The following is a 57,671-nucleotide window of genomic DNA, read 5'->3' on the forward strand; positions in this document are numbered from 1 at the left end:
AAATATTAATTTCAGTTTGTTGGTTATTGTTATTATTCGCTATTCATAAACTACTTTTTACAACGCTTGTATCTAATTGATAATAAAAATTAATTATTTGTCAACTATAATTTTTATTATTTTCTTTACTTGTATAATCACCATAACTTATATATATTCTATAATGTGTTTTATCTTTAAATATATATTTTATAAAATTTTGATTATTATTATTTTTATCTGTTATAACTTCTCCTACTTCTTTTCATTGTGAAATATTTGGAGTTGGTGTTGGAGTATTTGGTAATTCAATATTAATCTCATTATTTTTTAATTCATTTATTTTTAAAGTATGACTTGTAATTTTTATAGGTTGAATAATATCTACTTTAACTGTATTTTGTAATTCTTCTAATGAAAAAATATTTGCATATTTTTCATTTCCACCTTCTAAAATTAATTGTCATTTATTAATATCTAATAATTGTAAATATAAAATACCTTCTTCATTATTAATTAAACCTTTTGTAAGAAATATTTTACTTCCATGTATTCCACCTAAATAATTACCTGTTTTAAATTCTACTGTTATTCTTGTATTTACTTGATGAAATGGTGGAGATTCCCATGTAATAATTACTCTATAAAGAGTATTAAAAGCAAGATTAAAATCACCATATTTACGATTATTTATACTTTTACCTATTACTTTTCAATTTTCTTTAACTTGTTTTTTATTTATTTCATTAATAGCACCAACAATATTTTTATTATTAGTTTCTAATCTTCCATAAGTATTATTAAGCAATAATGAGATAGCAAGAGAACTATTTGAACTATCATTTATTCATAATTGGTCTCTATCATCTTTATATGGTGGTTGGCCCTTAATTACTGGACCATTTTTGATATAAAATTCTAAATTTTAATTTGTAAAATTGGTGGTTTTAGAAATTTAGAATGTATTCTTTCATAATTATAAAACATAACATATTGATTTACATCATTTATAGCTTCATTGATGGATAAATATTGATTTGATCCTTTAGGTAGTCATTCTTGAGATAAATGAGAAAATCAGTTTTCAGATAATACATTACCACCAATATCATAAGGTTGTTTTTTGCTTAAAATTATTTGTTTATCCTCTGCTCATTTTGTGATATCCTGACAATAAAATTCGTTGGCGTTATCTGAATGTAAAATAACATTTTTTACTTGATTTCAAGAAAATTGTTTGTTGATTTTTTCAAGAGCAGGAAGAATTAAATCCTGATATGATTTATTAGGAGCAATATTATAACTAACAACATTATTTGAATAAAAATCAATAATTACAAAAAGATATAATCATCCTTCTTTAGTATTTATTTGTTTAGTGTCCATTGATCAAATTTGATTTGAAGAGGTTGTACTTTTATAATCTTTGTTTACTTTATCCATTGTAGGTATTCACTTATTTGGATTTTTTTTGTTTTTAGGATAGTTATTTTTAGTTTGTTTTAATCCTTGAATATTGTGTTCTTTCATAATTTTTCGCATTTGTTTTATTGATAATTCTATATTTAAAATGATATTTTTTTCTTGTTTTAATCACTCTTTAAAAGCTGAAAAAATTCTTAAATATCCATAAATTCTGCCTTTTCTTGTAGAATGAAATTCGATTAAAAGTTGGCATATTTTTTGATATTTATGATTGCATTTAATAATATGATTTTCTTCTTTTTTAATAGGTTTTTGTTTATTTTTTAAAAAGTAATATGTTGATCTGTTTAATTGAAGATATTGACATAGGTTTCTAATTGAATATTGATTTTTACAATCATCAATAATTTTAATTTTTTCTTTGATATTTAATTTGTTAATTACTAATGCTATTTGTTTAATTTTATCCATTAATAAAAATCCTTTCAGGTTAAAATTAGTGTTAATTATATAACACAATTGTTTTTAGAATACATTCAGGTTTTTTAAATTAATGGTCTAGTAAAAAGGGCTAAGTGGCTATGTAAAATATCCTTTCATAAAAACAGATTTTTTATAATAATTAGTTAAATCTGATATTTTATTATCAACATATTCTTTGTTAGTTGCATCAGTTTCAAAAGTAGGTGTTCCAACATCAATAATTCTTTTATTATTAGCACTAATACCTTTATCATCTTTTGAATTAATAAAATTAGGATTATCTTTATTAACTTCTCATAATGATTCACCACCACTACTACTAGTACTAATAACATTATTTTCAATTTTAATATTTTCACCAGCAATTAATTTATCTTGTTTTTTATTTAATAAGTCATTAGTTTCTTGCTTTGTATAATAATCATTATCAATACTATCTTCTGCTATAAATTCAATTGGTGTACCAGTTCCTTGATATTGATATATATTATGAATTATTGGTGTATATTTTTTTGTGCTATTAGTAGCAATAAACTTTATTAAATCAACATCATATAATAATGTTACTTTATCAATATTAACATCAATATTTTCAATTATTATTTGCTTTTGTTCTATTTGACTATTAGTAATTCTGATATTAGATTTAGTTAATTTAGGACGTATTGCAACCTTAGTTAGATTTAATAAAAATATAAATGAGAGATAAAACTCTCATTTTTTAATTGTTAAATAAAAAAACTTTAAAACTCTCGTAGATATTCTAATTGTGAGTACTAAATGTAAATACTACTACATGAGTATAAAAGAGTAATTTATTTATTTTTATTGAATTGTTATTGTATGAAATTGAAATTAAATTTGTATAGAAATGCAATAACCATAAACCCTGTTCTTTAATTATTAATAAATTATTACACATAAGGGGGGTTATATATTACATACATACCTCATCAATAATATCATAACATAAATAAATTAATTATTAAATATAATTTTTTATTTACGTATATGTGCTTCACTCATCAAGAGTGAAAGCACAATATATTACGTATACGTATTAATAAAAATATATATATAAGCCTTTTATCACTGTAGGTGATAAGGCTTATACGTAAAAATACGTATTAGAAAGGAATATTATATGCCAAATATTAGTTTAGATTTAAAAACTAAAATACAAGAATCAACTAATGGTGGAATATTATTAGAAATTGGTGAATATGAAACATGATTTCCTAAACAATATACTAGTATTGACGAAAATAATAAAAAAATAGCATTAAAAATATTTGAAAATTTTGATTATAAATTAGGTAAAAATTCAATTACAGAAAATATGAAAAGTATTAAAGGTAGTGAAGTTTTAAAATATATAAAAAATATTCCAGATATTACTACAAATGAAAATGAATTAATATCTTGTGAATTTTATGAACAATATAATGGTTATTATATTTTTACAAATGATAAAAATCAAGAATGTTTTAAATATAACATTACATGAGAACAAGATATGAAAAGTTTTAAAATAAATAATCCATATAATGATAATGATTTAGCAATAAATTATATTGTTACACCAATGAAAGATATAAATACTCATAATGAAAAAATATTTTATTTAAAGTATTAAAGGAAATTAATATGTTATTAAATGTTGAAAAAATAGAATTAATAAAAAAATTATGTAATGAAAAATTACTTAAAAATAAAAAATATATTGAAATACAAGAAATATTAAAAATTATAGAAAGAGAGTAATTAATTATGTTGAATTTAAAAGAAGATAAAAGAATATATTTAAAATATGAAGAAATTGAAAAAATATTTGGTTCATGTGATATATGTAATAAAAATTCATCATTTGCAAATAGAACTTGTAATAAATGTTTTTATAAATTAATAGGTGAAAAAAATGAAATGTAATATACATAATGAAAAATATATATGATTTTCTGAATTAGAAAAAACATATTATTGTAATAAATGTATTGATGAAATGATTGAAGAAGATATGTATTTAACATCAAATAATTGAGATTACTTATATGAATATTATATTAATGAATTACAATTAGAAAATTTTAAAGGAGTGTAAATATGAATAGATTAGAATTACAAAATGCAAGAAAATTAATAGAAAAATTTGAAGAATTACAAGAAGAATTTAATAGTAAATATGAAAATAGTTTAGATGTTAGAATTGATGATGATTATGAATTAAACATTAGTAATGATTATTTTACATATGAAGATGTAAATAAATTAGAACAAGCAATTATTGATTATAAAAGAATTTTTAAAGGTTAAAGGAGATAAATAAATATGGTAGCAGCAGCACTTAAAAAACATGAAGATAAATTATTAATTAAAAATTTAAAAATTCGTCTTACTAAAAATGATCATTATGAATTAAAAACATATTGTTATGAAAGAAATATAACTATGAATGATTTTGTAAGGGATTTAATAAAAAATGCAATAAATAGAAAGAGTGATAAATAATGAATAATTTATATAAAAAAATACTTAAATTACAATTAGAAATTGGTAGTACACCTAAAAATGGTTTTAATACTCATGGTAATTATAAATATTGATTATTAAGTGATATTTTTAATAAATTAAAAGGACTATGTAGAGAACTAAATATACTTATTTTACATTCAGATAATTCAGAAAATATGAATATAAATAAAATAGAAAATATTAAAGAATTTATGGATAAAAATAATAATAAAATACAAAATGTAACAAAAGAAATAGAAGTTTCATATCAAAAAAAATATTCAATTATTGATTTAGATAATATAGAATTTAGAGAAGATTTTAATATTTTTGCTTGTGCTAAAAATACAGATATAGCAAAAGCAAAAGGTAGTGCAGAAACTTATGCTTATAGATATTTTTTAATGAATTTACTTTTATTAAGTGAAGATGAACTTGACCCAGATAATGATAATGTTAATTTAATTCAAAATAATAAACAACAAAATAATTATATTAATAATAATGTAAAAATACAAAATGAAAAATGAGAACCAAGTGAAAAACAATTAGATTATTTTGAAAAATATATGATTACAAATACAGTTTTATTTGATGAATGTATAAGAGAAGATATGGAAAGATTAAATCCAAATAATAATAAAGATTTTTTAATATTAATGGGTGAAAATTATTTAAAAACTTTATTTGATAAATTTAAAGAAATTCGTGAAAGATTTAAAAATTTAAAAAATAATAATAAAAGTGAATATAGAAATTATGAATAAATGTAAATATTGTAATAAAAGAATTTGATTAACTAATTATTGATGTATGAATTGTTTAAAAATATTAGTTATAAATTTAAATAAAAAAAAGGAGAAAAAATAATATGAATAAAGAAAAATTAATTAGTTGACTAAATATAATTTTAGATAGTGATATAGAACAATATAATAAAGAAAAAGACATATATTATTTAAATAAATTAAGAGGTTCAATTGATTTTATTAAAATTTTAATTAATAAAATAAAATGTGGAGAGTTTGATAATGAATAAAGAAAATTACTATATATTTACATATAAAGAATGTCAATTATTAGAAGAGAAATATAAATTAGATTTTCCTTATTATGTTGGTAATAAATTAAGAAGTGAATGTGATGAGTGTAAAAGTATTACTGATAATGATGTATTAGATTGAATTAATGAAGAAATGGCAAAAGTTGAAAATTTATTAAAAAAATATAAAAATAAAAAAATGTTAAAAGGTTATTATTTAGGATTAGAAAAAGCAAAATCTTATTTTGTTTGTAGAGAGGGACAATAATAATGAATAATTATTTACTTTCAATTGACCCAAGTATTAAAAATACTGGATTTACATTATGAGAAAAACAATGATATCAAAATGATATTAAATCTTATCCTACTTATTTTAGATGAAAACCAATATTAATTAAAAGTTATAGTTTTAAAAAATATAGTACTGGAGTTGAAATTAGTAAATCAGATTATATTTATAATAATAACTTTAATTATTTAATACTTAATCAAATAGAAAAAGAATTAGATTTTCAATTAGGAAGTAAAAATTCAAAATCCAACTTTAATCTAATTATAGAACGTGGTACTTTTCATAGTAAAAATGGTATTGGTTATGAAACACAAGAACATTTAAGAGGTTTTATTGCTGGTCAATTTAATAAATTAATAACAAAAGATATGTTAATAAGTCCAAGTGAATGAAAGAAATGATATAAAGAAAATTATAAAAATATAGAAATAAATTATAATAATTGAAAAAAAGAATATTCTTTAATATTAGTTAAAGATTTAATTACTTTTAATAATTGAAATATAACAATATCAAATCATGATGAAGCAGATAGTTTATTAATTGGTTGATATTATTTAAATAAGGAGAATAAATAATGAAATGTTTACTGTGTGAAAAAAGAGCAGTAGGAAGTCGAAAAATTATGAAATTAGAAGCATATAGTAACGATAATTTTTCATTTAACTTATATTTTTGTAAAAAACATTTAGAAAAAGAATTAAATATGAATGGTATAAAAATTAAGGAGAATAAATAATGTTTATGAATTTTAAATTAAAAAAAATAACAAAAATTAATAAATTATTAGATGAAAGAGCTTCTTTTTTACATATGTATTTACTTTATAGTAATGAACAAATAAAAAAAGATGTAACTATTATTTATTTAAATAATTATTTAAATAAATTAAATAAGGAAGTAAAATAATGCAAAAACAAAAACAAGAAAAAGTATTACTTAAATGTATTGTTAAAGATTGTAATAGTAAAGTATTAGTTACTTTAAAAATTGGAAATATAGAAGATAGTGCTGTTCAATTTTTTAATATGTGTTATTTTCATAAAAAACAATTTAAAAATAAAATAAAAGAAATTAAAAATAAGGAGTAAATAATGAATTTATGAGACTTTTTAAAATATAGTGATAAATATAATGTTTTTAAAATATTTACTGAAGATAAAGAAATATATTTTTCATGAAATGGTGGAAATAGTGAATTAGATGATGACCGTACTTTATTAGGTTATGAATTAGCAGACTGAAAAGTATTATCATATAAGTTAGACCCAGATAGTTTAGAAATTGAAGTATTTGTTGCACCAGATAATCAATTAATGCAAAATTATAATCATTTTCCAAAAACAAAAGAAGAAAGATTAAATTATAATAAGGAGTAAATAATGATAATGATAAATTGTACAATAGATGAATTTTTAAATAAATGAAAAAAAGAAAAACATTATGATGTAAGTGTTGGTCATTTTTCAGGTGAAGGAGATTTTACTTTAAATTTTAAAGATTTGCATATTGACAAAAATAATATTGAAGAATTTGAAGAATTATTAAATGATTATAATATTAATAGAAAAATTTGAGAAAAAATAGAAAAATGTAAACAATGTCATCATCATAATTCTCAAATAGAAATTAATGATGATGATGAATAAAATAATTAAATAATCTATATTTAATATAGAAAATATGATATAATTAATAAAGAGAAATTACTCATTCCTAAATAATTTCTCTTTTTTATTTTTTTTGATTTATAATATTATTAACAAATAAAAAAATGGGAATGAGTTTTTATTTATGAGTAATAATAATATAAATGAATATTGATTATATTTAGATGATAGTGGTAAATTTCTTAATAAAAGCGATAAACATGTAATTTATGGTGGTATTATTTTTAATAATAAAAATAAAAGAAATAATTTTATTAAAAGTTTTATTGAAGCAAAAAAGAAAGTAACAAAAAAATCTGAAATAAAAGGAGATGATATTGCTAAAAAATATATTAAATTTAAAAAAAGTCCTTATAAAAAAGCAGATATAGAAAATTTAATTAGTAAATACAAAATAATAGATAATTTATTTTGCGTTTGAACATGCAAAAAAGATTTAATTTTACCAACTTCAGATGAAGAACATGCAAAATTAAAAAATAATGAATTAATTGCTTTATTAATAAAAAAATTAATTGAAAATAAAACTATATTACCTAATTCAAATATAAATTTATATATTGATGATATTTATACACAACCTATTCAAGAAATAGATGCAATTAATTTAAAATCATATCTAAATAAAAATTATTCAAAAAATGGAATAATTAGATTTTTAAGAACAAAAAATATAATCATTAATAAAGTAAAATACTTAGATTCTAAAATATATAATTGTATACAGGCATGTGATATTATTGCAAATTTTTGTAATAAATATTTAAATAAACATAAAGACGCAAAACAATTATTAAATATATTTGAAAATTTTGAATTTAATATAATTGCTTGTAAGTTTCCGGTAATTATATATAATAATAGTATATTAGATATAAAATGCTGTTGGTCAGAGTCTAGTCAGGTAAATACTACTGGAAATAAAGTTGCTGGTGTGTTCTTAGAGAGCAGGCAAGCTGCCCAACAAGATAAGGAATAATTTTTATTCCTTTTTCTTTTTATATAAAAAAAGTTACCTTAATTGGTAACTTTTTAATTAGATTGTGAAATATTATTTTGGTTAGATTTTCTTTTGAAAATATCTAAAAATTTAAAATTTGGATTTTCTTTTTTAAATATTTTATTTGCTCAAAATAAACCAATAATATTTAATGAAATAAACATAAAAAATATACCCATTTTTTTTTGTCTATGACATAAATCATGACCTTTACATGTAATTAATAATAAAAATACTAATCCAAACATTACTGAAAGTATTATTACATCTGCTAATCATAGTTCAATCATATTTAAAATTCTCCATATCATAATATTTTAAATTATTATAATTATATACTATTTTTATCTTGCATTTAAAATTATTTTATAAATACTTGCTACTTCTTGATTTGTATATATTTTAGCATAAGAATTTTCACCAAAATCTATAATAGTTTCTACATGACCTTTACAGGGTGTAACAAAAATATTTATTTTTCAATTTAAATTATCTTTTGAATTACTTAATATATCAAATCCAATCGGATTATTATTATTAATTTTTGCTTCAGTACCAGCAATTACTGTGAATTGATAAGTTACTAAATTATATTGTGATTTATTACCTTGATAATAAGCATAAGCATATCCAGAAGAATGACTACCAATTTTACCTTTTTCAAAATGCTTCTTTTTATCAATATTAGGTATTGACTTTGAAAATATTAAATCATTTAAATTAATTTCAATCGAACTATTTAATTCTTTTGCTGGATTAAAACTTTCTTTAGTATTATAACCACTACCATGTTTATCACTTACAGAGTTTACATTATAATTATAATAAATAGTTACTGATTTATAAAATCTTTTTAAATCATTAAAAGTATTAATTAATAATGTAGGGTCTAGTTTTGATTTAATATCAATATCTATATTTTTAGAAACTGCACTATTATTATTAAATCATTCTTCAGTATTATCAGTAATAGAATTGTTAGGTGTTGTTACTAATGGTATATCATTATAATTTAATTCTACTTTTAAATCTGAAATAATAATTATTGATTTTGCTATATTTTGAGGACTTGGTGGTAATATTTTTGCTGGATAACTAAATGTAGTTTCTTCACTTTCTGAATATTCATCATGATTTAATTTATATAAAGTTGTTCAATTAAAAGCATTACCAGTTAAATAACCCATATTATTATAACGAAATTGAGCAACTGATATTTCATTATAATCACCTTGATAAGTAAAAGGATTATCACTATAAAATGTATGTCTTTCTTCACCTTGATGTAATGATTGAGTTACAATTGTATCAATAATATAAGCATAATTTGAACCATCAATAATTCCATTACTTGTTGGATTTCATTGACAATCTTTATCTTCATTTGTAAAAGGACTTGCTATATCTAAAAACTCAGTATCTTCTGCTAATATATAAACTTTATTATTTTTCTTTTGTGATAAATCAACTGTACTTATTTGTTCTTTTGTAGTTAATTTCTTACCAGTAGTAGGGTCTCATGGATATACTGATACCCTATCACTTAATTTCATTGTCATAGCAGTTGTTGAAACATGTGAACCTAACATTTTACCTAATGCAAACTCACTTGAATTACTAAATACATTTAAAGGTATAAATCAATCTTTATCATTATTACCAGTAATTGAACTTAAATTACTTGTAAAAAATGCACTCATAAAACCATTAAAAAATGGCATATTTTTATATTGTTGAGAATTTTGAGTAATAATAAATCCTACTGGAATACCTAATGTTAAAGCATTTAATAATTTACCTACTAATGGTATTGAACTTAAAGCAAATGGTAATCATTGTACACTATCATAAGGCATTTGAATTAATGAACTAAATACTACACTATTAAAATTTAATATTGCTGACATATATTTTTGACTTATTTTTTTATAATCAACAGTTGGTGAACCAATAACTAATCCAGTATCTGGGTCTTTATATTTAAAATTACTTGACATATCAACATTATATTCACCTTGTAAATTATTTATATTTCATTCACTATCTCAAAAGAATTTTGCTTTACCAATAGCATCACCATTACTATTTATTGCTAATTGTTTATTACATGTTAATATACCTTGAAAATCTTTTTGAGCTAACATATCAAATTTTCTAGCTTCTAAAAATTTTTGTCATGTATCATAATGAGTAAATCCAGTTGGTTTTGCGTCCATAATATTATAAAATGTAGTTTCTGGATGACTACTTGTTGTTATTTTATCATTTATACCAGCAAGTAAACCACCATTATTTTTAATATCAGTTGTAGATTTTTCATTATTACCAGCAATAAATAATCTTCTAGAAGCAAATACTTTACTTTCAAATATTTCTTCATTATTTTGTTGAATAGGTTCTTGACCTTGAATTATTGGTCTTCCATAATAATAACAACTTGTTAATAATTCTAATCCATAACTTTGTCTATGACTATAACGTACACCAATATCTTTCATTAAAGTACGATTTAAAGTTACTTTTCCTTGTTGAATAGTAGGGAAAGCATAACCACTACCCGGACTTGCATACTGTACAAAATCAAGTGTATTTTGACCACTACTTATTACTCTATCATTTAAACTACTAAAAGTTAATACTTGCATACTAAATGCACCATTATAAGGACTATAATAATTTGTTACATTTGAAATATATAATAATTGTCTATCTTGATTTTTACCACTATTACCACCAATATTTTCATTTTCATCATTAAATACAACAAAAAATTGTAAATAATCATCAATTGTAATATGTTCTTCAAACATTACTAAAGTATATTGTCTTTTTGTTTGTACTGTTTTAAATATTTGATTATTTGGTAAATTACTAAAATCAACACCACTTGTATCATCAATTAAATAAGCATTTCAATAATCTCCAATTTTATATTGTTTTGTATAAAATTCATCTTGACCATTAACTTTATGTATTTCTTCATTAATTTTACCTTTATTTTTTTGATATATTTTTGTACTATTTTTTCAAATACATACAACTGGAGTAGTACCAGTTAATATTAATTCATATTGACCAAAATCACTAATTTTACTATTAATTGGTTTATAACCAGTTTCAGTTAAAGGAATTGCTCCATTATTAATAACAAATGGAAATATTTTTCAAAAACTACATCTTTTAATTAGCAATTGTTGTCTTTTTAATTGAAGATGTAGATGTTTCATTAATTGAATTTGTTGATGTATCATTTTGATTATCTCCTAATAATTTTATTTCTTCTTTATCTTCTTCTATTATTTCTTTATAATGTTTTTTTGCTTGTTGTTTTGTTACTTCATCTAATTCAGCAATAGCTTGTGTATATGACATTGTTCTATCTGCTAATCTTTGACTAATCATTTCTTGTTTTAATAATTGGTCAGTCATAGCAATAGGTAAAAATTTAAATGAATAAGGTCTATCTCCAATACCATCTCATAATTTTTCATGAATTAATAACATATCAAAAAATCTATAAAAATAATATGAATAATGACTTATTTTAGTTTCTGTAGTTTCCATATCATTTTTATTATTAAATAATGATTTAGTTTTATTTTCATAATTTACACCAGAAAATTCATTATAATCATAACCTGCACCATTTCATATATCTTTACCTAAATCATCTTTATCTAAAATATAATTACTTGCTTTAAAATTACCTTGTATAACTTCCATACCACCAGCACCAGATTTATTATAGCCAGCAGTACCAACATTAACTACAATATTTTTTTTAGGATTATCAATAATTTTTCCATGTTCAATCATATTTTTAACAGTTTCATTATCAAATGCACCAAATAAAGTTGTAACATTTAAATCTCTATCAACATTTCTTTGAGTATAAGATTTATGATAATATTCAATTAAATTTCAAACTGGATAAGTATCTGGATATGCATTTAAAGTTGTTGAATTACCATAAAAATTAACCATTGGTAAATTTGTTATTTCTAATATTGGTAAATAATTTCAAGGATTTTTAATTTCATAACTATATTTTGGTGTTAATTCTGGTTTTAATTTTGTATGTGCTGTTCCTAAAATAATTTCTTTTTCATTTTTATTATCATTTTTATAAGTTTCAAATCTTATTTTTCCATTTTCAGCAATTACTCAAGTTAATGTTGCACTATCTGCTTGTTCATTTATAAAAAAGAATTCTGCACATTGTTCTTCTTCATTATATTTAGCAACTCTACCAGCAAATGAATTAGGTAATACTTTTAAACTTGTACTATTATCTTTATAAATAATAGGCATTATATATACTTTTCCAAGTAAACTTTCTTGAATTCCAAATTTATATAATTTTTCAAATCATTTATCACTAATAATTTTATTAGTAAAATATTTTAAAATTTCATCTTTTTCACTATCAAATAATAAACCTTTACCTAATCATAATTTAGTTGATTTTTGAGCAATTCTCATAGGAATATCACTATATCATTCTCTTCTATTACAAGAAAGATATTCTAATGGATTATTCATTTTTATCACTCCTAAAATTTATTTTTATTAATTAATAATTCATTATTAATATTATTAATTAATCATTTCATTTTATGCATTGAAGCATACATTCTTGCGTCTCAACAATTATCATATAAATCAAGCATTTGTGGTTCATTATTTGAATTTTCTAATTTAGATTTTGCTAATCATTGCATTTTTGATAATTCTTCATGTGTATTAGGACATCTTTTTCAATTAATACTTAATATACCTTTAATCATACAAATAGTATCTCAATCAATTCTATCTCTTAAATACATTGTAGTTTTATCTACTGGAGTAAAATGTAATCAATTAATTCGTCTTTTTTCTACTTCTTTTTTTAAAATATCAATAACTGCTAATCCACCACTACCATAATCAACATAACAAGTAAAACCAAATTTCATTGCTTGAAATTTAATACTTTCATCTAAATAATAATCAATAATATTATTTGCTAATTCATATGTATTTTTAAATTGCATTATTGCATTACTATGATAAAATTCACTTTCTTGATGTATTCTTCTAGTTTTTTCATTTTCACCAATAAAACATAAAACAGCAACAGTAGGATGTGCTTGTGAACTTGTAGCAAAACCTAAATCTAAACCACCAACTATTTCATTAACATTAAAATCTAATTCAGTTTTAAGTTTATCTAAATATCTTGCAAATATAGAACCAGTTAAAACACTAGGTACACCATAATATCAACTTTGTGCTTTAATAGGGTCTAATTCTTTTAATTCTTCTAAATCATTAATTTTATCTTGTTTTAAATTATGTTCATTTAATTTTCAATTTGAATAATGAAATAATTTAAACATTTGATTTTCTTCTATTGATTTAATTTGTTCATTATTTTCTTTCATTAAATCTAAATTAAAAGGTACACGTTTATTCATATATTCAATAAAATATTGATAAATATTATCTGGATTACAACTTCTTATTTTAATAGTTTTTTTAGCATTACCTAATGCAAAAGTAATTGCTTGAAATTCTGCTTGACTAAATTCATTTGCTTCTTCACATCATTCAATTGCTAAATCAAAACCTTTTATTTCACTTCTAGAAAGCCCTTTAAGTGGTATTCTATCATTACTATTACTATATACACCCATAACTCTAATAAATGATTTACTACCTTTAAAACGAAAATCTGCTTGTTTATTTGGATATTTTAAAGTAAAATCTTTATAATCAAAACCAATATTAATTAATGCTTCATCAATTTCTTTTGTTAATTCATTAATATCTTTATTTAATTTTCTAAAACAATATATAGCAATTGATTTATTAACTTTAATTGAAATAGCAATTAATATTGCTAATTCTTCTGCAATACTATATGTTTTACTTGAATAACGACTTCCACTTAAATTATATTCACTATGAGTAAAATCACTTTTATTTAATAATCAATAACTAATTTCATGTAAATAAGTAAATTCTTTATTCATAATATTATTCCTGTAATTCTTCTAATTTTAAAAGTTGACCATATCTTGTAGGGTCACTAACAATAGCAATGGTATCATTTTGCATTTGTAAAGAAATTATTATTCTATCATTAACTTTATCTCAATATAATGTTTGAACATCAGTATTCAATTCACCGTATAAAAATTCTTTAGACATAAAAGCAAATTTCTTATTACTTGATTGACTTTCAAAATTATAATAAATTTTATATTTAGTATTTGATTTAAAAGTATATTTAATATGATTTATATTAACTTTTGTTCCTACTTCTTTTCATTGTGGAATATTTGGAGTTGGTGTTGGAGTATTTGGTAATTCAATATTAATCTCATTATTTTTTAATTCATTTATTTTTAAAGTATGACTTGTAATTTTTATAGGTTGAATAATATCTACTTTAACTGTATTTTGTAATTCTTCTAATGAAAAAATATTTGCATATTTTTCATTTCCACCTTCTAAAATTAATTGTCATTTATTAATATCTAATAATTGTAAATATAAAATACCTTTTTCATTATTAATTAAACCTTTTGTAAGAAATATTTTACTTCCATGTATTCCACCTAAATAATTACCTGTTTTAAATTCTACTGTTATTCTTGTATTTACTTGATGAAATGGTGGAGATTCCCATGTAATAATTACTCTATAAAGAGTATTAAAAGCAAGATTAAAATCACCATATTTACGATTATTTATACTTTTACCTATTACTTTTCAATTTTCTTTAACTTGTTTTTTATTTATTTCATTAATAGCACCAACAATAGTTTTATTAGTAGTTTCTAATCTATCATATCTATTATTAAGTAATAATGAAATAGCAAGAGAACTATTTGAAACATCATTTATTCATAATTGGTCTCTATCATCTTTATATGTAAAATATCCTTTCATAAAAACAGATTTTTTATAATAATCAGATAAATCTATTTTACCACCAGTAGCACTAATAACTTTCTTTTCTTGACCTTCTTTACCATCAACTAATTTCATAGTATCATTACTAAAATATTTAGTAAATAATTCAATTGTTGTTAAATTATCAAATGATTTAATACCAGTAGTATCAATTCATAATTGAGTTCCAATTAAATATTTAGGATTTTTAGGATATATTTTTACTCTTGTATCATTTGTTTTTAAATTTATTAATTCTAAATATCTTGTAAAAGGACTATCTTCACCATAATTACTATAAAAATTACTAAAAAAATCATTTCTTTTAGGTAAAACATCTAAATTAAAACCAGTAATATTTGGATATTCTTTAATTTTTCTTAAACAATTAAATACTTCTGGAACAATAAAATAAGGGTCAGTAGGATTAGTTTCACTATAAGTCATACCACCTTGACTAATACTTGATTGACCACGAATATAATTACTATCTTTTGTTAATAAAAATCTAACATAATATGCAGTTGCAGTTTGTATTTCATCAGTAAATTCTGTTAATGTAGTTTCTGGTCATTTTTTTGAAATAGAATGTCCACTTAAATAATCAATATTATTACTTGCAACTGAAATAGCAAATCAAATTTCATTATCTGGTGTTGTAGTATCATCAAATTCTAATTTATTAAAACCTTTTCAATTTTTAAATTCTTCAATTGTTATAAACATTAATGGTTCTTTAATAGCCATAATAATTTACTCCTTAATGTAAAATAAAGGGTATTTAAACCCTTTAAATTTTAAATTTAGTTACTTTTTTCTTATCTTTTTCTGATAATTCTTTTTTAGAAGCTCTTTGACTAATAATAGTATTTTTAAATACTTCTTGCTTTTCTTCATCATTATTAAAACTATCTAAAGATTTAGCAATTGATGTAGTTTCTAATTGTAATTGAGAATTTATTTGTTTAATATTTGCTTTAATAAATTCTAATTCTTTATTATTTTTTAATTCTTTTGCTAAATTTGATTGTTTTGATTTTTTAATAAATTTTGATAAAAATAATAAAACAATAGTTACAATTACTCCACTAGCAACTGCTCCACTTAATACTGCTGATATTACTGTTGTAGATAAATTCATTTTTTATTCCACCTTTTCTTTTTTTATTTTTCTTATTTCTTTTTCTATTTTTGGTAAATATCAAATAATAATTAATATTAAAATTGGTATTATTTTAATTATTAAATTTAATATAAATTTAATTCTTGATGGTGCTTTATTTGGTAAATGATGTAAACCAAATCCACCAATACTAGGTACAATTGTTAATCATATTGCATTACCTCAATTATGTTTTCAATCTACATGTTCCATACCTAATTTTGTAAATGATAATCATTTAGGTAATATTATTATTTGTGGTAATGTACTTCATAAAGTAATAATTAAAGATATTAATATAAATGATAATAAATTAATTGAATCTAATTGTTTTTTTCTTAATTTTTGAATATCATTTAATAAACTAAAATCATATATTTTTCTATCTTTAATATAATCTCTTCTACCACGAGTAAAAGGAATTAAATAACTTGTTTTTCACTCTGGTTTTTGAATTTCCATTTAACCACCTACTTTCATGTTTTATAAAAATTAGAATTTCTTTTAATTTTTATATATTTTCTTGTATGTAAAGAATTTTTTAATAATTGTTTTCTTTCATATCTTCATTGTGTACTTCCAATTTCATTTTTAGATAAATTTTTATATTCTTTTAATTTAAAAAAACCTTTTTCTAATCTATTAATAAAATGCATAGTTTTTTGAACATTAATATTATTTGGATAAATTACACTAGTATCTTGTGAACCATAATATTTACCTTTTTTTGATAATTCACTTTTAACATATTTTCTTAATTGACTTGGTAATCATTTTCTATTTCAAAATTTTCAAAATATTGTTCCAGCACCAGAACCATTTTTACCTTTTGCTTGTGTCATTAATATTCATATTTCTTGTGGAAATGTTGGATAAGTATATGGACCATATCATATTTGTCTTTTATCATTATCACTTTGAAATAATGTTGTTAAAGTTCCAATTTTTAAATTTTTATTATCAACAATAAATCTTCCTTTTTTAAATCATGAACTTGATAATACTTCTCATGCATTATTTGGTATTTCTTCTTCATTTTCTTTAAATAAATTATTAAATTTATTAACATAATTTTTAACTGTTCTAATTTCTGTTGGCATAATATAATTTTTAAAACTATTTATTGGATTTTTAAATTTATTAATTTCATTTTGTAATATAGATAATTCACTTGGTTTTAATATACTTGTTAATTTTTTAAGTATATTTGGATTAAAAACACTATATGGTTGATGTATTTCTTTTTCACTAATATTTTCACTATCAAATACTGCTTTTAATGATTGATTTTTATAATAAGTTTTTAAAGCATTTATTAATGCTAATTTAATATCATTACTTGCTAATGCATAATATATTCATTCAATAATTAAAGGTAACATTATAAACTCATGTGATTATAATCTCAATTTAATGAAACATTATCATGATTTAATGGTACTTCACTCATATTATCACTACCATATTGACTAGTTGTTTCACTATTAATAGTAAATCTATTATCATTTATTAATCTTGCAGTTTCATCATTAAATGATGTTTCTTGCATTTCTTGAATATGATTTGTAGTTTCCATAGGTAGTAAATTATGGATTATTTCACTTGCACCAGCAATAATAGTAGGTACTGCATAAGCATTATTAAAATCATTATTAATACCCATTGCAACACCACTTGAAATTAAACATCCACCAGTAGCCATATTACAAATCTTTCTTATTGTTTCAAATTTATTAGGTATTAATTCTAGAATTCCATTAATAAGATTTGATATACCATAAGCATTTAAACTAATATATGTATCTCAATCCATTAAATGATTATCAGTAGTATTTGGATTACTAAATAATAAATCTGGTGGAAATGGGTCAATAGTAGTAGTTGTTATTGGACTTTCAGTTGGATTAGGATTAATGGAAGAATTAGTAAACTTACTATAATTTGCTAATCCAATTGTTCCTAAACCTAATAAGATTTTTTTAGAACTATTAATTAATTTAGTTTTAGTATTTGGTCTTTGATTTAAATTTCAAATATCTAAACCTAATTTTTTACCAAATAATAAACTATTAATTGAACCTAATAATGGACTATCTATTACTTGACCATAATAAGCACTTGTACCTATCATTGCACAAATTGGACTTATACCAGTTCTTATTAATTTAGTTAAAGTATAGTTACTCAATTGTGTAGTCTCAGAATGTTGTTGTGGCATATTTATTTTCTCCTTTTGATAATTGATTAGTTTTTTTAATTTGAATTCTAACTGTTCCTTGACAATTTATATTATTACCAACACATATTGCAAAATTATCATGTACATCACTTACTATAAAATAATCATTTCTTAATTTAGGATATTCATCTAATAAAATTGCTCTAATATCATTACTAGTAGTTAAATCTTCTGGTTTTGGTGAATAAATAATAATATGTGCTTTTTCATTAAAATATTTATAAATATATTCCATAATTATTTTTTAGTAAATTCTAAATTTACTACTCCATAATAATCATTATTATTACCAGTCATAGTTGCACTTGTTGATTTAATATCAAATTTTGCTTTACCTTTTTCATAACCATTATTACCAGCATTTATTATTGCATTTTCTAATTCATCATTAGTAGGTTTATCACCAGCCATAGTAATTTTTCCTAAATTTCTATAATAAATAACATCTTCTAAATTTAATTTATTAATATCATCATATAAAGTTGATTGATAAGTTGCATTTTCATTTTTAGGATTAGTTAAAAAATCTTTTGCTCTTGCTTCTTTTATTTCTTCAATTGTAGGCATAGTTGGTCTAATTAAATACATTAAATTTGGTCTAATAGCACTAGGTAATGCAAATAAACATTTACCAATAATTTTAATATTATCTGTATCATTATCTAATTTTTGTCTTATTTTAGTAAATGAAATTGGCATACCTCACATATATCTATTAACTACAAAACCATGTGTATTTTTTAAACTATAATCTTTTTCTAAATGCATTGCTTTTTCAGTATCATGAATAAATTCTTGTTCTAAATAAAAACTTTCTCAAAATTCCATACCAGCAATTAAACTTGTATATCTTCTACCATATGCTAATGTATCTGCTGAAATTTGACTATAATTTAAAACAGTAAATGCTTTTGATAAACCTAAATTACTATCAATTCCAGTTGCTCCCATTAAATCTTCTCTATTAGTTCCTACAGTAATATAATTAACTAATTTAATTAATTTATTATTTCTTGCTCAAATTTTATAATAAGCTTCTTTTGCTTGTTCTGCATTCATATTAATTAAATCTAAAGGTAAGACTAATGATTTAGCAATAGCATAATCTTGAATACCATTTAAAAATATTAATTCTAAATTTTCACCTAAATTTCTCATAAATGAAGCTGTTCAATTTGAAACAATTTGTACTGCAATATCTTTTGGTGATTTCATAAATCTTTCAATATCAAATTCTGGAATTTCAAAATCAATTGTTAAATATTTATTAATTTCTAATTTAGTTGTATAAACATCACCTTTTTGTCTTTTAGTACCATTTTTTCAATCTCATGTTGATCCTCATAATACACGAACTGTAGCTCTATAAATTGCTATAGCAACTCCAGCCATTTCACCAATTTGAGTAGCACTACAAGTTCCACGCATAAACATTGTTGATTTTTCACTTGTTAATTCACCACGTACTTGTGCTTCAAGTACACTTAAAATAGCATTTTCAGTAGGATTATTACCTTTAATAAAAAATGCTTCAGGTATTTTTATAGCTCCCATAATAAAACTTCTTTCTATTTACTAATAGATTGAAAAACTTCATTTCTAGTAATTTCAACTAAATCTTCTAATTCTTTTTGATTAGTCATTCCTTGTGTTGTTGCTTTATTTTTTAAATCTTGAGCAATTTTAAAATGGTCTAATGAATTATTATGTAATTTTAAAATTAAATCAGTAGGATTAATTGAATTATCTTGTTGTTTATTTTCTTGTTTAATAGGTTCTGATTTATCAATTAAAAAATCTTTATAATCTTCATTTATTTTATTAAATGCTTCTTGTTTAGATAAAGATTTATAATTATCAGTATTCATTAAATTTTTAATTAAATTTACTTTTTTAGTATCTTTAATATTTGAAAATAATTGTTGCTCTTCAAAACTATTAATTTTATTTTCATATTCTTTTATTTTAGTTTCATATTCACTTAATTTAGGTTCAATATCTTTTTTACTTTCAGCATATACTACATTTCTATGTTGTTTTAGTAAATTTTTAACATCATCTAAACTATAATTCTCTTTTTCATCAAAAGTAAAATCACTCATACTTTTAATCTCCCTTTATTAATTTTTAATAATTCACTTGGTTAATAGGTCACTTTTATATATGTTAATTTAACATATTCACTTTATTAAATTATATCATTTTTATCCTTTAAAATAAAGAAAAAAACCTATATTTATTATAGGTTTTTAATCATTATTTTCTATTTTTCTAGGTTCACAAATATTAATAATTATATTACTTTTTGAGTTATTATCTTCTTCATTAATATCATATTCATTCGGATAACTAACTTGTCAATGTTTATAAATTATTTCTGGTTTTACTAATGATTTTTCTAACATATGAGTTGAAATTATCGCTCTTGCATTATCATAATCTTTAATAAATTTTTTACGTCATGGATTGCTTCTACGTCGGCAATCATAAACAAATTTTCTATCAATTCCAAGTGCATTATTTAATCCTTGTGGAGTTAATATAACCTTTTTAGTTCTTAAATAATTATCAATTTGAGTTTTATAATTAACACTTAATTTTTCACCATATTTTTTTTCTTTTTCTGGCATATTTATCACCTATATTCAATATTTATATACTAATTATAACATTTTAAGCAAAGTATATTACAACACTGAACAATTAATAATTGTTATACTGAAAATTATGTATTTAGAAAGGAATAATATTATGATTTTACTTCCTGAACAATTTCCTCATAATCAGTTTAAAATTAGTCATGAAAAACAAATGTTATTAGATTATAAAAATAATTTAATTAATTATGATAAATATTGACATAAAAATGAATATGATAAAAATAAATATAAATATGTTAAAACTGCTAAAAGAACTTTTACATCAATGTATGGAATAGTAAAAGATTTTTATAGAAAAGTATATCAACATAAAATTACTGGTGAATATTTATATCCATTAGATACATATATTAATATTGATAAAAATAAAAAATTTACTAATCAAGTAACAAAATCAATAATTTATGAAGCAGATTTAAATAATATTACATATCCTATAATTAAACATAATTTAAAAATAAGTATATCATTATCAACTATTTGTAGAAGAGTAAAAAAAACTAATATATTTGTTCAAGAATTACCACAAGAAAAAATAAAAATATTACCAACTGATTATATTTATATTCAATCAGATGAATCATATAATAATTTAATTGATAATAATAAAAAAAGAAAATTTAGACATAGAACAGTAAGTATAAGTACAGGTTTTGATTTAAATAAATCTACTGATAATAGACATGTTTTAGAAAATAAATATATTTTTGTTTTGTCAACTAGAAAAGGTCAAAGAATTACTAAAAAAGAATTTGGTAAATCTATAATAACTAATTTAGATAATATTTTTATTGGTTATACTAATGAAAATTTAAAATTAACTGGTGATGGTGCTACTTATCTTAAATCTACTGCTAATTATTTAAAAATTGATTATGCTGTAGATAAATGACATCCATTACAAAAATTAAAACAAGTATTTATTGTAGGAAAAGGTAAAAGAACAAAAGAAAATAATAAAAAATTAAATTATGCATATTATAAATTATTTTTAAATGGTTGTTATTATAAATTATTAGATTATTTAAAAGAAAATAATGCTGATGAAAAAATATATGAATATTTTAAAAATAATAAAAAAGGTATTGAAAATCAAAATGCTATTTGAAATATTGGTTGTAGTGCTGAAAGTGATGTTTATCATTTAATAAAATCTATATCTAATAATAATGCAAAAATTTATTCAAAAGAAGCATTTTTTAATTTATTAAAATTAAAACAAGCAAGAATTAATAAATTAAAAGTATTTGTTTAAATTTATAAAATTTAATAAATCTAAACCTAAATAGTTAGGAATTTTTATTTTATAAAAGTTAATAAAATCTATAATAAGACTTGACATTTACCCTATTTAGGGTTATAATATTTATAACAATTAATAATTTATTTTATCTTTTATTTAAAGAAAATTAAATTATAACTAGACTTGAAATACGCCCGTTAATTTATTATTACTTATAATAAGTTGTTTACTATCGATAAAATAATATGTTCAATCAATGATATATCATGTATCTGTTTTAATATTTTCATTTTTAACTTTCTTTCATAAAGGACTAGTTTCAATATTAAATCAATTATTTTTAACATCATTAATATTTTCATTTGCTTTAATTAATTCATTATTTAATTTGGTAATTTCATTTTCATTTGTAGTAATTCGTTTTTGTTGTTTAGCAGAAAAATCACAAGTTGGTGCATGTGTATAATCACCAATTTGTGGATTATTTTGTAATGCTTCTGGTGGTAATGTTCCAATTTCATCAGGTCAATCTAAAATCATTGTTTCAGTTTCTTTATCATAATCAGTTGCTACATAACCTTTATTAACAAATTTACTAACAGGACCTCTATATATTTCATTTTCATTATCATCAACTAAATCATCATACAATTTAATTTGTTTTAATAATGTAAATTCTTTTTGTTGTTCAATTAATTCATCAACTTGATTTCTAGTATAAAATGCTTTTAAGTCAATTTTTTCAACATCTATTTCATCATCATTATAACTTGAAAATATTTGTTTTAATTCTGTTAATCTTGCTCATATTTTCATTCTACTAGGTGCTAAATCTCAAACATTAATCGTAGGAGTACTATTTGCACTAAATTGACTACCATTATTAAATTGAATAGTAGCATCAACATTAAATTCAATTGGTGTACGATTAAATACTCAATGTTCAACCATAACATAAACCATATCTCTTAATGTTTCTTTAATTAATTCATCTTTAAAACTATCAAAAGGAAATTTAGATAAAATAAAATCAAGATAAGCATTAATATCATTTTGCGCGCGAATAGCAAAAGTTTTAAATCAATCATTAACATTTGGTCATGTTTTTATATATTGCTGTGGTGTTTCTGTAATTTTTCCAGTTAATGGATATCAGTTATTATAATTTTCAAGACTGACATCAGTTCAAAGTTTATTAATCATAATTTATCATTCCTTAAAAAATGCTTGTTTATAATGATGAGTATGTTTTTTTGTTTTTTTTATGTGTTATATGTTCAATTTCTTTTTGTATTTTATTTTTGCCTTTTTTTAATTTTTTCTTACTTTTTGCTACAACTTGACTATATGCAAACTTTTCTAAATGATGTAATAATCCAGTACCAAATAAAGTATTTACTGAAAATTTTAAACCAACATTTTTAAATGATTTGTTAATATTTTCAATAGGATTATTAATAACATTTACTACTTTATGATAAGTTCTTATTATTCTAAATATTTCTCTATATACTTTAAAACTATCTTTAATTACTTCTTGAACAACTGGCGGAGCAAATGCTATTGCTTTTAATCATTTATTATGATTTACTCCATAACCAATGTATCAACCACTATATCAACGATATCAATGAAATGGATGTATTTGAGTAACAAAAGTTTTTGCTTTAAGAATACTATCAACAACTGTAATTGGTTTATATTTAGGATTGCGATGATAAATAGTAATTGCACATTTATCTAATGATAAAGGTTGAATTTTACAACCCATAAATACTGGTGAATTTAATGGAATTAATTGTGCATGTTTAATTGCTCTTTTTTCTGCACTAGTAAATAAATCAGTTGCTTTTTGTTTTAATTTATTAATTTTTTCAAATGCTTGTTTTTCTAACTTTTCAAATTTTTCTTGTAATTTATATATACTTTCTCGTATTTTTTCAAAATATGATGTATCTTTTCAAAATTTATTTAAACCTTTTTTTAAATAAAATCTAATATCAAAATATTTAAAAGTTTGATTTGCTTTTAAAACAATTTGATGAATAACATTATTTTTAAAATTAAATTTAATAGCATTAGCACGAATTTTTTGTAAATCTAAAATTAAAGTTTTTCCATATCTATTTTCTGTATGTATTGTATGAACTAAATTTAATCAATCATGCTGATTCATAGATAATACTTTTTTTAAATCAGTATTAAATTTTTTAAAAAGTTATTTGCTTTTTCAATATCTTTAATTTTAAATTTTGGAGTTAATTGTGGACTTAATTTTATTAATGTATTTTGTAATAATAAGTGTTCCATTAATTTTTCTGTTTCTAGTTTTTGAAAATTATTCTTATATTGTCTTTCAGCAACATAACCTAAATCTCGTAATACTGTTTCACGATTAGGAGTAAAACTATAATAGACATATTCCATAATTAAATTTTTTAAAAGTCAATTAATTAATAATTTTAAAATTTATTTTATAATTTTGTTATTAACAATAAATTTAGAAAAGTGTTGATAAAAATGATTTTTGAAAATTTAAAAAAATTAAAAAATGAAGAATTTTACAGATATTTTGGTATAAAACGTTTTCATTTTAATGAAATGTTAGAAAAATTAATTGAAATAGAAAAATTAGAAAAAAATAAAGGTCGAAAAAATAAACTTTCAGTAGAAGAAAGATTAATGATGACTTTATTATACTGAAAAGAATATTATACTTTTTTTCAAATGAGTATTAAATCTAAAATGAGCCCATCAAGTTGTTTTCGAAATATTACTTGAGTAGAAAATAAACTTAGTAACCACAAAGATTACCAATTTTTAAAAGAAAGATATAAATTAAAAATTGATAAAAAACAAGAAAATTCAAATGAATTTCAATTTTATTTAATTGATTCAACTGAGATTGAAATTGAAAGACCAACTAAAAAAAACTACAGTTAGAATATTTTTCTGGTAAAAGTTGAATGTATTCTATAAAATTTCAAATTGTATATGATTTTTTTAATAAAAAAATTGTTGATATTTTTGCTGATAATGGTAAAGTGCATGATTTTCAAATATTAAAAAATTCAAATCTTGAATTTTCAGAAAAAACAATAATTATTGGTGATTTAGGATATCAAGGTATACAAAATATTTATAAAAATACAATAATACCAATTAAAAGAACTAAAAATAAAAAATTAACTAAACAAGAAAGAAAATACAATAAGATTGTATCTAAAATTAGAATTAAAGTTGAACATGTCTTTGCTTGATTGAAAAGATTCAAAATTTTAGTAAATAAATGTAGAAAATCTAAATTTAGACTTATGTACTTAAGATTTAACTTACTTTGTGAAATTTTTAATAAAATAAAACCATTAAAATAAAAAAATATTAAAAATATTTTTTTAAAATTTAAATTTTTATCGAGTTAATATAAAAATATTATTAACAATTTTTTGTTTAAAATGTAAACTCATTTTTTAAACTATTTTTTCAAAAAATATTTATTTCTATATTCAATAACACTAAATAGTTTTAAAACAATTTTATTGACAATTAATTAAATTTAATTACGGAATATGTCCAATTCATTAAATAACGTTTATTACCAATAATTTTATCTGTTAAAATTTCTTTTCTACTTACTTGATTAATAATTTCTTGTAAATTTTTTACTTCTTTAATTCCAACTTGTTCTAATGTTTTAGTTTTTTCTGCTAGTTTAATAAATTTAGTTGTACGATAACCACGACTAATTTTATTAAGTCCAGCAAATGCAGGAAGTATATTAAAGAAAGTATTTAACTTTGTTACATTTCCTTTTAAATAATCATAAACTTGATTAATAGTAAAATCAGTTAAAAATTCTACACCAACAGCACTAATACTAGCAACTAAATCACTTGCACCTAATCCAAGTGCTATACTTTCACTTAACCCACCAGTAAAAGGAGCAAGTGCTACTGCTATTACTTGTACACCAATCATTTCTAAAATTTCTCATCAAAAACTTTTATTTTCTTGTTGTTTACTTATTCTAGTATGTTTTGGTTTATTTATATTTAATAGTATTGCTGTACTAGTTGTACCGATTGGCATGGTATTAATTTCCTTTATTTAAGAGTTATTTTAATTGGATTTGTTGTTCCTTTATAATTTAAATCATTAACATTTGCAGTAATAGTTATATATAAGTCACCTGCTTTTTGTTTTTGATTATTTATATTAGTTTTACTTTGTGCATCACTAAAATATTTAATAGTTGGATTTGTTAAATTTGGATTTAATGATTTAAGTTCATTAGTACTTTTTATTTGTGTATTTAATTCACTATTATTGTTATTAACATTTGCAGTAATATCAGTTGTTAAACTTGTAATTTTAGTTTTTAAATCATTTTTTTCTGTTTTAATAACTCCACATAACATTCAACGTGAAGTTGTTTCATTATTAGAAATATATGGGATTGCTTCTCCAACAACTTCACCAGCAACTTTATATGCTCTTCCTGCTTTATCATCTTTAATAAAATCTACATAAATAACTGTATTTTCTATCATATATCTTTTCATCGCTCTTGGTGTTGCTAAAACAAAGGTCATTAATTGTTGTTCATTTTTATCATTAGTAAAAATCATATAGTCATCAAGAACGATTTCACATAATACGCCTTTTACATATAAATTATTTCCATTTAAACGTAATTGTTGTGCCAACTGATTATCGGTAATTAAACCTTTATTATCTGCTAAATAAACTAAACTATCATAAAGACCATTAGTAATAAAAAATTTACTATTTGCAATGTTTCTAAATTGAAACAAAGTATTTCAAGCAGATAACATTGATTTTAAATAGCCTACTGGTGTTGTATCTTCAATATCGATTTTAGTAGCAAATTTTGCAATTGCTTGTGTATCATCAATTGCTAATTTATCTGCTAAATCATTTGCAACTTCATATTGCATACTATCTAATAAATTTTGTCCATTATTTGCTTTTAAATCTACATCTGCAATAATTTCTCCTGCAAGATATTTTTTAGTTATTTTTTTACTAATTTTATCTGTATCAACATATGGTAATTCATATCTTTTACTTTTATCATCCCAAGCAATAATTTTTACTTCCGGTTTTTTTGGTTTTTTAACAATAAATTCAATATTTACTGAGTCAACAATTTCAGTAGGAAAAAAGTTTGCCCATGGACTATTTGAAATTTTAAAAAACTCTATAAATTCTGGTGCTTCTACTAATCTCTCTGTATTGTCTAAATTTAGATTAAATGGTTCTGACATTTTATTCCTTCCTTTCGTTTATAAATAATTTTTCTTTTTATAATTAATTAAAAAATTTTCTTTATCATTTGGTTTATTATTAATAATTATTTGTTTATTGCCACCTGTATTAATTGTTTGTTTAAATATCGGTTGTTCTTTAATCATTTTTTAATAGTTTCTTCAATTTTTGAATTTTCTATATTATTTGTTTTAAATTTTAAAAAATCATAAAATTCAGTTTTAACTTGATATTTTTTAAATATATTAATCATTTCTTTTTCTTTAATTTCTTGATTAAGTTTATTTAACTTATTTTCTGCTTCATTAACTTTATTTTCTATTTCTTGTTGAGCATTATTTTCATTTAAAGGTTCAGTTGTTTGTTGAACATTATTTTCATTTTCTAACATTTAACATTCTCCTAATCTTATCCCAATAATCAATCTTTAACTAATTGTGGCATTTCACTTATTAATTTTTTATAATCATTAACTGCGTTTTCTAATGTATCAATATCAGAAAATTTAAAACAATTATCAATATGTAAATCAAAATCTCTATCAATACTGATATCTTGTTTTCTATATTTTTCATTAAATTCAATTTTTGTCATATTATTTTTCTCCTTTATTAATTTTTTCGTTTAATTTTGCTAATTTTTTTTGATGTTTTATAATTTTGTTATTTGCTCTAACATGTTTTGGAGTTGTGATAAATCTTTTTAATAAAACAATAATTTCTCTGCAAATTAATGTTCCAACACTTGTTCCAATAATTATTAATTCATGTAAAAATTCTTTCATTTGAATATTTTCCTTTCAATTTTTAATTTTTTTAATTATTCATCAAATTGCCCACCATTAATTCTTTCAATCATTGATTGTGAATTACTTATAATAGTTACTAATAAAGAAATTTCTTTATTTAATTGTTCCATCCTTTCTTTATGTGTTTTTATTTCGTGATTATAATATTCAATTAATTTTTCTTTATTCATAAATTACTCACCTCCTTTATAAACTCATGTGATTATAATCTCAATTTAATGAAGCATTATCGTGATTTAATGCTACTTTGCTCATATTATCACTACCGTATTGACTAGTTGTTTCACTATTAATTGTGAATCTATTATCATTTACTAATCTTGCAGTTTCATCATTAAATGATGTTTCTTGCATTTCTTGAATATGATTTGTAGTTTCCATAGGTAGTAAATTATGGATTATTTCACTTGCACCAGCAATAATAGTAGGTACTGCATAAGCATTATTAAAATCATTATTAATACCCATTGCAACACCACTTGAAATTAAACATCCACCAGTTGCCATATTACAAATTTTTCTTATTGCTTCAAATTTATTAGGTATTAACTCAGTTAATCCACTAATAAGATTTGAAATACCATAAGTATTTAATGAAATATAAGTATCTCAATCCATTAATGACTGATGTTCTTGTTTATTTAATAGTAATCATGGCGGACCTTCTGTTGTGATTGTAGTAGTTATTGGAATTGGTGTTATTGGAATAATAGGATTAATATTATTTTCTGTTCATTTACTATAATTTGCTAAACCAATTGTTCCTAATCCTAATGCTATTTTTTTAGAACTATTAATTAATTTAGTTTTAGTATTTGGTCTTTGATTTAAATTTCAAATATCTAAACCTAATTTTTTACCAAATAATAAACTATTAATTGAACCTAATATTGGATTAGCAATTACTTGACCATAATAAGCACTTGTACCAATCATTGCACAAATAGGACTTATACCAGTTCTAATTAATTTAGTTAAAGTATAATTTGATTGATTTTCTATATTTGGCATTTTAATCTCCTTTAATTTTCTAATTTTTTAATTGTTACTTTAATTCAACCTTGATAAACATCATTATCACCAACTATTAATGCAACATTACTTTCGGGGTCAGAAACAATTATGTGTTTTGATTTAACATTTGGGTATTGTCTTAAAATAATTGCTCTAATATCATTACTTGTATGAATTGCTTTTGGAAATGGTGATAATATTTCAATTTCATCTTTATTTTCAAACAAAGTAGGTAATATTATCATTAATTATTCTCCTTATTTTTAATTTGATTAGAAATTTCACTTAATATTTTCAATATTTTATATTCATTTTTTAAATCTTTAATTATATAAATTAAAAATATTATTAGTGTTATACTTGTTATTAATATTGGTGCTATTAATAAAATTTTTCATAATATCATTTTTTACTCTTTTCATTTTTTAAATCATTTAACATTGATTGAACAAAATGCACGATTTTTAGGAATGTTTAAAGTGTTAAAGATTTGACCAGTTACAATAATTTCATCGTTTTTGTTTAATAAAATACATCGGTTATAAAGTTTTGGTTTATTAAAAATTAAAGTAACATAATTTAATCCATTTCATTGACCACGAACACTATAATATAATTCCTTATTACCTTTTTCGTAATATTTTGCTTCAATAGTGTTACTCAGTTTTACTGTTAATTTGACATAATTTTCTTTATCTTTCATTTTTATAATTTCCTTAAATAATTATCAAAAATTAATATTTTTTTATGATTTTTTAAATAATATTGAATATGCTTATAAGCATCTTGTTCATGTTTTGTTAATTTTATATTTCCTTTATAATTTGTTATTTTATTTTTATTTTTTAGGTGGTTTTCTAGATAATCTCAGTTGAAAACATCTTGTACTAATACCATTAATGCACCAATAATTTTAGGTGTTGCTAATGGATTAGTTAATAATTGTTTTGAACTTAAAAAGAAATTTTCTACAATAACTAATATTTTTTTATCAATAAATTTTTCTTTAATTAATTGCATTTTTTCTTTATACATATTTTTATTTCATAAAACAGTTAATGTATTAAATGTTTCATTAAAAACAATATTATTAGTTTCACTTGAATATATAACCATTCCATTACTACCTATTCCTGCTGGGTCAATACCAATAATTAATTCATATTGCATTATCAATAAAATTCACCATTTTTAATTTTTATAATTATTTTATTTAGATTTCCAGAACAACATGTATCTATTTTCCCAAGATATATACTATTTCTTAATTCAGTAATTAATTTTTCTTTATTCATATTTATATCTCCTACTTAACCTAATATTTAAAATACAGTCATAACAAATTGCTTTATTATTGTTATCTCTTAAAAAATATTTTCTTGTTTTTATATCATCAGTATTAAAGAATAAATAATCTAATTTATGTTGTTTACATGTTCAACAAAAATACTTTTTTTGCATAATTAATCACTTCTACATCAATCACAAACATATCCAAATGGTTTTGTATAATCCAAATGTTCATCAATATCATAATCATCTTCAAATTTTCTAATATCATGTTGTTCTGCTTCTAATTCTGTTTTAAAGTGATAAAGCATATTGATTTTGTCATCTTCATATAATTCATTACATTCAACACATCTTTTTCTTCTTTTTTTAATTTTTTTATCAATCTTTCTTAGTGCTTCATAATCAAGAATTTCTATTGCCATAATAATCCTTTCCTAATATGTTCTGTTGCTTCTAGCATAAAGAACATATATTTTGATTTTTATATTATTAATACTATTCGTTTTATTCATTCCAGTAATTATGGGCTCAAAAATAAATTGTGAAATTTTAAAAAACATTGAGGCATTCGATTCAATATTTATTTAATTTGCGTTTAACAAATTAATACTTTAATTGAACCGGTCCCGCTCAATTTTTTTTACAAGTTTGAAATTTATTTTCTCGCCCAAAAAATTTTTCAAAAAAAATAAAAAATAAAACCAACACTTGCTCACTGGGGGGTGGCAAGGTTGGTTAAATAAAGAATAGAATTAATACAATAGGTCCCTACAACAGGTCTATATATACTAGTTTCCAATTCGCTCCCACCCCAAGAATTACCATTAAATGGTTAGTATATTTTATTAGGTATCACTCCACTTTTTATTTATACATGCAAGTCCACATGTTCTAGCTACTATTTTTAACAACTGTGTTGTAGTTCACTTTTTTAGTTCCCTAACACGTGTTGATAATAGCGTTAAAGACGGTTATTAAAAATTTTAAAATTTTACAATTACAAAAAAAAGACAAGATTATTTCTTGTCTTTTTCCTTAATAACTTTGAGAATAATTTTTATTTTTTTAAATGTATATTTTTTAAAATACGTCGAATATAAATTTAAATTTAAGGGTTAAAGAGAGTAATTTTATCTAATTTTCATTATTTTTCAAATAATTCATTTTTGGAAATAAGTTACTAATATGATAATAAATTATTTCGTAACTTTGACAACCGCCCGTGAAAAATATTCGGTTATTGCAGATGATCACTTAATGAAAATTAATGATCTTTTTAAAAATAAATTATTAAGAACAGGTGCACCACCTCATAAATATAGGGCAGAAAATGCTAATGCAGCACACTTTTTAAAAGATTTAGGTTTCAAAACTGGTGATGAAATTGGCGTTTATTCAGATGAAGAATATGCTGAAATTGTTAGTTTAACTGTTAGTATTAAAAATACTTTTCCAGGAGAAATTAAAGAAAAATACACCGAAGATAGTTTTGAATTAGAAGCAGGTACGTGTCAAATTGATATTATCAAAAATAATGAAATTTTAAAATCTTATATTATTAATACAGCTGACAATAAGGATTTAGATGTTAGTCAAGAATTTCGAAAAATTTTACCTGATTTGAAACTTTATAACAATGTGGGAGTTAAAAAAGGAAGTTTAGCCTCTGATTTTAAATTAGAATTTGCACCATATAAACAAAAGCAATGAGAAGCTTTAATTAGTTTATTAAATACAAAAGTTTATACATTTTTTTATGATGCTGCTAAAAATGGTAATAAAATTACTGGATTTGTTAATGTTCAGAGAGTGTGATTACAAGTAGATTTTGGGAAAGTAAATGCACTAAAAGATTCAAGAATTGGATCATTACCAGTTTTAGATTAAAACTATATTAACACAATTATATTTTACAAAAAGAGCAGTTGACAATGCTCTTTTTGTGTTAATTAATAAATTATTTTATCTAGTCTTATTTTAATATTTAAGTTTGTTGAATTAATTTATTTTTTCTTTTATTCATAAATAAAATAATTTGATATTTTATTTATGAACTAAATTTATAATTATCAAATAAGAGGGGGTGTTAAAATGATAAATAATGTTGTATTAGTAGGTAAATTAATGAATGAACCAGAAATAATACCAACCAGAGAACAAATTCCAACAAAATGGACCAAGTTATAATGGCAGTTGAAAGACCTTTTAAAAATCGTCAAAATCAATTTGAAATTGATTTTATCACTATTAAAACTTGAATAGCTAATACAGAGGAATTAAAAACACTATTAAAAAAGAATGCAATTATTGGTATTAAAGGTAGAATTCAAACATTTGCTAATAAAGCTAATGATTTTTACTACTAATAAGTTTATAGTCACTTTATATTTTTTCAAATTAAAACGATATATAGTAAAATAAATTTGTTATAATTTTACTATAATTTATTAGTATAAAAGGTTAGGAGCAAACAAAATGAAAATTGGAATTGTAAGTGATTCAGCTACTGGTTTTACCGTTGAAGATATGAAAAAATATCCTGAAATAATAATTATTCCTTTAAATATTATTGAAGGAGAAAATGCTTATGATGATAATAACATTGATATTGATAGTGAAACAATTCGTAAAAAGATGATTGATGAACACTGTATTTTAAAAACTAGTCAAACTAGTCGTGGTAAACTTGAACAATATTGAGATAATGCTTTAAGTAAATATGATCAAATTTTATTTTTACCAATTGCTAATAATGCTTCAGGACAATATGCAAGTTCACAAGTTTTACAAAAAGAAGAAAAATATAAAAATAAAGTTCATATTTTAGAAACAGGTGCTGCTTCAATACCTTTAAAATTTATGGTTTTAATTGCTTTTACTCTTGTTAAAAATGGAAAAAAAATTCCTGAAATTTTAGGAATTTTAAATAAATTTCGTAAAACTTATGAATCTTATATTGCTCCTAATGATTTAAAATTTTTGGCTCGTGGTGGTAGATTACCAATGAGTAAAGCAAGAATTGGTAATTTTTTACGTTTTAAACCAATTTTAAGATGTAAAGAAACAATTGATAATATTGGTAGAGTTAGAACCTTAAGTAAAGCTATGGAAGAAATGTTAGATATTATTACTAAAATTAAAGACGTTACTAAAGAAACAATATATATTATTGATGGTTGATGTAGAAAAGATATTATTGATGAAGCAATTAAAAAAGTAAAAAATAGAGGATTTACCAAATATAAAGTTGAACCATTATGTAATATTTTAAAAACACATACTGGTAATAATACTATTGGTTTTTCAGTAGTACCTAATCAATGAGTAAAAGAAGTCTAATAAAAAAGTAGTTTTATAAAAGATTGATTAAGTATTCTGTTTTTTAGAAAATATATAAAAAACTTTAAATCTAAAAAAGAATGTTAGTAAAGGTTAATTTAGTTTACTAACATTCAGATTTTTTCAACTTATAAATAATAAAATATTAAATATTATGATTTAAATTCTTATTAATAATTAAAGTTTTAAACTAAAGAAATAATTGAAAAAATTTAATAAAATAAATATTTATAAATCAAAGTAATGGTTTTTTAATTTATTGAGTTTTAACTATAAAATTAAAAAATATTTTTATTAAGTATCCTTAACCATTTCATAGTATAACTATTTTATTTTTTTAATTTTAATAGCCATTTTCATTTAGTGGTATTTTAAATCAAAAACCTTCATAACAAACAACATTTCCAAAATTATTTTTATATTTTTGATAAGAACGACAAATATTATTATAGGCTTGATAATAGCGTTTTTTATTAGTTTTATCAATGTGGTAAACTTTTAATATTGCTTCTTCCATAGTGTCATAAACACCTAAACAGTTATCTTCTTTATCATATCTCGCATAAATAAAATTATTTTTTTTCATTTTTAACTCCAATACTTTTTTATATATTCCCATAATTTAAGATTTACTTAGAACATAGATTATATTTATAATATTTAGGATTTTAAAAAAATATGAAATGGTGTAAGAACATTAAATTAGTTTGTAAATTTATAAAAAATAAAATGATAAGTTAAATTTATGACAATATTAAAAATATTGTTAATAACATAAATTGATAACAAATTATTTTTTTATAGAATAGACATATTCCGTAATTAAATTTAATTACGGAATATGTCCAATATAGTTTTAATTGAAAAATTATTATTTATTGTTTATTTTTGAATTCTAAGTAAATCTTAATTTAAGTCTATAATTGAAAAAATGAATATACAATAAAAAATTCACTTTTTTATAAAAAGGCGAATTTATTTCATAATTTTATATTTATTGTAAAATTAAAATTAAAATTTTATTTAATTTTTAACTAATATTTTTTAAATTTATTATTTTATTTTAAATAAATTTTTACTATTTTAGTGGTTTTTTATTTTTTTATTATAAATTATTTTTCATTTTTTTTAGATTTATTTGAAAAAATATTAACTAAACACTTTCTATTTTAAATGATTAAAAGTAAAATAATGTTATTGTTAATAAAACAAGAAATAAGTATATTAATAGTTTTAAAAAAAACTACTAAAATATTTTTAAAATTTAATGGAGGATGAAAATGCAAACTTTTATTGGAATTATAGGTTATTTAGCCGGAATATTGTCTATTATAACATTTATTCCACAAGCAATAAAAACAATAAAAACTAAGGAAACTAAACATATAATCTTATCAACTTATATTATTTATAATATTGCTAATCTTTTTTTCTTGATATTTGGAATACTTTCAGTAACATTACCAGTAATGTGACCAGAAGGTGCTGATACTCTTGAAATTGCAATTTGAGGTTCTACCTTAATAATACCGTATACAGTAACAATGACTGCAACTAATTGTATTATTTATGTTAAAGTAAAAAATATGAAAACGTTGGGCGAAAATGCTAAAACTTTGGAGGAATAAAAATAATGGCAAATACTGAATGATGAATTATTACTATAATAGGGATTATTGGAGCACTTATTGCTGTTATAGCATTTTGTCCACAGTCTTTAAAAACAATAAAAACTAAAAAAACAGATGGTATTTCTTTACTTACATTTATTCTTTATACAACAGCTAACAGTTTATGAGTATTATGGGGCATTATTCATTTATCATATCATGGTGGATCTGAATCAACAATTTTAATGAAAGATTTAGTTATAATTTGTGCTAATACACCTTGTGCAATATGATCAGGAATTATTCTTGGTATTAAAATTAATAATATGTATAAATATGGTGAAGATTGTAAAAAATGAAAAGGTAAAGTAAATATAAAGAGTAACTTTTAATAGTTTATTTTTTAAAAAAAATAATAATTTATTACTAAAAATGCATTGTAATGATGCATTTTTTAATAGTTATAGTAGTAAAATACTTATCAAAATTAAAAATATAATTTAAGTTATAATATATGTATAATTAAAAATTCTGTGGGGTTAAATAATGATAATTCAAAATGATGTTTATAAAATTCTAGTACAAGTAATCCTAGAAAAAGGTCATTGTAATGTTTTATTAGCACAAATGATGCGAGATAAAAATCTAACATTATCAGAAAAAGAAGCAATTGAAAAGATAGTACTAGGAACTTTAAAAAATCAAATTTATTTAGATTATATATTAAATCAAATATGAAATGTTTTGAAATCAGTAATTACTATTCCTTTTCACATAACTATTTTATTATGAATAGTTTTATATGAAATCTATTTTTTAGAAATTACTAATAAAGAAATTTTCATTGAAAATACTTTAAAAAAAGTAAGCACCATTGATAATAAACTAACATTTATTATTTCTAAAGTATTAGATTTATGTTTTACTGAATTTAGATCAGAATTTAATTTACAAAAAGAAAGTAAACAAAATATTAAATTAATTAAATATAGTTATCCTAGTTGATTATACTCTCTAATAAAATCACAATTTAGTATTAATATTGCAAATCAATTGATAAAAGATAACTTAAGAATGCCATTAATTAGTTTTAGAGTTAATACATTAAAAACTACTGTTAATAAAGTGTTAAACAATGAAAATTATAAATCTTTTAACTTTTGTTTAAGCGAGATAGTATCTGATGGTATTATTAGTTCAAAGTCAATTTTTAACACAAAATTATATGAAAATGGTGAAATTATTAAACAAGATCAAGCAAGTATGTTAGTTAGTCATATTTTAGATCCACAACCATATGATGAAGTATTAGATATGTGTGCAGGAATTGCTAGTAAAACAGCCCATATGGCAGCTTTAATGTCTAATCACGGTAAGATAGTTGCTTGTGATATAAATGAAGAACGATTAAAAATTGGTGCTACTTATTTAAAAAAATTAGGCGTAACAAATACTGAACTTAAATATGGTGATTCTACAATATTAGATTTTAATAATAAATTTGACAAAATTTTAATTGATGCTCCTAGTACTGCTTGAGGTTTAATTAAAAGAAAACCAGAAGTTAAACTTATCAATTGAAGTAAAGAAGAAATTAATCAGTTAATTACTGTTCAAGCAAAATTATTAAATAAGGCTTATCAACTTTTAAAACCTGAAGCGATAGTTGTGTACGTTACTTGTACTTTCAATATTAAAGAAAATCAAAATCAAATTGACAATTTTGTTAAAAATCACCCAGATATGACAATCATTACAGAAAAACAATTTTTTGTTTTTAATAACAATACTGATGGATTTTATATTTGTAAATTAAAAAAGGAATATAGGGGGACAGTTTATGAAAATAAATGCTAGTTATAAAACAGATGTTGGTAATTATCGTACAAATAATCAAGATGCCGTTTTATATTTAACAAATAACACTGGACAAGTTATTGGTGTTGTTTGTGATGGATTGGGTGGTCATAAATGTGGTGAAGTGGCCAGTAATATGGCTGTTAGTATGTTAAAAAAATTTTTTGAAACAACAGATTTTACTAAATTAAAACATGATAAACAGATTCATGCATGATTACAAGAAAAGATAGAAATTATTCAAATTGAAATGAATAATTTTAGTTTAAGTAATGAACAAGCGCTTGATATGGGAACAACTATGGTAATAATTTTAATTACTAATAACAAAGCTTATTTAGTAAATATTGGTGATTCACGTATTTATCAATATAGTGAACAAGGATTAAAACAGTTAACAGTTGATCATAATATTTTAAATTTATATTTACAAAAAAATACAACTAAAGAATCAAGTGTTGATTTAAATCACACTTATTGAAAGGCATTGACTAGTGCTCTTGGTCCACGTAAGCCATTAAAAACTGATATTTTTCATTTACCATTAATAATTCCATCATATTTTCTTTTAACTAGTGATGGTGTTCATGATTTTTTAGAAGAATATGAAATAGTTAATATTTTAGAAAAAAATGGAAATATTAATAATAAAGTTAAATTATTAATTAAGGAAGCATTACTTAATGTTTCAACTGATAATGTTACTGCATTATTAATGGAAATAAAATTTTAGTCTTTTGATATTTTTGTGTAAAATATAAATTATAAATAAGTTAGTAATTTTTAAAAAATAAATTTAAAAGTAATGGTGAAACTAATGGAAATAAATAAATTATTGAATAATCGTTATCATATTTTAAAAATTATTGGTTCGGGTGGTATGGCTAAAGTTTATGAAGCACAAGATAAATATTTAAATCGGCAAGTTGCTTTAAAAGTAATTAATCCAATTTCACCACTAGATGACTTAATAAAAGAACGATTTTTGCAAGAAATTAGAGCAGTATCTAGAGTTAGACATCCCAATGTTATTTTGGTATATGATGTTTTTATTGATAAGAAAGATTGATGCTTAGTTTTTGAATTATTAGAAGGTAAAACATTAAAAGAATATTTAAGTAATTATTCAGTTTTATCAGTTAATGAAGTTATAGTTATTATGAAAGAAATTTTAAAAGGGGTTAATGCGTGTCATTCAGTCAATATTATTCATCGTGATTTAAAACCTGAAAATATTATTTTAACTAGTAGTGGAGCAATTAAAGTTTTAGACTTTGGTATTGCTGTTATTGATGATTATGAAGTTAAAAAACACGCTAATCAAGTTGTAGGAACAATGAAATATATTGCTCCAGAAGTAGTAAAATTTCAAAAACCAACAATTCAAAGTGATATTTATGCTTTGGGTATTATATTATATGAATTATTAGTTGGTAAACCACCTTTTTTTCATAAAAATCCACAAATATTAGCCGCTAAACATATTAAAGAACCAATGCCATTAATTCATGAAATTAATAAGAATATTCCACAGAGTTTAGAAAATATTATTTTGAAGGCAACTGCTAAGAATATTAATGATCGCTATCGGACAATTAGTGAATTGAGTAATGATTTAGATTGTTGTTTAAAAACGGAAAATAAAAATAATATGTTATTTAAGAAAAATTACTTAAATTCACAAAAATTAAAAAAACCATTTTATTTAAAAAAAGAATTTTTATTATCTTTAATTTTAATTATATTATTACTTATTGGTGTTATTATAAGCATATTAATTTTATATTAATTGGAGGACACTATGAATTTTAAACAAGGAATAGTTATTGGAGTTGCAAATAACTTTGTTGAAGTAAGAATTGAAAATCAAATTTTTTCTTGTTTAATCAAAGGAAATTTAAAATTTCAAACAGCAAAAATTTTAGTTGGTGATTATGTTAAAGTTAATTTTAAAGATGATAAAAATCCTTTGGTTGAATCAATTTTACCTCGATTTAATGAACTATATCGACCAAGCATTGCTAATGTTGATCAAGTATTAATTGTTAGTTCTCTTGTTAATCCTTTTCTTAGTAGTTTTCTATTAAATAAATTATTAACTATTTTTAATTATTATCATTTAAAAATAATTTTAATATTTACAAAAATTGATTTGGTAACTAAAGATAATGAAGTTTGAACAAAAGTTAAAGCATATCAGAATTTAAATTTACCAACAATTTTTATTTCAAATGTTAAAAAAAATGGTATTGAAGATTTAAAAAAAGTTTTTACAAACAAGTTATCAATATTAACAGGTACTTCAGGAGTGGGAAAGAGTTCAACTTTAAATAGTTTGGATAATAATTTAAAATTATGAACACAGGATATTTCTACAAGTTTAAATCGTGGTAAACATACCACAACTAAAACTCGCCTTTATTTTTTACATGATGGTATTATTGCAGATACACCTGGTTTTTCGGTTTTTCAGTTACAAGGTCTAAGTAGTATTGATATTGCTACTAATTTTCCTAGTTTTACTAATATTTGACAAAATTGTAAGTTTCGTACTTGCTTACATCAGCAAGAACCAGAATGTGCAATTAAAAAAGCAGTTGCAAATAAAATAATTTCTAGTTTTTTTTATGAAGATTATTGTAAAATTTTAATAGAATTCAATAAAATTAATAATTTAAAATAAAGGATGGTAATATATGAAAAAAGAAGTAACAATTGCCGCTAGCATTTTAACTGCTAACTTTCTATCTTTAAAAGATGATTTATTAAATTTACAAAATGCAGGAATTAATTGAATTCATTTTGATGTTATGGATCATCATTTTGTTGAAAATTTAAGTTTTGGTGCAAAAATATTAAGTGATGTATGTAAATTTAGTTCTAATATCAATATTGATTGTCATATGATGGTAAAGATAACAACATCAAAAGTATGCGATTATTTAAAACCATTTATAATTTTACCGCAAGTTAAAAATATTACTTTGCATTATGAAGCATTAACAGAAGAACAATTAAAAGAATTTCTGCAGTGAAAAAACCCTGGTTTTAAAAAAGGAATTGCCATTAATCCTGATACACCAATTTCAAAAATTTATGATTATTTGAAAGATCTTGATACAATTTTAATTATGAGTGTGCAACCAGGTGCGGGTGGACAACGTTTTTTAGATTTAACTATTAATAAAATTAAAATGTTAGTAAAACATATCGATAATAATTTTCCAAATATTACAATTGCTGTTGATGGTGGCATTAATAATTTAACAGCAAATGATTGTATTGCTGCTGGTGCTAATTACCTAGTAGCGGGTAGTTATTTATTAAATAGTGATAATTCAGTAAAAAAACAAGTTGCGATGTTAACAAATTATGAAAAATAGTGATATTAAACAATTAGTAATTGTTTGTCGTGATTATAATTTAAATTGAGAACAATTTATTAATCCAATTTTTATTGGTGTTGAAACTGGTGTTTTATCATTATTAAAATATAAAAAACCAATTAAGTTTATTTGTGGTGATAATGATACCATTAATAAACAACAGTTAAAGATTTTAAATGATCAAAGTAAAATACATAATTTTGAAATTATTACTTTTAATAAAGAAAAAGATTTTATTGATAGTGAACTTGCGATAGTTACTGCAATTTCCAAAAAAATTGATTTTCAACAAATAGTGATAGTAAGTGATGGAATACGTTGGGATATGTTACTTGCTAGTATTAATATATTAAAAAAATATGAATGTTTTAACCCAATTTTATTAGGTGAAAATAATTATTGTTTTTTACTAAAAGCAAAATCAGAATATATTTTTTACAATTGACAATTAACATATAAATATATTTCTTTTTTTAGTTTAGACAATGAAGAAGTAATTTATAACTTTAGTGGTTGTAAGTTTTATCCAAATCAAGATATTACTGTTACTAATAATAGTACGCAAACTATTAGTAATGAATTTAACAAAGAAGAAAGACCAAAACTAATTATTAAAAAAGGAAAATGTTTAGTTTTTTTACATAAATAATTTTTAAAATTTAGAAAAATTAATTATTATTTTATGACAAAAGTATATTAATAAAATCTTAAAAAAAAGATAGTATAATAAAAATCATAAACTTAATATAAGTTTTCTAACCCTTATTTTTATTAAAAATAAATGGGTTTTTTTATTTTTTAAAAGAGGAGAAATTAAAAAATGGTAAAAGAAAAAATGTCATCTGCAACAGAGTTAATAAAAAAACTTGAAAGTATAAAGTTAAGATATCAAAAACAACATAATACTCAAATTCCTTATTTTAAAAGAATTATTGAAGAATTAAAAGGTATATCTTTGGTTGCAGATATTCCTAGTGTTATTAAAAATCTTAATTATCTTCAAGATAATTGCGGAAAAAGTACTAAAAAATATTCTGATAAAGCAATAATGCCAATTTTATCTTTGTTTACTGTAACTATTAGTTTTTTAGAAGCACAAGTAAATAAGGGGGCATTAGCAATAGATTTTAAAAATATATATAAATATGATTTAAGTAATGTTTTAACTACTTCAGAAGATAAGTTATTTGTATTAGGTTCACAAACTGATTTAGAAGTTAAAATAAAGTATAGAGATAGTTCTAAAAGTTTAGATGATTTAACACTATATGATAGTTCAGACATTAATGAAATTTTTAAAGAAATGCAAGAAAAAATACATGATTTAAAAATACTAAAAGAAGCTAAAAATAAAATATGTGGACAAATTAATAATTTTAATTTGAATTTCAAAAATGAAAAACAATTAGCAAGAAGATGGTGACATTGACCACTTAAATTTTTGACTTGTGGAATGTGAGAAAGTAATAAAATTAAAGCAATTAATAATAAATATAGTAAGGATAGTTTTGATAAATTAATTGGCGAACATAATGGATTAAATACTAAAATTAATGAGTTAGAAAGTGATATTAAAATTTTAAAAACTAAAGTTAATAAATCAGAAAAGAAAACTAAAATATTAGGAAGTAGTAGTTTAAATTATGGTAAAAAATGAAAATCAATAAATGATTTAGATGAGCATAATATTGTAGAAAAGAGTTTTTCATATCAAAATTTGTTATAAGACGTTATTATTTGGTGATAATTTATTTTTTTAATTTAAAATAAAAATTAATCTCTTTAAAATTTTATTTTTAAAGAGATTAATAATATTTTTTGTTAAAAGGATATAATTTAAGCAATAAGAAATAATAATTATAAAATTATTTTAAATTTTAGTAGTTTTAGATATTTTACTTGGAAGTAATGTTGTGGTTGTAATTCCCATCAGTAGTAATAAAGGTCATTCAAACTCTAATAATGTATCTAAGTCTAATTTATTTGTTAATAAAAAACCTAAATATAAAACTACTGCCAATAAAAATGCAAATATTATTGTTAATAATTTAATTATAAAATAAAATTTAAGTTTTTTTAATTCGTATTTATAATTTTCAGTTTGTTCATCAGTTTCTTTTGAATTCAAATTATTTTCAGTTTGAATATCACTTGTTTCGATAGTTTTTTTACTTTTTGATCATTTTTATCATTTATTTTTTGAATCTGTTTTTGTTTCATTTTATCCTCTTTTTTTAATTTATATAGTCATACACACTTATAGTATATCAAAAATAATAATTAAATAAGATAAAAAAGTATAAATGTTTGTTTTTGCTTAATAAGTACTAAAAATTTACTTTTTATTAAGTAATTACAGAAATTATTTATAATGTAATTGATTTATTTAATTCATCATCATATTCTTTTAAGAGTTGTTTTGAATCGTTTATAATTTGTTTTACTTCTGGTGAATATTGCTCCATTTGTGCTTGTGATACTTCGAACCTTCCTATTCTTATTAGTTCAAGTTCAATGTCTCTAGTATTTTTTTCTTCTTTTGATTCAGAAGAACAAAATCATAATGATGATGGTTCATCTACAAATAGTTCTTTTTTTAATTTTTGGATTTCTTTTCAAATATTTTTTATTTTTTCTTCAATTTCTTTAATGTTCATTTTTTCTTTTTTACGTTCTTCATTTAAAATTAGTATGTATTCTGTAATTCCAAGTGGGTCATTATTAATTTCAAAAAATTTAATTAAAGATATTAATACCTTAATGCCAGTATTTTTGCTATTTTTTATTATTTGTGCAATATTTGGATACTCTGTTTTAAATTGTGTTCAGTTTTTTGATTCTTGTTTATTATCATTATCTTGTAATGGTTTTTCTTCCAACGTTTCGAATTCTTGAGATTGTTGAGGATTTTCCTCATTAACTTTTGTATCATTATCTAAGATTATAGTTTCAAATATTTTTAATAAATATTCATCTGGTATTTTTTTGTTAATATTTTTTAATGCTTCTTTTTTTCTTTTTTCTCATTCCTTTTGAAATAGTTTTTCTTTTTCTATATAAGTTAAAGGCATATCTTTTAATCTTTTTCCTTTCTTTAATTTTAATTTAATAAAAAACCTAATATAGATAAATTTCTATATTAGGAATCAACTTTTATTAAATTATAAATAAATATTAGCATAAAAAATAATTATATTTATAAAGTTAATATTTAACACGAATAAATATAAGTAGTAGATTTATTAATGTATAAGTTGTATTAAAATTAAGATTAGCGTAGTCAATTTTCTTATTTTATGTAGAAGTAGTTATTTTATCAAACTAGGAATCCTTTACATTATTTATTGTAAAAATTAAAAATTATTAAGTTAGAAAATGATAAAATTAATATATAAAAAGTAAAGGAGGAAGTAAATGGAAAAAATTGGTGCTGCAGTTTATTTACATTTAGCAAATTTAGAAGAAATTAAAAATTATACCGAATTATTAGCCAAGAATAATATTAAAACCATTTTTACAACTTTAATTAGTTTTAAAAAAACAGATTATGAAAATTTAAAAAAATTAGTAGTATTAACACAAATTGCTAAAAAGTATAATATGCATGTTTTTGCAGATATTAATATTGAATTTATTAATGAATTTAATCTGAATCTTAATAAACGGCTTGATTTCATAAAGTTTTTTAAAATGTATGGTTTATCGGGTATTCGTTGCAACGAAGGAATTGATATTAAGCATCAAGCAAAATTAAGTCAAAATCGTTTAAATTTTAAAATATTTATTAATGGTTCATATGTTATTAATGATATCAACTACTTAATATTATTTTATAAAGCTAATGTTAATAACCTTATTAGTTGTTATAATTTTTATCCACAAAGATATACCGGTGCTGATATTGACTTTTTTTGTTTAAATCAATCTGAAAGCGTTGTTAATAAAATTCCATTTGCCAGCTTTGTTACATTATTAGGAAAAGATAAAATTGGACCTTGAAAATATAATGATAATTTACCAACATTAGAACTGCATCGTGATTGACCATTGGTAACACAAATTCGTCATTATATTGCTTTATGCATTGATATGATAATTATTGCTAACCAGTTTTTAACAGAATATGATTTGAAAATGATAAATGAAATTGATTATAAAAATTTATCGTTAAAAATTGAGTTAAATTCTAATATTACTGATAGTGAACAACAGATTCTTTTTGATAAAAATATTCATAAAGTTAGATCTGATTTAGCACGTGATATAATTCGTAGTGTTATTTCTCGAGTTATATATCAAGAATTAGATATCCCTGCTAACAATACTAATCAATGATTAGAAAAAGGTGATGTTGTTATTCTTAATAATAAAGCACAAAATTATCGTGGTGAATTACATATTATTACAAATAAAATTAAAAATGATGGTATTCGTAACGTTGTTGGCAAACTTTCTAAAGAAGATTTAAATTTTATTCCATTTTTAGTATCAAATCGTTCATTTAGATTTATTTTATAAATAAATTTTTTGTTTTATTTATTAAAAACATAAACATTTAAAATATGATAAAATCATTAAGTATTATTAAATAATAGTTAGTAAGTGTGAAATTTTAAAAGATAATCTTACTTTTAATTTTTTTTAAAAATAAAAAGTTTAATATTGTATAAAAATATTGATAATTTTTTAATTTACTAATATAATTGTTAAAGTAAAATAAAAAATAGGAGCTGACATGAATGCATTCAGTGAAAAAATCACCATCATCAGACAACAAAGAAAACGAAGAACGAACAAGTAGTGAACAAGAGTTTCAACGTCTTTTAAAAGGATTTAGTAAAAAGGCCCAAGAAACTAAAAGAGCAGAAAAAAGACATAAACATTTTCTTTCTGCGCGTGATGAAAAACGCGAAAAACAAAGCGCTGCTGCTAAAAAGAAAAAACATCGTAAGTAATAAAAAGGAAAAAATGGTAATCACTGTTAATTATTATTGGCGGTGATTTTTTATATGAAATATCCTTTTGTTCAACAAGAAACAGAAAATGATTGTGGTTTGGCATGTCTTGCTATGATATATAGGTTTTATTTTAAGAAGAAGTTATTAATTAATGACATAAAAAAAAGATATATTTTTAACAAAATTGGGAATTAATCTTTTAGAATTAAAACAATTGGCTAGTAATTATAATTTATTATTAAAAGCTTATAATATTAATTTTGATAAATTAAAATCACTAATAATTGTTAAACCATTAATTATTCAAATATATAATGCTAATGTCGGATTTCATTTTATAGTTATTTACAAAAAGAAAAAAAATAAATGACTGGTGGCAAATCCAAAAGATATTGAACTTAGTTGAAAAAATATTGAAGATTTTACAAAAATTTTTACGAATGTTGTTATTTCAACTAATATAATAAATAAATTTTTTATTAGTAATAAAAAAAAGATGAATAAAATTAAAAATTTTTCACCATTTTTGATTCCAAATTATTTATATTATTCATTAATTATTATAATTAATAATTTATTTTAGTTACTATCTTTTTTATAGCACAAGTATTTTATAAGCATTTTATTAATCAAATTATTTTAAATAATAGTTTACAGTTAGCAATGATTTTATTATTAAGTTTCTTTTTTATTAATTTAATGAAAATTTTAATTGAATATATTTTAAATAAAATATGTCAAAAATTTTATTTTTATTTCAATAACTTTTTAGTAGATTTATTTCATAATAAATGATTTAAAAGTAAACCAATAGAAATACAAAAATATAATGGTAGTGATTTTTTACAAATATATCAAGATATTAATAACATATCAACTATGTTTTGTCATAATAGTTTAGAGATAATTATTAATTTTATTACTAGTGTTATTGTTAGCATAGTTTTGATTAAGATTCATTTTATGATTTGATTAGTAAATTTATTAAATGGTTTTATAACAGTATTAATTAATTTTATAATAATGTTATGAAAAAAACCATTAGTAAAAAAATAACTAGTTACAAAATTAGATTTGCAGCAACAAATAATTTTAAGTCAAAAAAGTTTTGAAGATGCCTATTTTCGTAATTTGCAACTGCATATTAAAAGTATGTTAGTTAAAAAGTATAATACACATATTAATAATTATTGACAATTAAATAATTTAGTTATTAATAATAGTTCGTTAACAAGTTTTATTAAAAATATTATTAGTTTTATTACTATATATTTATCATTAATATTAATTTTTGATGGTAAAATTAATCTATCTCAATTAATATTTATTACTAGTATTAGTATTTATATTAATTCTTTTTTTCAAAATATTGGTAATAGTCTTATTTTCTTTCCGGTTTTTATTAAATCATTTCAAAGATTTAATAATTTTATTAATTGTAGATTACAATATAAGAATAACAAAAAAATTTTTTTCAATATCAATTAATAAAATAGTATTAAAAGATTGTTATTTTAATTTAAGAAATAAAGTGGTTTTTAGTAATTTAAATTTAATATTAAAACAAAGTAATATTATTATTGGTCCTTCTGGCATTGGTAAAACAACCTTACTATCATTATTAATTCAGAAATATGTGCCTTTTAAAGGTAAAATTTTAATTAATAATGAAATTGGATTAGATAATATTTCATATGAATTTTGACAAAAAAATGTATTTATTTACATTCAAATTCTATTATTCATAACGGTACAGTTTTAGAAAATATTTTATCATTTAATATTACAAAAGAAAAATTAATAAATTTTCAAAAATTAGGATTTAATGATCTCTTGGGCAGTTTAGGTTTAACAACATTTTATTATTGTCAAGAATATGGGGCTAATCTTAGTCAAGGTCAAAAACAAATAATTATTTTCTTAAGTTTATTTTTTTTATGATTGAAAAGTAATTTTATTAGATGAAATTTTGAGTAACATCAATAATGATTTAAAAATAAAGTTAATAACTTTATTTTTAAATCATTATAAAAAAATAATTATTATTTATGCAGGTCATGATTTAACACTAGTAAAATTATTTAAAAATGTAATTGATTTAAATAATTATAAAAGTATAGATGGTAATGAATAATGATTTTTTTTAGAAAAAGTACTTATTTATTAGGAAGTAGTTCAATTTTTCTTTTTTTTAGGACTCTTATTAGGTTTAAAAATTATTAATATTCCTCATGTTTATGCTGTTAATGGTCAAACTATTTTTATAAGTGAGACAAGATATGAAAATAAGGGACACTTTGCTTATTTATTAGATTTTAAAAGAGAAGAATGTTTAAAGTTTAATAGTTTTAATCAAATTACTATTTTTTTCTCTATTAATAAATGTTATTTAACAATTTTTTTTCCAAAATGAAATGATAATAATCAACTTTTAATTGAAGAAAACATTAATTCTAATACATATTTAAATCAAATGGTATTAATAATTATTGGTAAAGAAAGTTTGTTAACATTTATTTGAAATAATATTACAACATAAATGTAAATATTGATATAATTTAATCAAAAAGAAGTTAGGTAGATAAATGCCAGCAAAAATTAATATTGTAAATATTTACAATGATCATAACTATGACATTAAAAATTTTAATATTTTATCAGAAAATATTTTAAATGCAGTAGCTATTAAGTTAAAACAGAAAATTACATGGTGTATTGCTGTTATTTTTAATGACGAACAGACTAGTATTGAATTAAATAAAATGTATCGTCATAAAGATTATGTTCCTGATGTTTTATCATTTGGAAATAATGATGATGATTTTCCAAATATTAATATTGATATTAGAGATTTAGGCGATGTTTATATTTGTTATTCAAAGGCAGTAGCGCAAGCACAAGAATATGGTCATAGTTTAATTAGAGAATTATCATTTCTTTTTATTCATGGATTACTTCATACATTAGGATATGATCATCAAAATAGCGTAGAAGAAAAGGTTATGTTTGATTTACAAGATGAAATTTTAAATATTCTTGGTATTACTAGAAAATAAGGAGTGGTATAATGGAACAAGATATAGATTTATTAGTATTATTGAAAAAAGCAAAAGTAATACAAAAAAATGCTTATGCGCCTTATTCTTTATTTAGAGTTGCTGCAATAGTAATTTTGAAAAATAGTAAAGAAGTGTTAGGAGTAAATGTTGAAAATGCTGCATACTCAGTAGGTATTTGTGCTGAAAGAGCAGCTTTGTCACAAGTTATTGCTCAAGGTTATAAAAAAGAAGATATTATTAGTCTATTTTTAATTACTGATAGTGAAACGGTTGGTTCTCCTTGTGGTATGTGTCGTCAATTTATGATTGAAATTATGCCAGAAACATGCCCTGTTTATATTAGTAATAAAAATGAAAATAATGATACTAAAACAATTTGTAAAATATTAGTAAAAGACTTATTACCTTTAGCGTTTAAACCAAGTTCATTGAAAGGGAATTAATTTATGATTAATAATTTTAAATCAGGTTTTGTTAGTTTTATTGGTAGAAGTAATGTTGGAAAATCAACTTTATTAAATACCATTCTTCAAGAAAAAAAGGCAATTGTGTCTAATAAACCACAAACAACCAGAAATCAAATTCAAGGTATTTATAATAGTGATGATATGCAAATCATATTTTTTGATACTCCCGGCATTCATAAACATAATAACCAACTTGGACGAATGATGAATCGCGATGCTAACCGTGCCACTAAAGAAACTAACATTATTTGTTTATTAGCGCCATGTAATGAATACATTGGAAATAGCGATAAACATATTATTAAATTATTATCAGAAAGGGTAAATACAACTATTCTACTTTTATTAACTAAGGTTGATTTAGTAACAAAAGAAAAATTAATGGATAAAATTAATGAGTGAAAAGATTTATTACCATTTAAAGAAATAATTCCAATTTCTGCTATAAAAGAAATGAACTTAGATATATTATTGAAAAAACTATATGAGTATTTACCAATTGGTGAAAAGAATTATTTAATTGAAAATAACGATGATGTTTCAGATAATACTTTAATTAAGGAAATTATTCGTGAAAAAATTTTAAATTTAACAGAAGAAGAAATTCCTTATAGTGTAGCAGTATTAATTGAGAGTATTAATTATAATCCAAATACTAATATTACTGATATTAATGCTGTTATTGTTGTTGAACGCGACTCACAAAAAGGAATTATTATTGGTAAAGGAGGTAGTATGATTAAAGAAATTGGAATAAGAGCTAGAACAGATTTAGAAAGTATTTTTGATTCTCATATTATATTAAAAACTTTTGTAAAAGTAATACCTGATTGAAGAAATAATCCTAGAAAATTAAAAGAGTTAGGTTATAGTTAAAATATGTTTAATATTGATACTGGTTTGATTTTAAACATTAACTACATTAAATCAATAAATAATGTTACCATTTTAACATCAAATTATGGTGTTAAAATAGTTTCTTTACCAGAAATAAAAATCAATTTAAATAAATATAGTCTTTTAGATTGTTGAATTTTTATTTTTAATCAAAATTATGATTGTTCAAACTTATGTATAACATATAAAAAAATAAAAAGTTTTAATAGTTTTATAAATGAAAAAAGTTATCAATTGATTAAAAGTTTTAACAAGATAATTATTAATTATTTAGAAAAAATTAGTATTAATAATAAAAATATCTTTTCTTTTTTATTTAATTTATATGAACAGTTAATGATAAATAGTAACTTTAAGAAAGTTTATGTTTTTTTCTTATTTCATAGTTTAATATTTCAAGGAATTAGTTTAACTTTACTAATTGTATTAATTGTAATCAAATAACTAATTTGTATTTAATTAATTATGATTTGGGTGGTATTTTTTGTAAAAATTGTTCTTTAAAATTAGCTATAATTAATTTTGACATTGTTTTGTTTAAAAAAATATATCAACTTTATTTATTAAATTATCAAGATATTAATAAATAAAGTTGAAAAAGAAGAACTTAATAAAATTCTTAATATTTTAGAAAACCACTGTCAAAAATATAATAATAAATTAATAATTACATAAATATTTTAATAATTAGTTGTTATATTGTTTTTAATAATATATAACACTTATAATAGGTTGACAAAACCTATCTATGAACATATTATTAACAAGATTATTCTTTTTAGAGATTTTATGTATTATTTAAGATATTTAAGAAAATTTTTATGATTAATGGAGGGGCAATGATTAATAAAATTATCAATGATAAGTCAATGAAGGAAATAATTACTCATTTAAAAGAAAATGGTTTTATTTTTCAAGGATCAGAAATTTATTCAGGTCTTGCTAATAGTTGAGATTATGGTCCGCTTGGTGTAGCACTTAAAAATAATATTAAGAAAAGTTGATGAGTTTTTTTTGTCGAAAAAAATCCATACAATGTTGGGTTAGATAGTTCAATTATTATGAAATCTAAAGTTTGAGAAGCTTCAGGGCATTTGAGTAATTTTAGTGATCCATTAATTGATTGTAAAAAATGTAAGTCTCGATTTCGAGTTGATAATTTAATTAATCATTATTTTCCTAGTATTAATTGTGATAATTGAAGTAATGAAAAATTAGAAACATATATTAATCAAAATCATATTAAATGTATTAAATGCAATAATGAAGATTGAACTAAAGTTAGACAATTTCAATTAATGTTTGAAACATATCAAGGTGTTTTAAAAGAAGATAAAAATAAAATTTATTTAAGACCTGAAACTGCACAAGGAATATTTATAAATTTTAATAATGTAAGAAATAGTTGTAATAAAAAAGTACCATTTGGTATTGGTCAAATTGGTAAAAGTTTTAGAAATGAGATAAATCCTGGTAATTTTATTTTTCGTACTAGAGAATTTGAACAAATGGAATTAGAATTTTTCTTTATTCCAAAGGATAAAAATGATAACACTTGATTTAATTATTGAGTTTATCAATGTAAAGAATTTCTCTCTCTAGTAGGTTTATTGAATTCAAAAAATATAAAATTTAAAAATCATGAACAAAATCAACTAGCACATTATGCATTAGCAACTACTGATATTGAATATAATTTTCCTTTTGGTATGAGTGAATTATGTGGTATAGCTAATCGCGGGAATTATGATTTAACAAAACATAGTGAGAATTCTGGTGTAAATTTTGAAATTCAAGATCCTAATGTTACAGTAAAAAGAATGGTTATTCCTTCAGTTATTGAACCTTCAATTGGTGTTGAAAGGCTTTTATTAGCTTTAGTTTGTGAAGCATTTACAAAAGAAGTTTTAAAAGACGATAAAGAACGGTTAGTGTTAAAATTAAATAAGAGTATTTGCCCTTATCAAGTAGCTGTTATGTCTTTAAATAAAACAAAATTGGGTAAAGAGGCATATGAAATTTTTGAAATGTTAAATAAAACACAATTAAGAGTAATTTATGAAGCATCATCAAGTGTTGGTAAATCTTATCGTTATCAAGATGGTATTGGTACTATGTATTGTGTAACAATTGATTATGACACAAAAACTAAAGGTACTGTTACAATTAGAGATCGTGATACTACAAATCAAGTTATAGTTAAAGTTGATCAACTTAAAGAATATTTATATGACAAATTAGACATTATTTGTTAGAATTGTGTGAAAAAATATGGATATCGAGTTTAATAAAAAAATTAATGAAGTTAAAGCAAAAATTAATATTGTTGAAGTTATGGGTAAATATTTAAATTTGATCCGTAAAGGCAATAATTTTTGAGCTATCTGTCCTTTTCACGAAGACTCTACTCCTTCATTATCAATTTCACAAGAAAAACAAATTTATAAATGTTTTTCTTGTGGTGAACAAGGAAACGTTTTTATTTTTTTACAAAAATATAAAAATATTAATTTTATTAATGCTCTTAAAGAAGCAGCAGATAATGTTAATTTAAATTTAAAAGAGTTTGATATTAATTTATCTGAATTTAATGTTGAAACTAAAAAAAATCCACTAAAAATTTTAAATAATATTGCAATGAATTTTTTTAGTTATCAGTTACTAACTGATATTGGTCAAGAAGCAATGAAATATTTACAAAATCGTAATATTACTACTGAAAATATTAAATATTTTAATATTGGTTATGCACCTATTAATAATGAATTAATAGATTATCTTAATGCACAAGGTTATAAAGATAATATTGAATTTGTAAAATTAGGACTTATGAAAATTAATAATAAGGATCAACTTCTTCCTACCTTTTCAAATCGAATTATGTTTGCTATTAAAGATGAAGTTGGAGATTGTGTTGGTTTTTCTGCAAGAAATTATAATAGAGAAGATAAAAGTTATAAATATATTAATAGTCCAGAAACAGTTTTTTTTAAGAAAAGTAAAATTTTATATAACTTTAATAATGTTAAAAATTATATTAAAAAAAATGAAGTTATTTATTTGACTGAAGGTTTTATGGATGTTATTGCTCTAAATAATCAAAATATTAAAAATGTTGTTGCTTTAATGGGAACAAATTTAACAAAAGAACATATTTTACTTTTAAAAAAAATTACTATTAATATTATTATTTTTTTAGATGGTGATTTACCAGGAAAAATAGCATCTTTAAAAATAGCTAGTGTTTTATTATCAAATAATTTTAAAGTACAAATTATCAATAATGATACTAAATTTGATCCTGATGAATTAATAAATAAATTTCCTCAAAAATTTTATGAAATAATAAAAAAAACCATTCATCCTTTTGAATTTGCAATTAATTTATCATTAACTAAATATAACATTAAAAAAGATAGTTATGAACTTAATGAATTTTTAAAATCATTAGTTCCAATTTGAACAAAAATCAATGATGTTATTACTAAAAAGTTTTACTTAAATATGTTAGCAAAAATAACTAATTTATCCACTGAAGACTTAATACAAATTTTAAATATTGATAATAATTTAGTAACTACAACTTTTAGTATCAAAAATAAATCTAAAATAGAAGTAAAAAATATTTTTTTTGAAGCACAAGAACAACTTATTTTTTTAGTAATGTTATCAAAAAATGTTTATTTAATTTTAGAAAAAGAAAAATTTATTTTTCCAAATCAAGATTTTATGAATTTATACTTTTTAATTAGTCAAAAATATCAAAATAATCAAATAGAAGCAATTAATTTTGATTTAATTTTAGAAGAACTTAAAGGTAATTCACTTTTAAATATTTTAGAAAAACTTCTTGATAAGTATAAAAATAAAAAGTTTGATTTAAAACCTCAAATTATTAATGATTACTTAAAAATTATTAATAATCAATTAATTGATTATGAAATAAAAATGATCAATGATAAATTGAAATCTGAAAAAAATATTGAAAAACAAATATTGTTATTAAAAGAAATATCAGTATTAAAAAATAAAATAAAGAAAAAATAAGTATGATGATAAATTAAGGATAAGGTGAAAATATGGCTGTTATACAACAAAAAACGAAATTGAAAAAACTTTTAACTTTAGAAGAAGTAGAAAGTAATTTAATTAAAAAATTAGAAAAGAGTCAAACAAAAGAATTAAAACAAGAAGATGTCATTAAAGAGTTTGCACATTTAAAATTAGATGATGATACGATTGAGGAAATTTTTGATCGGTTAGAAAAAGAAGGAGTAGTCTTTACTGATATTTTGATGGATGAAGTTGAAGATGATGCTAATTTTACCGATATTGATGATGAACAATTACCTGATGATTTAGATATTGATATTTTAGTTAGTGATTTGAGTTTTAAAAATACAATGGGGATCTCTAATGATACAAGAAGAAAAGATGGAATTAAGTCTTATTTTAATATTTTGGGAACAAGTCAAATATTGAGTCAAGGTGAGGAAATTAAATATGCTAAAATGTTAGAATCAAAAGATGTTGAGGAAAGAACATATGGTCGTGAGCAATTAATTAAATCAAATTTAAAATTAGTAGTTTCTGTTGCTAGAAAACATTTAAATCGTGGTTTAGATTTTGCTGATTTAATTGAAGAAGGTAATATTGGTCTTATTAAAGCAGTTGATAAATTTGATTATCGCCGTGGTTTTAAATTTTCAACTTATGCTACTTGATGAATTAGACAATCAATTACACGAAGTTTAGCTGATCAAGGTAAAATGGTTCGTGTACCTGTTCATATGGTTGAAAGAATTAATAAGTTAACAAGAATTGAAAGAAACTTAACACAAGAATTAGGTCGTGATCCTACTCATGAGGAAATTGCCAATAAAATGGGACAAAACATGACAGCCGATCGTGTTCGTGAAATTAAAAAACTTGCTATTGAACCAGTATCTTTAGAAAAACCAATTGGTGAAGAAGATGATACACATTTTGGTGATTTTATTAAAGATAAAAATATGCTATCTCCCGATGAATATGCCGAAAGACATTGATTAAGAGAACAATTGGATCGTGTTTTTGCTGAAGTATTAACAAAACGAGAAGAAAAAGTTATTAGAATGCGTTTTGGAATTTTACCAACAAAATTAAGAAGATTATTAGAACTTTGTGAAGATGAAAAAGAAATTACTGAATTAAAAACAGTAGTTAATAATTTACAGTTACACTATGATACTAGTTTAGATAAAACAGAATTGTTAAGTGATAAGGTTGTTCATCGTCATATTACTAAGTACGATTCTCCAAAAACTCTAGAAGAAGTTGGTAAAGAATTTATTGTTACAAGAGAAAGAATTAGACAAATAGAAGCAAAGGCAATTAGAAAATTAAAACATCCGTCTAAATCTAAACATATTAAAGAATTTTATAAAGGATAATAGTTAAAATGTTAACTATCAATAATATAATTAATGTTTTAGAAACATATTTTCCTTTAAAAGATGTTTGTGAATGAGATTTTTCAGGAATACAAATTAAATCAAAAACAAAGACCAATATTAATAAAATTTTAGTTTGTTTGGATGTTACTAATGAAGTTTTAACTGAGGCCATTAATAATAATATTGATTTAATAATTTCTCATCATCCATTAGTTTTTGCCAAAGATATTAATCAATCTAATATTTCAAATTGAAAAAAAGAATTATATAGTAAAATACTAATAGCAGATATTAATGTATATTCATTACATACTAATTTTGATATATCATTAGTAGGTATGAATATGTTGATGGCTAAAGAATTAAAAATTAAAAATATTCATTTTATTAATGAAGAAAAGTTGGCAATAGTTGGTAAATTTGATAGACAAATGCCATTAAAAGAATTGATTAATAACTTAAAAAAATATTTTAATGTTGCAAATATACAATTGGTTAATAATAAATTGAATGATAACAATATAGTGACTGTTGCTTTATCTGCTGGTGCTGGTGGTGATATTATTAGTAATTTATCTAACAATATTGATTTATTAATTACTGGAGAAATGAAATGAAACTATATTATGGAAGCTAAAGATAGAAAAATTAATGTTATTTTGGTTGGTCATTATATGGAACAAAAATTTGTTGATTTTCTTTTTCAATTACTTATTGAAAAATTATCAACAAAAGTTAAAGTTTTTAAGTATAATTTAGAAAATCCTATTGCTTTTTTTTAAACTTATAAAATTTAAAAAGGAAAAAACTATTTTTTAAATAAAAATAAGTTTTAGGGGGTTGATAAATATGATTTTAGAAGATTTAGAACCAATGACTGATCAAGAGTGTCAGGCAGTTAGTGGTGGTTTTGCTCAATTTTTAATGGGTGCCATGTTAGCAGGGATAGCAATTCCTGTTATTAAAAATTTATGAAATAGTGTTTCAGGAAGTATTAAGTTACCAGGTGGTATTGAAAGTAAATGAGATAGTTCTAAAGATGATAGTAAAGATTTAACAAAAATTAAAGATGAATTTAATAAATTTCAAGAAAAATTAACACATTTAATACCACCTTTTTATGAATTTTAAAGAACTTAATAATACAAAAAACCAAGAGAAAAAGCCATTAAATATGGCTTTGACGCTCTTAGTGATAATGAATTATTAGCAATTATTTTGCGAACAGGAACTAAAGAAAAAAAATGTATTATTTTTAGCGCAAGAAATAATTACTAATTTTAATGGTCTTGAAAATTTAAATAAAGTAACTATTAAATCTTTGATGAGTATTAAAGGTATTGGTGTTAGTAAGGCTTTAGAAATTTTAAGTTGTTTAGAAATAGTAAAAAGAATAAGAACTATTGAAAGTCAAAAAAAATATTTTAAAATTATTATTCCTGAAGATGTTTTTAATTTAGTTAATGCATATTATCAAAATTTAACGCAAGAACATTTTTATTTATTATTATTAAATAATCAAAATAAATTAATTCATCAAAATTTATTATATAAGGGTACTAATGATATTATGAAAATTGATGTTAAAGATATGTTGCATCTGGCACTTAT

The 57,671-nt window shown here is 21.4% G+C and carries 84 protein-coding genes and 1 pseudogene (2 of these 85 running past the window's edge); 51 read left to right on the forward strand and 34 right to left on the reverse strand.

Annotated features, from left to right (window positions below):
- Positions 1 to 787: the 5' portion of a hypothetical protein gene (locus AAHM89_RS04435; protein WP_342267077.1), read on the reverse strand. The gene continues 71 nt to the left of window position 1, outside the view; 787 of the gene's 858 nt are visible here — the first part of the coding sequence; the start codon lies at positions 785 to 787; its stop codon lies beyond the left edge, outside the window.
- Positions 788 to 897: 110 nt separating this feature from the next.
- Positions 898 to 1,875: an IS3 family transposase gene (locus AAHM89_RS04440; protein WP_342265776.1), complete on the reverse strand. Its 978-nt coding sequence runs from the start codon at positions 1,873 to 1,875 to the stop codon at positions 898 to 900.
- A 187-nt stretch (positions 1,876 to 2,062) separates the two neighbouring features.
- On the opposite strand from AAHM89_RS04440, the gene AAHM89_RS04445 reads away from it, so the two are divergent.
- From AAHM89_RS04445 to AAHM89_RS04520, 16 genes are all read left to right on the forward strand, one after another.
- A complete protein-coding gene (locus AAHM89_RS04445) occupies positions 2,063 to 2,305 on the forward strand; it encodes a hypothetical protein (protein WP_342267078.1) in 243 nt (80 codons plus the stop codon).
- Between the two features lie 726 nt (positions 2,306 to 3,031).
- The gene (locus AAHM89_RS04450) at positions 3,032 to 3,523 is read left to right on the forward strand and encodes a hypothetical protein (protein WP_342265952.1); all 492 of its coding nucleotides are present in this window, start codon (positions 3,032 to 3,034) and stop codon (positions 3,521 to 3,523) included.
- A gap of 134 nt (positions 3,524 to 3,657) precedes the next feature.
- Positions 3,658 to 3,816 (forward strand): hypothetical protein, encoded by a 159-nt coding sequence (locus AAHM89_RS04455; RefSeq protein ID WP_342265953.1) that lies wholly within the window; start codon positions 3,658 to 3,660, stop codon positions 3,814 to 3,816.
- Positions 3,806 to 3,988 (forward strand): hypothetical protein, encoded by a 183-nt coding sequence (locus AAHM89_RS04460; RefSeq protein ID WP_342265954.1) that lies wholly within the window; start codon positions 3,806 to 3,808, stop codon positions 3,986 to 3,988. Before AAHM89_RS04455 ends, AAHM89_RS04460 begins: the two co-directional genes overlap by 11 nt.
- 2 nt (positions 3,989 to 3,990) lie before the next feature.
- Positions 3,991 to 4,200 carry a hypothetical protein gene (locus AAHM89_RS04465; protein ID WP_342265955.1) on the forward strand — a complete coding sequence of 70 codons (210 nt, stop codon included), beginning with the start codon at positions 3,991 to 3,993 and terminating at the stop codon, positions 4,198 to 4,200.
- Positions 4,201 to 4,215: 15 nt separating this feature from the next.
- A complete protein-coding gene (locus AAHM89_RS04470; protein ID WP_342265956.1) occupies positions 4,216 to 4,395 on the forward strand; it encodes a hypothetical protein in 180 nt (59 codons plus the stop codon).
- Positions 4,395 to 5,165 carry an ERF family protein gene (locus tag AAHM89_RS04475; protein ID WP_342265957.1) on the forward strand — a complete coding sequence of 257 codons (771 nt, stop codon included), beginning with the start codon at positions 4,395 to 4,397 and terminating at the stop codon, positions 5,163 to 5,165. Before AAHM89_RS04470 ends, AAHM89_RS04475 begins: the two co-directional genes overlap by 1 nt.
- Positions 5,166 to 5,269: 104 nt before the next feature.
- Positions 5,270 to 5,437 (forward strand): hypothetical protein, encoded by a 168-nt coding sequence (locus AAHM89_RS04480; RefSeq protein ID WP_342265958.1) that lies wholly within the window; start codon positions 5,270 to 5,272, stop codon positions 5,435 to 5,437.
- The gene (locus AAHM89_RS04485) at positions 5,430 to 5,708 is read left to right on the forward strand and encodes a hypothetical protein (RefSeq protein ID WP_342265959.1); all 279 of its coding nucleotides are present in this window, start codon (positions 5,430 to 5,432) and stop codon (positions 5,706 to 5,708) included. Before AAHM89_RS04480 ends, AAHM89_RS04485 begins: the two co-directional genes overlap by 8 nt.
- A 2-nt stretch (positions 5,709 to 5,710) precedes the next feature.
- Positions 5,711 to 6,313, forward strand: coding sequence for a hypothetical protein (locus tag AAHM89_RS04490; RefSeq protein ID WP_342265960.1), 603 nt, complete (start codon positions 5,711 to 5,713; stop codon positions 6,311 to 6,313).
- Positions 6,313 to 6,474: a hypothetical protein gene (locus tag AAHM89_RS04495; protein WP_342266041.1), complete on the forward strand. Its 162-nt coding sequence runs from the start codon at positions 6,313 to 6,315 to the stop codon at positions 6,472 to 6,474. Before AAHM89_RS04490 ends, AAHM89_RS04495 begins: the two co-directional genes overlap by 1 nt.
- Positions 6,474 to 6,644, forward strand: coding sequence for a hypothetical protein (locus AAHM89_RS04500; RefSeq protein ID WP_342265961.1), 171 nt, complete (start codon positions 6,474 to 6,476; stop codon positions 6,642 to 6,644). The genes AAHM89_RS04495 and AAHM89_RS04500 overlap by 1 nt, the downstream gene beginning before the upstream one ends.
- Entirely contained in the window at positions 6,644 to 6,826 is a 183-nt protein-coding gene (locus AAHM89_RS04505) for a hypothetical protein (RefSeq protein ID WP_339047164.1), read from the forward strand. Before AAHM89_RS04500 ends, AAHM89_RS04505 begins: the two co-directional genes overlap by 1 nt.
- 3 nt (positions 6,827 to 6,829) lie before the next feature.
- Positions 6,830 to 7,114, forward strand: coding sequence for a hypothetical protein (locus AAHM89_RS04510; protein ID WP_342265962.1), 285 nt, complete (start codon positions 6,830 to 6,832; stop codon positions 7,112 to 7,114).
- Positions 7,115 to 7,117: 3 nt separating this feature from the next.
- Positions 7,118 to 7,384 carry a hypothetical protein gene (locus AAHM89_RS04515; RefSeq protein WP_342265963.1) on the forward strand — a complete coding sequence of 89 codons (267 nt, stop codon included), beginning with the start codon at positions 7,118 to 7,120 and terminating at the stop codon, positions 7,382 to 7,384.
- Between the two features lie 145 nt (positions 7,385 to 7,529).
- Positions 7,530 to 8,384 carry a DUF3800 domain-containing protein gene (locus tag AAHM89_RS04520; RefSeq protein WP_342265964.1) on the forward strand — a complete coding sequence of 285 codons (855 nt, stop codon included), beginning with the start codon at positions 7,530 to 7,532 and terminating at the stop codon, positions 8,382 to 8,384.
- Positions 8,385 to 8,437: 53 nt separating this feature from the next.
- Here AAHM89_RS04520 and AAHM89_RS04525 read toward each other — a convergent pair whose 3' ends face one another.
- From AAHM89_RS04525 to AAHM89_RS04585, 13 genes are all read right to left on the reverse strand, one after another.
- Positions 8,438 to 8,695 carry a hypothetical protein gene (locus tag AAHM89_RS04525; RefSeq protein WP_342267079.1) on the reverse strand — a complete coding sequence of 86 codons (258 nt, stop codon included), beginning with the start codon at positions 8,693 to 8,695 and terminating at the stop codon, positions 8,438 to 8,440.
- 54 nt (positions 8,696 to 8,749) lie between these two features.
- Positions 8,750 to 11,656, reverse strand: a complete 2,907-nt coding sequence (locus AAHM89_RS04530) for a hypothetical protein (RefSeq protein WP_342267080.1) — start codon at positions 11,654 to 11,656, stop codon at positions 8,750 to 8,752.
- Positions 11,586 to 12,947: a hypothetical protein gene (locus AAHM89_RS04535; protein WP_342265966.1), complete on the reverse strand. Its 1,362-nt coding sequence runs from the start codon at positions 12,945 to 12,947 to the stop codon at positions 11,586 to 11,588. The genes AAHM89_RS04530 and AAHM89_RS04535 overlap by 71 nt, the downstream gene beginning before the upstream one ends.
- Positions 12,948 to 12,958: 11 nt before the next feature.
- Positions 12,959 to 14,419, reverse strand: a complete 1,461-nt coding sequence (locus tag AAHM89_RS04540; protein WP_342265967.1) for a phage terminase large subunit — start codon at positions 14,417 to 14,419, stop codon at positions 12,959 to 12,961.
- A gap of 4 nt (positions 14,420 to 14,423) precedes the next feature.
- The gene (locus AAHM89_RS04545; protein ID WP_342265968.1) at positions 14,424 to 16,091 is read right to left on the reverse strand and encodes a hypothetical protein; all 1,668 of its coding nucleotides are present in this window, start codon (positions 16,089 to 16,091) and stop codon (positions 14,424 to 14,426) included.
- A gap of 43 nt (positions 16,092 to 16,134) precedes the next feature.
- Positions 16,135 to 16,485 (reverse strand): hypothetical protein, encoded by a 351-nt coding sequence (locus AAHM89_RS04550; RefSeq protein ID WP_342265969.1) that lies wholly within the window; start codon positions 16,483 to 16,485, stop codon positions 16,135 to 16,137.
- 3 nt (positions 16,486 to 16,488) lie between these two features.
- Complete coding sequence (locus tag AAHM89_RS04555; protein WP_342265970.1) at positions 16,489 to 16,968, reverse strand: hypothetical protein; 480 nt, start codon at positions 16,966 to 16,968, stop codon at positions 16,489 to 16,491.
- A gap of 8 nt (positions 16,969 to 16,976) precedes the next feature.
- Positions 16,977 to 17,888 (reverse strand): hypothetical protein, encoded by a 912-nt coding sequence (locus AAHM89_RS04560; RefSeq protein WP_342265971.1) that lies wholly within the window; start codon positions 17,886 to 17,888, stop codon positions 16,977 to 16,979.
- On the reverse strand, positions 17,888 to 18,724 hold the full coding sequence (locus AAHM89_RS04565; protein WP_342265972.1) for a hypothetical protein: 837 nt from the start codon (positions 18,722 to 18,724) through the stop codon (positions 17,888 to 17,890). The genes AAHM89_RS04560 and AAHM89_RS04565 overlap by 1 nt, the downstream gene beginning before the upstream one ends.
- Positions 18,687 to 18,980, reverse strand: coding sequence for a hypothetical protein (locus AAHM89_RS04570; protein ID WP_342265973.1), 294 nt, complete (start codon positions 18,978 to 18,980; stop codon positions 18,687 to 18,689). Before AAHM89_RS04570 ends, AAHM89_RS04565 begins: the two co-directional genes overlap by 38 nt.
- 2 nt (positions 18,981 to 18,982) lie before the next feature.
- Positions 18,983 to 20,299, reverse strand: a complete 1,317-nt coding sequence (locus AAHM89_RS04575) for a hypothetical protein (RefSeq protein WP_342267081.1) — start codon at positions 20,297 to 20,299, stop codon at positions 18,983 to 18,985.
- A gap of 14 nt (positions 20,300 to 20,313) precedes the next feature.
- A complete protein-coding gene (locus tag AAHM89_RS04580) occupies positions 20,314 to 20,847 on the reverse strand; it encodes a hypothetical protein (RefSeq protein ID WP_342265976.1) in 534 nt (177 codons plus the stop codon).
- A 147-nt stretch (positions 20,848 to 20,994) separates the two neighbouring features.
- The gene (locus tag AAHM89_RS04585; protein ID WP_342266046.1) at positions 20,995 to 21,375 is read right to left on the reverse strand and encodes a hypothetical protein; all 381 of its coding nucleotides are present in this window, start codon (positions 21,373 to 21,375) and stop codon (positions 20,995 to 20,997) included.
- Between the two features lie 97 nt (positions 21,376 to 21,472).
- Between AAHM89_RS04585 and AAHM89_RS04590 the strand changes: the two genes are divergently transcribed.
- Positions 21,473 to 22,660 carry an Mbov_0401 family ICE element transposase-like protein gene (locus AAHM89_RS04590; protein ID WP_342265979.1) on the forward strand — a complete coding sequence of 396 codons (1,188 nt, stop codon included), beginning with the start codon at positions 21,473 to 21,475 and terminating at the stop codon, positions 22,658 to 22,660.
- Positions 22,661 to 22,825: 165 nt separating this feature from the next.
- Here the strand turns inward: AAHM89_RS04590 and AAHM89_RS04595 are convergent, their stop codons facing one another.
- The 3 genes from AAHM89_RS04595 to AAHM89_RS04605 are packed head-to-tail and all read right to left on the reverse strand — an operon-like array spanning position 22,826 to position 25,075.
- Positions 22,826 to 23,851: a hypothetical protein gene (locus AAHM89_RS04595; RefSeq protein WP_342267082.1), complete on the reverse strand. Its 1,026-nt coding sequence runs from the start codon at positions 23,849 to 23,851 to the stop codon at positions 22,826 to 22,828.
- 28 nt (positions 23,852 to 23,879) lie between these two features.
- Positions 23,880 to 24,824, reverse strand: a complete 945-nt coding sequence (locus AAHM89_RS04600; protein WP_342267083.1) for a hypothetical protein — start codon at positions 24,822 to 24,824, stop codon at positions 23,880 to 23,882.
- Between the two features lie 14 nt (positions 24,825 to 24,838).
- Complete coding sequence (locus tag AAHM89_RS04605) at positions 24,839 to 25,075, reverse strand: hypothetical protein (RefSeq protein ID WP_342267084.1); 237 nt, start codon at positions 25,073 to 25,075, stop codon at positions 24,839 to 24,841.
- A gap of 93 nt (positions 25,076 to 25,168) precedes the next feature.
- On the opposite strand from AAHM89_RS04605, the gene AAHM89_RS04610 reads away from it, so the two are divergent.
- Together AAHM89_RS04610 and AAHM89_RS04615 are read left to right on the forward strand one after the other, a co-directional pair.
- Positions 25,169 to 25,591 carry a transposase family protein gene (locus AAHM89_RS04610; RefSeq protein WP_339045912.1) on the forward strand — a complete coding sequence of 141 codons (423 nt, stop codon included), beginning with the start codon at positions 25,169 to 25,171 and terminating at the stop codon, positions 25,589 to 25,591.
- Positions 25,592 to 25,614: 23 nt separating this feature from the next.
- Complete coding sequence (locus AAHM89_RS04615) at positions 25,615 to 26,022, forward strand: transposase family protein (RefSeq protein ID WP_339045908.1); 408 nt, start codon at positions 25,615 to 25,617, stop codon at positions 26,020 to 26,022.
- A 172-nt stretch (positions 26,023 to 26,194) separates the two neighbouring features.
- Here the strand turns inward: AAHM89_RS04615 and AAHM89_RS04620 are convergent, their stop codons facing one another.
- The 13 genes from AAHM89_RS04620 to AAHM89_RS04680 form a co-directional block, all read right to left on the reverse strand.
- On the reverse strand, positions 26,195 to 26,737 hold the full coding sequence (locus AAHM89_RS04620) for a hypothetical protein (RefSeq protein ID WP_342267085.1): 543 nt from the start codon (positions 26,735 to 26,737) through the stop codon (positions 26,195 to 26,197).
- 14 nt (positions 26,738 to 26,751) lie between these two features.
- Complete coding sequence (locus tag AAHM89_RS04625) at positions 26,752 to 27,936, reverse strand: hypothetical protein (protein ID WP_342267086.1); 1,185 nt, start codon at positions 27,934 to 27,936, stop codon at positions 26,752 to 26,754.
- A gap of 86 nt (positions 27,937 to 28,022) precedes the next feature.
- The gene (locus AAHM89_RS04630) at positions 28,023 to 28,328 is read right to left on the reverse strand and encodes a hypothetical protein (RefSeq protein ID WP_342267087.1); all 306 of its coding nucleotides are present in this window, start codon (positions 28,326 to 28,328) and stop codon (positions 28,023 to 28,025) included.
- Between the two features lie 17 nt (positions 28,329 to 28,345).
- Positions 28,346 to 28,531 (reverse strand): hypothetical protein, encoded by a 186-nt coding sequence (locus AAHM89_RS04635; protein ID WP_281748210.1) that lies wholly within the window; start codon positions 28,529 to 28,531, stop codon positions 28,346 to 28,348.
- A 1-nt stretch (position 28,532) separates the two neighbouring features.
- Positions 28,533 to 28,721: a hypothetical protein gene (locus tag AAHM89_RS04640; protein WP_174481134.1), complete on the reverse strand. Its 189-nt coding sequence runs from the start codon at positions 28,719 to 28,721 to the stop codon at positions 28,533 to 28,535.
- A gap of 35 nt (positions 28,722 to 28,756) precedes the next feature.
- Positions 28,757 to 28,915 carry a hypothetical protein gene (locus tag AAHM89_RS04645; protein WP_174480221.1) on the reverse strand — a complete coding sequence of 53 codons (159 nt, stop codon included), beginning with the start codon at positions 28,913 to 28,915 and terminating at the stop codon, positions 28,757 to 28,759.
- A 16-nt stretch (positions 28,916 to 28,931) separates the two neighbouring features.
- Positions 28,932 to 29,756 (reverse strand): hypothetical protein, encoded by an 825-nt coding sequence (locus AAHM89_RS04650; RefSeq protein WP_342267088.1) that lies wholly within the window; start codon positions 29,754 to 29,756, stop codon positions 28,932 to 28,934.
- 11 nt (positions 29,757 to 29,767) lie between these two features.
- Positions 29,768 to 30,004: a hypothetical protein gene (locus tag AAHM89_RS04655; RefSeq protein WP_174480108.1), complete on the reverse strand. Its 237-nt coding sequence runs from the start codon at positions 30,002 to 30,004 to the stop codon at positions 29,768 to 29,770.
- Complete coding sequence (locus tag AAHM89_RS04660; protein ID WP_338978831.1) at positions 30,004 to 30,165, reverse strand: hypothetical protein; 162 nt, start codon at positions 30,163 to 30,165, stop codon at positions 30,004 to 30,006. Before AAHM89_RS04660 ends, AAHM89_RS04655 begins: the two co-directional genes overlap by 1 nt.
- Before the next feature lie 3 nt (positions 30,166 to 30,168).
- The gene (locus AAHM89_RS04665; RefSeq protein ID WP_342265856.1) at positions 30,169 to 30,462 is read right to left on the reverse strand and encodes a hypothetical protein; all 294 of its coding nucleotides are present in this window, start codon (positions 30,460 to 30,462) and stop codon (positions 30,169 to 30,171) included.
- 2 nt (positions 30,463 to 30,464) lie between these two features.
- A complete protein-coding gene (locus tag AAHM89_RS04670; protein WP_342267089.1) occupies positions 30,465 to 30,929 on the reverse strand; it encodes a hypothetical protein in 465 nt (154 codons plus the stop codon).
- Positions 30,929 to 31,054, reverse strand: coding sequence for a hypothetical protein (locus AAHM89_RS04675; protein ID WP_342266857.1), 126 nt, complete (start codon positions 31,052 to 31,054; stop codon positions 30,929 to 30,931). The genes AAHM89_RS04670 and AAHM89_RS04675 overlap by 1 nt, the downstream gene beginning before the upstream one ends.
- Positions 31,055 to 31,222: 168 nt before the next feature.
- Positions 31,223 to 31,474, reverse strand: coding sequence for a hypothetical protein (locus AAHM89_RS04680; protein WP_342266892.1), 252 nt, complete (start codon positions 31,472 to 31,474; stop codon positions 31,223 to 31,225).
- Positions 31,475 to 32,237: 763 nt separating this feature from the next.
- Here AAHM89_RS04680 and AAHM89_RS04685 point away from each other — a divergent pair.
- From AAHM89_RS04685 to AAHM89_RS04695, 3 genes are all read left to right on the forward strand, one after another.
- Entirely contained in the window at positions 32,238 to 32,939 is a 702-nt protein-coding gene (locus AAHM89_RS04685) for a hypothetical protein (RefSeq protein WP_342267090.1), read from the forward strand.
- Positions 32,940 to 33,238: 299 nt separating this feature from the next.
- Entirely contained in the window at positions 33,239 to 33,418 is a 180-nt protein-coding gene (locus AAHM89_RS04690) for a hypothetical protein (protein ID WP_342267091.1), read from the forward strand.
- Between the two features lie 109 nt (positions 33,419 to 33,527).
- Complete coding sequence (locus tag AAHM89_RS04695; RefSeq protein WP_252319596.1) at positions 33,528 to 34,391, forward strand: DegV family protein; 864 nt, start codon at positions 33,528 to 33,530, stop codon at positions 34,389 to 34,391.
- A 343-nt stretch (positions 34,392 to 34,734) separates the two neighbouring features.
- Here AAHM89_RS04695 and AAHM89_RS04700 read toward each other — a convergent pair whose 3' ends face one another.
- Complete coding sequence (locus tag AAHM89_RS04700) at positions 34,735 to 34,977, reverse strand: hypothetical protein (RefSeq protein WP_338957432.1); 243 nt, start codon at positions 34,975 to 34,977, stop codon at positions 34,735 to 34,737.
- A gap of 694 nt (positions 34,978 to 35,671) precedes the next feature.
- On the opposite strand from AAHM89_RS04700, the gene AAHM89_RS04705 reads away from it, so the two are divergent.
- The 9 genes from AAHM89_RS04705 to AAHM89_RS04745 all read left to right on the forward strand — a co-directional run bounded on the left by AAHM89_RS04705 (position 35,672) and on the right by AAHM89_RS04745 (position 42,970).
- Complete coding sequence (locus AAHM89_RS04705; RefSeq protein ID WP_174481527.1) at positions 35,672 to 36,019, forward strand: SemiSWEET family sugar transporter; 348 nt, start codon at positions 35,672 to 35,674, stop codon at positions 36,017 to 36,019.
- Between the two features lie 5 nt (positions 36,020 to 36,024).
- Positions 36,025 to 36,393, forward strand: a complete 369-nt coding sequence (locus AAHM89_RS04710) for a SemiSWEET family sugar transporter (protein ID WP_174481526.1) — start codon at positions 36,025 to 36,027, stop codon at positions 36,391 to 36,393.
- 154 nt (positions 36,394 to 36,547) lie between these two features.
- Entirely contained in the window at positions 36,548 to 37,858 is a 1,311-nt protein-coding gene (locus tag AAHM89_RS04715; RefSeq protein ID WP_342267092.1) for a methyltransferase domain-containing protein, read from the forward strand.
- On the forward strand, positions 37,842 to 38,591 hold the full coding sequence (locus tag AAHM89_RS04720) for a protein phosphatase 2C domain-containing protein (RefSeq protein ID WP_342267093.1): 750 nt from the start codon (positions 37,842 to 37,844) through the stop codon (positions 38,589 to 38,591). Before AAHM89_RS04715 ends, AAHM89_RS04720 begins: the two co-directional genes overlap by 17 nt.
- A gap of 84 nt (positions 38,592 to 38,675) precedes the next feature.
- Positions 38,676 to 39,647: a serine/threonine-protein kinase gene (locus AAHM89_RS04725; protein ID WP_174481523.1), complete on the forward strand. Its 972-nt coding sequence runs from the start codon at positions 38,676 to 38,678 to the stop codon at positions 39,645 to 39,647.
- Positions 39,648 to 39,659: 12 nt separating this feature from the next.
- Positions 39,660 to 40,541 (forward strand): ribosome small subunit-dependent GTPase A, encoded by an 882-nt coding sequence (rsgA, locus tag AAHM89_RS04730; protein ID WP_174481522.1) that lies wholly within the window; start codon positions 39,660 to 39,662, stop codon positions 40,539 to 40,541.
- A 13-nt stretch (positions 40,542 to 40,554) separates the two neighbouring features.
- On the forward strand, positions 40,555 to 41,241 hold the full coding sequence (locus tag AAHM89_RS04735) for a ribulose-phosphate 3-epimerase (RefSeq protein WP_252319571.1): 687 nt from the start codon (positions 40,555 to 40,557) through the stop codon (positions 41,239 to 41,241).
- Complete coding sequence (locus AAHM89_RS04740; RefSeq protein ID WP_342267094.1) at positions 41,231 to 41,893, forward strand: thiamine diphosphokinase; 663 nt, start codon at positions 41,231 to 41,233, stop codon at positions 41,891 to 41,893. The genes AAHM89_RS04735 and AAHM89_RS04740 overlap by 11 nt, the downstream gene beginning before the upstream one ends.
- Positions 41,894 to 42,064: 171 nt before the next feature.
- The gene (locus AAHM89_RS04745) at positions 42,065 to 42,970 is read left to right on the forward strand and encodes a hypothetical protein (protein WP_342267095.1); all 906 of its coding nucleotides are present in this window, start codon (positions 42,065 to 42,067) and stop codon (positions 42,968 to 42,970) included.
- A 144-nt stretch (positions 42,971 to 43,114) separates the two neighbouring features.
- On the opposite strand, the gene AAHM89_RS04750 is transcribed toward AAHM89_RS04745, so the two are convergent.
- The gene (locus AAHM89_RS04750) at positions 43,115 to 43,372 is read right to left on the reverse strand and encodes a hypothetical protein (RefSeq protein ID WP_342267096.1); all 258 of its coding nucleotides are present in this window, start codon (positions 43,370 to 43,372) and stop codon (positions 43,115 to 43,117) included.
- A gap of 238 nt (positions 43,373 to 43,610) precedes the next feature.
- On the reverse strand, positions 43,611 to 44,315 hold the full coding sequence (locus tag AAHM89_RS04755; protein ID WP_342267097.1) for a hypothetical protein: 705 nt from the start codon (positions 44,313 to 44,315) through the stop codon (positions 43,611 to 43,613).
- A gap of 343 nt (positions 44,316 to 44,658) precedes the next feature.
- Here AAHM89_RS04755 and AAHM89_RS04760 point away from each other — a divergent pair, with 343 nt between their 5' ends.
- The 20 genes and pseudogenes from AAHM89_RS04760 to AAHM89_RS04840 form a co-directional block, all read left to right on the forward strand.
- A complete protein-coding gene (locus AAHM89_RS04760) occupies positions 44,659 to 45,762 on the forward strand; it encodes a MupG family TIM beta-alpha barrel fold protein (protein ID WP_342267098.1) in 1,104 nt (367 codons plus the stop codon).
- 221 nt (positions 45,763 to 45,983) lie between these two features.
- A complete protein-coding gene (locus tag AAHM89_RS04765; RefSeq protein WP_174480618.1) occupies positions 45,984 to 46,199 on the forward strand; it encodes a hypothetical protein in 216 nt (71 codons plus the stop codon).
- Positions 46,200 to 46,253: 54 nt separating this feature from the next.
- Positions 46,254 to 46,397 carry a cysteine peptidase family C39 domain-containing protein gene (locus AAHM89_RS12800; protein WP_425289636.1) on the forward strand — a complete coding sequence of 48 codons (144 nt, stop codon included), beginning with the start codon at positions 46,254 to 46,256 and terminating at the stop codon, positions 46,395 to 46,397.
- Positions 46,387 to 46,785 (forward strand): cysteine peptidase family C39 domain-containing protein, encoded by a 399-nt coding sequence (locus AAHM89_RS04770; RefSeq protein ID WP_342267099.1) that lies wholly within the window; start codon positions 46,387 to 46,389, stop codon positions 46,783 to 46,785. Before AAHM89_RS12800 ends, AAHM89_RS04770 begins: the two co-directional genes overlap by 11 nt.
- Positions 46,786 to 46,865: 80 nt before the next feature.
- Entirely contained in the window at positions 46,866 to 47,258 is a 393-nt protein-coding gene (locus AAHM89_RS04775; RefSeq protein ID WP_342267100.1) for a hypothetical protein, read from the forward strand.
- 96 nt (positions 47,259 to 47,354) lie between these two features.
- Positions 47,355 to 47,690 (forward strand): hypothetical protein, encoded by a 336-nt coding sequence (locus tag AAHM89_RS04780; RefSeq protein ID WP_342267101.1) that lies wholly within the window; start codon positions 47,355 to 47,357, stop codon positions 47,688 to 47,690.
- A 43-nt stretch (positions 47,691 to 47,733) separates the two neighbouring features.
- Entirely contained in the window at positions 47,734 to 47,964 is a 231-nt protein-coding gene (locus AAHM89_RS12805; RefSeq protein WP_425289678.1) for an ATP-binding cassette domain-containing protein, read from the forward strand.
- Positions 47,904 to 48,179, forward strand: coding sequence for a hypothetical protein (locus AAHM89_RS04785; protein ID WP_342267102.1), 276 nt, complete (start codon positions 47,904 to 47,906; stop codon positions 48,177 to 48,179). Before AAHM89_RS12805 ends, AAHM89_RS04785 begins: the two co-directional genes overlap by 61 nt.
- Positions 48,172 to 48,336 carry a hypothetical protein gene (locus tag AAHM89_RS04790; RefSeq protein ID WP_342267103.1) on the forward strand — a complete coding sequence of 55 codons (165 nt, stop codon included), beginning with the start codon at positions 48,172 to 48,174 and terminating at the stop codon, positions 48,334 to 48,336. The genes AAHM89_RS04785 and AAHM89_RS04790 overlap by 8 nt, the downstream gene beginning before the upstream one ends.
- 451 nt (positions 48,337 to 48,787) lie before the next feature.
- A complete protein-coding gene (ybeY, locus tag AAHM89_RS04795) occupies positions 48,788 to 49,258 on the forward strand; it encodes an rRNA maturation RNase YbeY (protein ID WP_174480613.1) in 471 nt (156 codons plus the stop codon).
- Between the two features lie 11 nt (positions 49,259 to 49,269).
- Positions 49,270 to 49,704, forward strand: coding sequence for a cytidine deaminase (cdd, locus tag AAHM89_RS04800; RefSeq protein WP_338957389.1), 435 nt, complete (start codon positions 49,270 to 49,272; stop codon positions 49,702 to 49,704).
- Positions 49,705 to 49,707: 3 nt separating this feature from the next.
- Complete coding sequence (gene era / locus AAHM89_RS04805) at positions 49,708 to 50,604, forward strand: GTPase Era (protein ID WP_342267104.1); 897 nt, start codon at positions 49,708 to 49,710, stop codon at positions 50,602 to 50,604.
- A 3-nt stretch (positions 50,605 to 50,607) separates the two neighbouring features.
- Positions 50,608 to 51,069 carry a hypothetical protein gene (locus AAHM89_RS04810; protein WP_342267105.1) on the forward strand — a complete coding sequence of 154 codons (462 nt, stop codon included), beginning with the start codon at positions 50,608 to 50,610 and terminating at the stop codon, positions 51,067 to 51,069.
- 395 nt (positions 51,070 to 51,464) lie between these two features.
- On the forward strand, positions 51,465 to 52,880 hold the full coding sequence (locus tag AAHM89_RS04815) for a glycine--tRNA ligase (RefSeq protein WP_342267106.1): 1,416 nt from the start codon (positions 51,465 to 51,467) through the stop codon (positions 52,878 to 52,880).
- A 16-nt stretch (positions 52,881 to 52,896) separates the two neighbouring features.
- A complete protein-coding gene (gene dnaG, locus AAHM89_RS04820; RefSeq protein ID WP_342267107.1) occupies positions 52,897 to 54,672 on the forward strand; it encodes a DNA primase in 1,776 nt (591 codons plus the stop codon).
- A 32-nt stretch (positions 54,673 to 54,704) separates the two neighbouring features.
- The gene (locus AAHM89_RS04825) at positions 54,705 to 56,057 is read left to right on the forward strand and encodes a sigma-70 family RNA polymerase sigma factor (RefSeq protein ID WP_338957374.1); all 1,353 of its coding nucleotides are present in this window, start codon (positions 54,705 to 54,707) and stop codon (positions 56,055 to 56,057) included.
- 8 nt (positions 56,058 to 56,065) lie between these two features.
- Complete coding sequence (locus AAHM89_RS04830; RefSeq protein WP_342267108.1) at positions 56,066 to 56,842, forward strand: Nif3-like dinuclear metal center hexameric protein; 777 nt, start codon at positions 56,066 to 56,068, stop codon at positions 56,840 to 56,842.
- A gap of 67 nt (positions 56,843 to 56,909) precedes the next feature.
- A complete protein-coding gene (locus AAHM89_RS04835) occupies positions 56,910 to 57,191 on the forward strand; it encodes a hypothetical protein (protein ID WP_338987013.1) in 282 nt (93 codons plus the stop codon).
- A gap of 27 nt (positions 57,192 to 57,218) precedes the next feature.
- Positions 57,219 to 57,281: pseudogene (locus tag AAHM89_RS12810) on the forward strand (hypothetical protein); the annotation flags it as partial.
- A protein-coding gene (locus AAHM89_RS04840; RefSeq protein ID WP_342267298.1) for a JAB domain-containing protein crosses the window boundary here: on the forward strand, positions 57,274 to 57,671 show its 5' portion. It continues 199 nt past the right edge of the window; only the first 398 of its 597 coding nucleotides appear in the window; it begins with the start codon at positions 57,274 to 57,276; its stop codon lies beyond the right edge, outside the window. The pseudogene AAHM89_RS12810 and the gene AAHM89_RS04840, both read left to right, overlap by 8 nt.

It is taken from the genome of Spiroplasma endosymbiont of Villa modesta (assembly GCF_964030925.1).
In the GTDB taxonomy this organism is placed as follows: Bacteria; Bacillota_I; Bacilli_A; order Mycoplasmatales; family VBWQ01; genus Spiroplasma_E.